Origin of the sequence: Streptomyces sp. NPDC005962 (assembly GCF_040629205.1) — a bacterium.
In the GTDB taxonomy this organism is placed as follows: domain Bacteria; phylum Actinomycetota; class Actinomycetes; order Streptomycetales; family Streptomycetaceae; genus Streptomyces.
This window is the reverse complement of the sequence record NZ_JBEXVE010000012.1, coordinates 1-57,671: the sequence shown is the minus strand read 5'-3', so window position 1 is coordinate 57,671 and position 57,671 is coordinate 1. Positions and strand designations below refer to the sequence as shown.

Genomic DNA, 57,671 nt, shown 5'->3' with positions numbered 1-57,671 from the left:
AGCGGACGGTGGTCGCGGTGCGCGGTGCGCCCAAGCCGCCGCCCACCCGGGTCTCGCTGACCCTGCCCGCGATCCGCGCGGCGCGGGAGGTGTGGCTGCTGGCCGCCGGTGAGGACAAGGCGAAGGCGGTGACCATCGCCCTGTCGGGCGCCGGGGAGATCCAGGCCCCGGCGGCCGGTGCGTACGGCCGCGGCCGCACTCTGTGGCTGCTGGACCGGGCGGCGGCGAGCGGTCTGCCGCGCGAGCTGTACCCCCCGGCCTCGCCGTAAGCGTTCCGAACAGCCGATCCCCCGTGCGCCTGCGAGCGCACGGGGGATCGCTGCTGTTCGGGGCCTGTTCCGGGCCTGCCTCAGCGGCCGCGCAGCGAGCGGTACGTGGCGACGAGACGGGCCGTGGAGGCGTCGAGCCCCGGCACCTCGGCGCCCTCGGTCAGCGCGGGCTCGACCCGCTTGGCGAGCACCTTGCCCAGCTCGACGCCCCACTGGTCGAAGGAGTCGATGTTCCAGATGGCGCCCTGGACGAACACCTTGTGCTCATAGAGCGCGACCAGCTGGCCGAGCACGGACGGGCTCAGCTCGGCGGCCAGGATGGTGGTGGTGGGGCGGTTGCCCTGGAAGGTCTTGTGCGGCACCAGCTCCGGCGGCACGCCCTCGGCGGCGACCTCTTCCGGCGTCTTGCCGAAGGCCAGCGCCTGCCCCTGCGCGAAGAGGTTGGCCATCAGCAGATCGTGCTGCGCGACCAGCGCGGGCCGCAGGTCCTCCACCGGCTTGGCGAAGCCGATCAGATCGGCCGGGATCAGCTTGGTGCCCTGGTGGAGCAGCTGGTAGTAGGCGTGCTGGCCGTTGGTGCCGGGGGTGCCCCAGACCACCGGGCCGGTCTGCCAGTCGACCGGCCTGCCCTCCCGGTCCACCGACTTGCCGTTGGACTCCATGTCCAGCTGCTGGAGGTAGGCGGTGAACTTGGACAGGTAGTGGCTGTAGGGCAGGACGGCGTGCGCCTGGGCGTCGTGGAAGTCGCCGTACCAGACGCCCAGCAGGCCGAGCAGCAGCGGCACGTTCTGCTCGGGCGGGGCGGTGGCGAAGTGCTCGTCCACCAGATGGAACCCGGCCAGCATCTCGCGGAAGCAGTCCGGGCCGATGGCGACCATCAGGGCGAGGCCGATCGCCGAGTCGTACGAATACCGCCCGCCGACCCAGTCCCAGAACTCGAACATGTTGTCCGTGTTGATGCCGAACTCGGCGACCTTCTCCGCGTTGGTCGACACCGCCACGAAATGCTTCGCGACGGCCTCCTCACCGGCCCCGAGCCCGCTCAGCAGCCACTCGCGGGCCGAGACGGCGTTGGTGATGGTCTCGATGGTGGTGAAGGTCTTGGAGGCGACGATGAACAGCGTCTCCGCCGGGTCCAGGTCCCGCACCGCCTCATGGAGATCGGCGCCGTCCACATTGGAGACGAAGCGGAACACCAGCTCGCGGTCGGTGTAGGCGCGCAGCGCCTCGTACGCCATCGCCGGGCCCAGGTCGGAGCCGCCGATGCCGATGTTGACGATGTTCTTGATGGGCCTGCCGGTGTGGCCGTGCCAGTCCCGGGCCCGAATCCGGTCGGCGAACACGCTCATCTTGGTGAGGACCGCGTGCACCTCGGGGACGACGTCCTCGCCGTCCACGGTGATGACCGCCGACCGGGGCGCGCGCAGCGCGGTGTGGAGCACCGCGCGGTTCTCGGTGGTGTTGATCTTCTCCCCGCGGAACATCGCGTCCCGCAGCCCGGCCACTCCGGTCGCCCGCGCCAGCTCCCGCAGCAACCGCAGCGTCTCGTCCGTCACCAGGTGCTTGGAGTAGTCGACATGAAGATCGCCGACCTGGAGCGCAAGCCTGCTCGCCCGCTCCGGGTCGTTCGCGAACAACTCGCGCAGATGCGCGTCGCCCAGCGCCTTACGGTGCTCGGCCAGCGCGTTCCACTCCGGCAGCTGATCGAGCCTGGTGCGGCCTTCTGCGTTCATCTCGGACATCAGCCCACTTCTCATCGGTGCCTGGCCCCCGTTGTCCACCAACCTAATTGATGACGGACCGCATTCCGGGAACAAGTGCCAGCACCCCGCCCGCGATGAGCACGGCGCACATCAGGGCGGGGGTGTTCAGCCCCCAGGCGGCGGCCGTCACCCCGCCGAGCAGCGCACCGGCCGGGGCGCCCGCGATCGACAGCGTGCGGAAGGCGGAGCTGACCCGGCCGAGCATGTCGGCGGGGCTGCGCCGTTGGGTCATCGTCACCTCGGTGACGTTCCATATGATTCCCGCGAAGGCGAACACCCCCATGGCGGCGACGGCGGCCGCCAGGCTCCGTATCGTGCCGAGCGCGACCAGGGCAGCGGTCTGCACGGCTCCGCACAGCAGCAGCGCACGGTACTCCCCCAGCCACTCGCCGACCCGTGCGGCCACCAGTCCCCCGGACACACTGCCGATCCCGTACACCGTGATGACCGCCGCGAACCCGGTGTCCCCGGCGTTCAGCCAGCCGGTCACATGGAGCACCAGGGTGGCGATGAGCGCGCCGATACCGATGTTGCACAGCGTGGTGGAGACGCACAGCCCCCGCAGCAGCCGGTCCCGCCACAGCACACCGATGCCCTCGGCGATGTCGCGGCGCATCGAACCGCCGGACGGGCGCGGGGCGGGGTCCGGGGCGGCCGCCCCGAGCGAGGCGACGAGCAGCGCGGCGACGAGATACGTGGCGGCGTCCGCCACGTACGGCACGGCGACGCCGAGCCCCAGCAGCACGGGCACCAGCGGGGCTCCCACGAAACGGCCCATGACCTCCTGCCCGGTCATCAGCCGGGCGTTGGCCCGGCTCAGTGCCTCCCGCTCCACCACGGACGGCAGCAGGGCAGTGGCCGCGTTGTCGAACAGGGTCTGCAGGGTCGTGAGGGCGAAGGCGAGCGCGAGCAGCAGCCCGATCGTGGCATGCCCCAGCCAGACGGCGACGGCGAATCCGCCCATCAGCACGGCCCGCAGCCCGTCCACCACCCACATCGCCCGCCGTTGATCCACCCGGTCGGCGATGGCCCCGCCGAGCAGGCCGAACAGCAGCCAGGGCAGGTAGCCGCATGCCGTCACGAGCGTCACCAGCACCGGTGAATCGGTCAGCGACACCGCCAGCAAGGGCAGCGCCGCGCCGCGTAACGCGTCCCCGAAGCGGGAGATCACCGCGGCGGCCCACAGCCGCCCGAATCCCCCGCGCCAGGCGGGCACCGCCGCCTGTTCCCCACCCTTGCGCATCAGCATGTGACGACCGTAGACCGCGGCACTGACAACGGGCCCACGACAACGGCCCGGCCGGGCACCCCCGTCAGGGGTGCGCGGCCGGGCCGTCGTTACGCGCTGTCGCTGGGGGGCCGGGCCTCTGCTCAGATCTCGCCGCGGAGCTTGGCGAGCGCCTCGGCGAGGATCGCCTCGCCGTCGGCATCGCTTCGCCGCTCCCGCACATAGGCGAGGTGGGTCTTGTACGGCTCGGTACGGGGCGGGTCCGGCGGGTTGTCCCGGTCCTTGCCGGCCGGGAAGCCACAGCGGGGGCAGTCCCACGTTTCCGGAACCTGCGCGTCACTGGCGAAGCTCGGCACGGTCTCGTGCCCGTTCGAGCACCAGAAGGAGATGCGCAGGCGCGGCGCCGATTCGCCTCGCTCGGCTTCTCCCATCGGCCCCGCTCCGACCCGACTTCCACGGATCGCGTTGCCACTTGCCACGGTCGTAACTCCCTGCGTGATGGTGCCGCGAAGCATCGAATGGCGGCCCCGCTGCCCGGCGCCCCAGACTACGAAAGGCCCAACGCGCGTCCATCGGGAGGAGTTACACCCGCCCTTGAGGACGCCACCCCCATGATAGGCCGCGAATCGGCCGCACTGACGACGGTACGTCAGTTATCGGGCCGGAATCGGGCCTCGATGGCGCTTCGGTCGAACGTCAGTCGAGCTTCATCAGCAATCCGAGCACGACGATGATGACGAACCACAGCAGCGCGACCACGATGGTGATGCGGTCCAGGTTGCGCTCAGCGACCGACGAGCCACCGACGGAGGACTGCATTCCGCCACCGAACATGTCGGACAGACCCCCGCCCTTCCCCTTGTGCATGAGCACCAGCATCATCAACAAAAGGCTCAAGATGATGAGGGCGATCGAAAACCCCATGATCACGGCTGGACCAACTCTCTCGGGCTCGTTACGGACGGTTTGTTACGGGAGACGGGGGCCGGGAGGCGCGAAATGCGCCACCACGACCCCCGACAGAGTACGACGAGGCCCGACTCAGGGCCTACTCACTGGTCGCGGAAACGAACGATCTTGACGAATTCGTCGGCGTCCAGCGCGGCGCCGCCGATCAGGGCGCCGTCCACGTCCGGCTGCGCCATGATCGCCGCGACGTTCCCGGACTTCACCGAGCCGCCGTACTGGATGCGGACCTTGTCGGCCAGCTCCTGGCCGTACAGCTCGGCCAGCCGGCCGCGGATGGCCCCGCAGACCTCCTGGGCGTCCTCGGGGGTGGCGACCTCGCCGGTGCCGATCGCCCAGACCGGCTCGTACGCGATCACGATCGTCTCGGCCTGCTCGGCCGGGACGTCCTTGAGGGCGCCGTCCAGCTGCGCGAGGGTGTGCGCGACCTGGTTGCCCGCCTTGCGGACGTCCAGGCCCTCGCCCACGCACAGGATGGGGGTGAGGTCGTTCCGGAAGGCGGCCTTCACCTTGCCGTTGCAGATCTCGTCGGTCTCGGCGTGGTACTGGCGGCGCTCCGAGTGGCCGATGGTCACGTAGGTGCACTTCAGCTTGGAGAGCATCGGACCGGAGATCTCGCCGGTGTACGCGCCGGAGTCGTGCGCGGAGATGTCCTGGGCGCCGTACTTGATCTTCAGCTTGTCGCCGTCGACCAGGGTCTGCACAGACCGCAGATCGGTGAAGGGCGGCAGAACCGCGACCTCGACGGCCTCGTAGTCCTTGTCGGCGAGCGCGAAGGCGAGCTTCTGGGTGTGGGCGATGGCCTCGAGGTGGTTGAGGTTCATCTTCCAGTTGCCCGCCATCAGCGGGGTGCGGTCACTCACGGTGTTCAGTCCTCCAGTGCGGCGAGGCCGGGGAGCGTCTTGCCCTCGAGGTATTCGAGGCTTGCACCGCCGCCGGTCGAGATATGGCCGAAAGCGGTTTCGTCGAAGCCCAGGATGCGGACGGCCGCGGCGGAGTCGCCGCCGCCGACCACCGTGAAGGCGGGGCTGTCGAGAAGTGCCTGGGCCACGGCCTTGGTGCCGTCGGCGTAGTCGGGGTGCTCGAAGACGCCCATCGGGCCGTTCCAGAAGACGGTGGCCGTGTCGGCGAGCTTCGAGGCGTACAGCTTGCGGGTGTCCGGACCGATGTCCAGCCCCTCCAGGTCGGCCGGAATGGCATCCGCGGGGACGACCTGCGGATGCGCCGGGGCCTTGGTCCTGAGGTCCGGGAACCCGTCCGCCGCGAGGACGTCGACGGGCAGCACGAACTCCACGCCGCGCTCCGCCGCCCGCCGCAGATAGCCCTGGACGACCGGGACCTGGTCCTCCTGGAGCAGCGACTTGCCGACCTCGTGGCCCTGGGCCTTGAGGAAGGTGTACGCCATGCCGCCGCCGATCAGGATGCGGTCGGCCTTCTCCAGCAGATGGTCGATGACGCCGAGCTTGTCGGAGACCTTGGCGCCGCCGAGGACCACCGCGTACGGCCGCTGGACGTCCTCGGTGAGCTTCTTGAGGACGTCGACCTCGGTGGCGATCAGACCGCCCGCGGCGTGCGGCAGCCGCGCCGGGAGGTCGAACACGGAGGCGTGCTTGCGGTGCACCGCGCCAAAGCCGTCGCTGACGTAGAGGTCGGCGAGGGCTGCGAGCCGGTCGGCGAACGCGCCGCGCTGGGCGTCGTCCTTGGCCGTCTCACCGGCGTTGAAGCGCAGGTTCTCCAGCAGCGCGACCTCGCCCGCCGCGAGCCCCGCGACGGTGTCCCGGGCGCTGTCGTCCACGGTGTCGGTCGCGAACGCGACCTGCTTGCCGAGGAGTTCACCGAGCCGCCGGGCGACCGGGGCCAGCGAGAACTGCGGGTCGGGCGCGCCCTTGGGGCGGCCGAGGTGCGAGGCGACGACCACCTTGGCGCCCCGCTCCAGGAGCGCGGAGATGGTCGGCACGGCGGCGCGGATACGGCCGTCGTCGGTGATCGTCCCGCCGTCGAGCGGAACGTTCAGGTCGGCGCGGACGAAGACCCGCTGCCCGTCGACCCGCAGATCGTCAATCGTCTTCACAGAGTGACTCCTTGTTCATGGCACGAACCCATGGCACGGGGCTCATGGCACGGGGCCCGTTACGACATGTGCCGTAGCGGGCCCCGTTCCTGGCTCATCCCGGCAGGGTCAGAGCCGGCCGCCGACGTAGACGGTCAGGTCGACGAGACGGTTGGAGTAACCCCACTCGTTGTCGTACCAGCCGACGACCTTGACCTGCGCGCCCTGGACCATGGTCAGGGAGGAGTCGAAGGTGCAGGAGGCCGGCCAGTTGACGATGTCCGAGGAGACGATCGCGTCCTCGGTGTACTCCAGGACGCCCTTGAGCTGGCCCTCGGCGGCCTTCTGGAAGGCGGTGTTGATCTCGTCCTTGGTGACCTCGCGGTCCAGCTCCAGGACCAGGTCGGTGACCGAGCCGGTCGGCACCGGGACGCGCATCGCGATGCCGTCCAGCTTGCCCTTGAGCTGCGGCAGGACCAGCGCGGTGGCCTTGGCGGCACCGGTGGAGGTCGGGATGATGTTCTCCGCGGCGGCGCGGGCGCGGCGCAGGTCCTTGTGCGGGAAGTCCAGGATCTGCTGGTCGTTGGTGTACGCGTGGACCGTCGTCATCATGCCCTTGACGATGCCGAAGTTCTCGTCGAGGACCTTGGCCATCGGTGCCACACAGTTGGTGGTGCAGGAGGCGTTGGAGATGACGTGGTGCTTGGCCGCGTCGTACTTGTCGTTGTTGACGCCCATCACGATCGTGATGTCCTCGTCCTTGGCGGGCGCGGAGATCAGGACCTTCTTGGCGCCGGCGGCCAGGTGCTTGGCCGCGTCGTCACGCTTGGTGAAGATGCCGGTGGACTCGACGACAATGTCGGCCCCCAGCTCTCCCCACGGAAGGGCGGCCGGGTCGCGCTCGGCCATCGTCTTGAAAGTCTGGTTGCCGACCGTGATGGTGTCCTCGGTGTGGCTGACGTCCTGCTTCAGCCGTCCGAGGATGGTGTCGTACTTGAGCAGGTGCACCAGGGTGGCATTGTCGGTCAGGTCGTTGACACCGACGATCTCGATGTCCGCGCCCTGCTCCAGGAGCGCGCGGAAGTAATTGCGACCGATGCGGCCAAAGCCGTTGATGCCTACGCGGATCGTCACGAACCGATCTCCTCGTTGGTGTGCCGGTCTGGACGCCGGCGAGCTGTATGGGATGTCCCCGACCGCCTCCGACCCTACCGCTATCACGTAACGTGCGTGACATTGGCGTCGGTGGCCCAACACCCCCGGAAAGGGGCATGGGCCACCGATTCAGTCACGATTCGTCACACTCTGTCAACGGCGCAGCGCACGGAGCGCGCTCCCCATGAGCTTCGCCCGCTGGGCGTCGTCCCGGACGTGTTCGAGGCCGAAGCCGATCAGCACGGTGTCCCGCGTGGTGACCGCGGCGGCGGTGCGGAACAGCTCCTTCGAGCGCGTCCAGTCCGCCGTGTTCACGGGGCTGCCCTCCGGCGCGCCCGGCACCGACCAGGGCCCGAGCGCCGTCTCGAAGCCCTCGGCGTCCCGCGTGTCGCCGCCGGTGACGAGCGCGGTGCTGTCGACGAACGCGCCGCGCCCGCCGGAACCCGAATCGGTGACGTACGAGAGGGCCAGTTCGACCTTCTCGCCCGCGTAGCGGCTCAGGTCCAGGGAGACCGGCTGCCAGCCGTCGGAGGAGCCCGTGAAGCTGTTCCAGGCACCCGTGCCGCCCTGGGCGCGGCAGCCGTCGTCACCGGCGGTCAGGTAGTGCTTGAGGAACGGGTGGGTGGTCAGCAGGAAGCCCGCCTCGCATTCGGCCGGGACCTGGCCGGAGCTGCCGCCGTTCGCGTCCGGCAGCGTGGTCCAGTCGTCCGCGCCCGCGGTGTGCGCCTCGGCGATCACATGGTCGTATCCGGGTTCGGTGTCGTAGCTGAGCCGGAAGTTCAGGCTCGGCTTGTCCCCGGCGCTCACCCCGGTCAGGTCGACGGTGCGGGACAGCCGCATCCAGGAGCTGTTGCGGTGGGCGGCGGCGGCCATCCAGTCGCCCTCATAGGGCTGGTACGGGGTGCGTGCGCCGGAGTACGCGCCCGCGCCCGCGCTCTGGAACCACGGGAAGTCCTTGGGCGGCAGTACGTCGGAGGTGACGGTGTACGCGCCCGCGGCGTCCAGGGGGTTGCCGGGTGCGTCGCCGAGCGCCGCGGAGGCGCCGTCGAGCGCCCCGGCGCCCTCGTACACGGGCGGTGACTTCACGGTGAGACGGCCGTCGGCTCCCAGGTAGTACTGGCTGAAGTCGTCGGTGTCGGCCGGGCCCACCACGGAGCTGCCGCCCGCCTGCTCACCGGTGGTGATCAGCTTGCCGCCCTCGTTGAGGAAGTCGCGCACCGCCAGCAGGGTGGCCCCGCCGGGCTTCTCCGCGCCGGTGTACCAGAGCACCGTCCTGAAGTGGCCGAGCACCCCGAGCGCGGACGGCGCTCCCCTGGTCGCGACATCCCAGACGGCCGCCCTGACGCCGTTCGCGGCGAGCGCGCCGGTGTACGCGGCGGTGTGCCGGGCCGGGGAGCCGCCGCCCTCCTCGGCGATCACCAGGGTGTCGGCGCGGGGCCGCTCGGCGACGGTGTAGGTGAACGGCTCGCTCGCGGTCCGCTCGCCGCCCTTCGTCCGGCCGGTGAACCAGACCTTCACCGTGTCGCCGGGGTCCGCTCCCCTGACGGCGGCCCGGTACTGGTCGAAGCGGATGTTGTCCTCGCCCCCGTACGTCTCGCCGCCCTTCCAGGGCCGCAGGGACGCGGTGTGGGCGCGTCCGCCGTTCACCCGGTAGGCGAGCGTCTTGTCGCGGACGCTCTTGCGGACGGTGACGGCGACGTCCTGGGAACCGCCGCGGGCGTAGGAGGTGGTGAAGGCGTCCGGGGTGAAGTCGGGCGCGGTCATACCGACCGACGACGACGGCTGGTCGGGGTGCTCGGCGGTCTCGGCGACGGAGAGCGCGAAGGGGATGTTCTTGGCGAACTCCTGCTGGATCAGCTTCTCGTCGTCCGGGAAGGTGAAGACGGAGGCGCAGTCGCGCGGCTGCCAGGCGTCGTCGGGGTCGATGTTCGAGGCGGTCTGACAGGTCGACATCTCCGGGGTGAACATCATCATCCCGTTGACGTTGGCCGCGTGGCCGTCGGCCTCGCCGTTGGTGGTGTACAGCTCCGAGGACACCTGCGGGTGGTAGCCGGGGATCGCGGAGTGCTCGGGCGTACCGGCGAGCGACTTGTTGAGCACGTCGTCGGGGGTCGGGGTGGCGACCTGCCAGCCGACGCCGTAGAGCAGCAGTTCGGCGGCCGAGTGGTAGTTGATGCCGTAGGTGAACCCGATGCGCTTCTGGAAGCGGTCCAGCGCCTTGGTCTCGGGTTCGGAGCCGGGGGCGGGGCCGCGGTAGGTCTCGTCGGCCGGGTCGGCGGACGACCCCTCGTTGTCGTAGCCCCACTTGTAGGGGAAGTTGCGGTTGGGGTCGACGCCGTCGCCGGAGGTGATCTTGCCGTCGCCGTTGTTGTCCCGCAGGTTCTTGCGCCACTGCCGGTTCTCGGGCTTCTGGTGGGTGTAGTCGTACCCGTCCGGGTTGGCGGAGAGCACGAACCACAGTTCGGTGCGGTCGACGATGTCGGTGACGCGGTCGTCCTTGCCGTAGCCGTCCAGGTAGTAGTGCATCAGCCGCCGGGTCATCTCCGGGGTGATCCACTCACGGGCGTGCTGGTTGGACATGTACAGCACCGACGGCTTGCTGCCGTCGCGGCTCTTCGCGGCGCCCTTGGTGAGCTTGAGCGCGAGGATGTCCTTGCCCTGGGTGGTCTTGCCGATGCTGACCACCTTGGTGAGACCGGGATGGGCCCGGCCGGTCTCGACGATCTCCTGCTGAAGCCCTCCGTCGCCGCTGTACGGGCGGAAGACGCCGTCGCCCGCGGCCTCGACGCGGTTCAGGGTCCGCTGGGAGAGCTTCTTCTCGGTGAGCGCCACGCCCCGGCCGCGCAGTGCGGCGGCCTGGGTACCGGTCAGATACAGCTCAACCGGTCCGGCGCCCTTCTCGGGCACCTGCGTGCCGAGTTCCGTCCCGTCCGCGCCCGCCCTCCGCAGCAGCGGGAGCTGGGCCCTGGTGACCTGGGCGGTCCATACGGACAGCGACTCGTCCGCGGTGTCGGCGGGTTGCGCGTCGGCCGCGGGCTGTGCGTGGGCCGCGGGTGTGGCGGCCAGTCCTGTAAGGAGTAAGGAAGCCAGTGCCGCGGCCGAGCCGATCGATCTCGCCGTACGTCTGTGGCGCGCCGAGCGTCTCCGTCCGGCCTCGCGTGTCTTCATGAGCCCCCCTGACTGTCGTTCCGACGTGTGGGTGCACAGACGCATAAGCCTCTTATCGGCCCATGCCCATGTCAACAGCGGCTCGCGGACGATGATCTGATGGTGTGACCATCCGATCCGCCGGGGCACCCCATCGGACGCACCGCGCCCCCGGGTCCGCACGGGAGCCGGGGGCGCGGGAGATGGCGGCCGGTCAGCCGACCATGCCCTCGGCCATCTCGTCGCTCAGGGTCGACTCCGTACCCGGAATGCCCAGGTCCTGGGCCCGCTTGTCGGCCATGGCCAGCAGCCTGCGGATACGGCCCGCGACGGCGTCCTTGGTCAGCGGCGGGTCGGCGAGCGCGCCCAGCTCCTCCAGGGAGGCCTGCTTGTGCTCCATGCGCAGCCGCCCGGCCGCGGCCAGGTGCTCGGGCACCTCGTCGGCCAGGATCTCCAGCGCGCGCTGCACCCGCGCGCCCGCCGCGACGGCGGCCCGGGCGGAGCGGCGCAGATTGGCGTCGTCGAAGTTTGCCAGCCGGTTCGCGGTGGCCCGCACCTCGCGGCGCATCCGCCGCTCCTCCCAGGCGAGCACCGACTCGTGCGCCCCCAGCCGCGTCAACAGCGCGCCGATGGCATCACCGTCCCGGACGACCACCCGGTCCACTCCGCGCACCTCGCGCGCCTTCGCGGCGATCTGCAGCCGGCGGGCGGCGCCGACCAGCGCCAGCGCGGCCTCCGGGCCGGGGCAGGTCACCTCCAGGGAGGACGAGCGGCCGGGCTCGGTGAGCGAGCCGTGGGCGAGGAACGCCCCGCGCCAGGCCGCCTCGGCGTCACAGGTGGCACCCGAGACGACCTGCGGCGGGAGTCCGCGGATCGGCCGGCCGCGGCCGTCGACCAGGCCGGTCTGCCGGGCCAGCTGATCACCGCCCGCCACCACCCGCACCACGTACCGACTGCCGCGGCGCAGCCCTCCGGGGGCCATCACCACCAGATCGGAGGAGTGCCCGAAGATCTCCAGGATGTCCTTGCGCACTCTGCGGGCCGCGATGCCCGTGTCCAGCTCCGCCTCGATCACGATGCGCCCGCTCACCAGGTGCAGGCCGCCCGCGAACCGCAGGATCGCCGAGACCTCCGCTTTCCGGCAGCAGGTGCGGGTGACGGGAAGCCGGGAGATTTCGTCCTTCACCGCTGCCGTCATCGCCATGGGCCGATCCTTCCATGCATCCGAAAAATACGGTCATACGCGGCCGCCAGTAGCTCCGGGTCGTGCTTCGGGGAACCGTCGGTCGCGGCCACCGGCGCCAGCTCGACCGTGCCGCCCAGTCGCTTCGCGGCATCGCAGAGACTGCTCTGGTCGGGGACGGCGGCCTCGTCGGCCAGCACCACGTCGAAGGCGAGTTTAGGGGCGTGTCGGGCCAAAACCTCCAAATGACGCTGCGGGGAGAAGCCATCGGTTTCGCCGGGCTGCGGCGCGAGGTTCAGCGAGAGCACCCGACGGGCCTTGGTGTCGGTGAGCGCACGCAGCAGATCCGGCACCAGGAGATGCGGGATGACGGAGGAAAACCAGGAGCCCGGGCCCAGCACCACCCAGTCGGCGTCCATCACCGCCGCGACCGCCTCGGGGACGGCCGGCGGGTCGTTCGGCACCAGGTGGACCGACTGCACCTCGCCGGGGGTGAGAGCGACCGTGGCCTGCCCGGCGACCGTCGACACCTCCTCCGGACGCTCCGGGTCATGGCCCTTGACGTACGCCTGCAGCTCCAGCGGCACCGCCGACATCGGCAGCACCCGGCCGTGCGCGCCCAGCAGCTTGCCGACCAGGTCGAGCGCGGCCACATGGTCACCCATCTGCTCCCACAGGGCGACGATCAGCACATTGCCGACCGCGTGGCCGTGCAGCTCCCCCTCGCTGATGAAGCGGTGCTGGATGACCCGGGCCCACGTCTGGCCCCAGTCGTCGTCCCCGCACAGGGCCGCCAGCGCCTTGCGCAGATCGCCGGGCGGCAGCACCCCCAGCTCGTCGCGGAGCCGTCCGCTGGAGCCGCCGTCGTCGGCCACCGTGACCACGGCGGTCAGATCACCGGTGATCCGGCGCAGCGCGGCGAGCGACGCCGACAGGCCCATACCGCCGCCGAGCGCGACCACCTTGGGCTGGGCGCTGCGGCCCGTACGGGCCCCGACGAGCCGCCGCAGCCGCCCGTTACGCATCGTCACTCGCGCCCCATGTCCCGGTGGACGATGACGGTCTCGACCGCTTCGGCGACGAGCCGGGCGGCCAGCCGCTCGGACATCGCGACGCTGCGGTGCTTGCCGCCGGTGCAGCCGACCGCGATCGTCACATAGCGCTTGCCCTCGCGGCGGTAGCCCGCGGCGATCAGCTGGAGCAGCTCGGCGTACCGGTCCAGGAACTCCTTGGCGCCGGGCTGGTTGAAGACATAGCCGGACACCTCCTCGTTGAGCCCGGTGAAGGGGCGCAGCTCGGGGACCCAGTGCGGATTGGGCAGGAAGCGGCAGTCCACCACCAGATCGGCGTCGACCGGCAGGCCGTACTTGTAGCCGAAGGACATGACGGTGGCGCGCAGCTCCGGCTCCTCCTCACCGGCGAACTGGGCGTCCATCTTGGCGCGCAGCTCGTGCACGTTGAGGCTGGAGGTGTCGATCACCAGATCGGCGTCGCCGCGCAGCTCGCGCAGCAGATCGCGCTCGGCCTCGATGCCGTCCACGATCCGCCCGTCGCCCTGCAGCGGGTGGGGGCGGCGCACCGACTCGAAGCGGCGCACCAGCGCCTCGTCGGACGCCTCCAGGAACAGCACGCGCCGCTTGACGTTCTTGGCGGCCAGGTCCGCGAGGGATTCGCGGAGGTTGTCGAAGAACCGGCGGCCGCGGACGTCCACCACCACGGCGATCCGGGCCACATTGCCCTGGGAGCGGGCGCCCAGGTCCACCATGGTGGGGATCAGGGCGGGCGGCAGATTGTCCACCACGAACCAGCCCAGGTCCTCCAGACACTTGGCCGCGGTGCTGCGGCCCGCGCCGGACATACCAGAGATGATCACCAGCTCGGGAATGGCTGCCGCCGCCTCGGCGGACTCTCCCGTCGTGCCCGTATTCACCTGCGCTCCGTCTCCGTGGGTCTCGTGCTCGGTCATGATCTCGTCCCCCGGTTCGCGGACGGCGCCGACGATGCGGCCTCGTCCTCAATGATCTCTCCTGTGGCGGTATTCACGGCGGGCGCGGCCGGAGCCGCCCCGGTGAGCGCCGCCGCGACCGTCTCGGCCGTCTTCCGGCCGACGCCCGGCACCTCGCAGATCTGCTCGACCGTGGCGGCGCGCAGCCGCTTGACGGAGCCGAAATGCTTGAGCAGCGCCTGCTTACGGCTGTCGCCGAGGCCGGGTACGGAATCCAGCGGTCCGGCCTTCAGCGACTTGGCACGCTTGCTGCGCTGGTAGGTGATGGCGAACCGGTGGGCCTCGTCGCGGACCCGCTGGAGCAGATACAGCCCCTCGCTGCTGCGGGGCAGCACCACCGGGTCGTCCTCATCGGGCAGCCAGACCTCTTCGAGCCGCTTGGCGAGGCCGCAGACGGCCACGTCGTCGACGCCCAGCTCGTCCAGCGCGCGTTTGGCGGCGGCGACCTGCGGCTGCCCGCCGTCGACCACGACGAGCTGGGGCGGGTACGCGAACCGCCGGGGCCTGCCGTCGTCGTCGAGAGGACCGGAGGCCTCGTCGGCGGGCGTCTCCTCGGCGAGGGGCTCCTCGGTAAGAGGCGCATCGGTAAGAGGCGCATCGGCGGGGGCCTCCTGGGCAGGGGGCACCTGGGCGGCCTCGTCAGGTTCGGCGCTCTCCTCCCACTCCCCCAGCTTCTGCTTCTCCTGCAGATAGCGGCGGAAGCGGCGGCCGACGACCTCGTGCATGGAGCGCACGTCGTCCTGCCCGGCGAAGCTCTTGATCTGGAAGCGGCGATACTCGCTCTTCCGCGCCAGCCCGTCTTCAAAGACCACCATGGACGCCACCACGTCATCGCCCTGGAGATGGGAGATGTCGAAGCACTCGACGCGCAGCGGCGCCGAATCCAGGCCCAGCGCCTCGGCGATCTCCTCCAGGGCCCGGGAGCGGGTGGTGAGGTCGGAGGCGCGCTTGGTCTTGTGGAGCGCCAGCGCCTGCTGGGCGTTGCGCTGGACGGTGGTCATCAGGTCCTTCTTGTCGCCGCGCTGCGGGATGCGCAGATCGACCAGGGAGCCCCGGCGCTCGCTCAGCCACTGGGCGACCGGCTCGGCCGGGTCCGGTACGGCGGGCACCAGGACCTCCTTGGGCACGGCGTCGCCCCGCTCCTCCCCGTACAGCTGCTGGAGGGCGTGCTCGACCAGGCCGGCGGTGTCGACGGCCTCGACCTTGTCGGTGACCCAGCCGCGCTGACCGCGCACCCGGCCGCCCCGGACGTGGAAGATCTGGACGGCGGCCTCCAGCTCGTCCTCGGCGACCGCTATCAGGTCGGCGTCGGTCGCGTCGGCGAGGACGACCGCGTTCTTCTCCATGGCGCGCTTGAGCGCCCCTATGTCGTCGCGCAGCCGGGCGGCCTTCTCGTACTCCATCTCCTCGGCGGCCTCTTGCATCCGCTGTTCGAGGCGGCGGATGTAGGTGCCGGTACGGCCTGCCATGAAGTCGCAGAACTCGTCCGCGAGTTCGCGGTGCTCCTCGGCGGTGACCCGGCCGACGCAGGGGGCCGAGCACTTGCCGATGTAGCCGAGCAGACAGGGGCGGCCGATCTGGGCGGAGCGCTTGAACACCCCGGCCGAGCAGGTGCGCACGGGGAACACCCGCAGCATCAGGTCGACGGTCTCGCGGATCGCCCAGGCGTGGGCGTACGGGCCGAAGTAGCGCACGCCCTTCTTCTTGGCGCCGCGCATGACCTGGACCCTCGGGAACTCCTCGTTGAGGGTCACCGCGAGCGACGGATAGCTCTTGTCGTCGCGGTACTTGACGTTGAACCGGGGATCGAACTCCTTGATCCACGAATACTCGAGCTGCAGCGCCTCGACCTCGGTCGAGACCACGGTCCACTCGACCGCGGCGGCCGTGGTGACCATGGTCCGGGTGCGCGGGTGAAGGTTCGCCAGGTCCTGGAAGTACGAGGAGAGCCGCTGGCGCAGGCTCTTCGCCTTCCCAACGTAGATCACCCGGCCGTGCTCATCACGGAACTTGTAGACCCCCGGCGACTCGGGGATCTGTCCCGGCTTGGGACGGTAGCTGCTCGGGTCGGCCATGGTCACCACCCTACTGGCGGGCGGTGACAGTTCAGGCGCCTCAGGCCTCCGGCCCCGCGACGAGCTTTCCGCCCTTCACCCTGACGGGCACGGACGGCAGCGGGGCGACGGCGGGCCCCTGGAGAACCTTGCCGGTGCGGGCGTCGAAGACGCTGCCGTGGCAGGGACAGCTGATCTTTCCGTCCTCGACGGCGTCCACGACGCAGCCCCGGTGGGTGCAGACCGCGCTGAACGCCTTGTACTGGCCCCCGGCGGTCCGGGAGACGACGACCCGGTCCTCGCGGTAGATCTTCGCGCCACCGGCCGGGACGGCGTCGGCGGAGCCGAGGTCGACGGGGGCGGTGGGGGTCGCGGACGCCTTCTTGCCCGACCCTTCCGGGGAGCAGGCCGCGGCCCCGAGCCCGGCGGCTCCGGCCAGCGCCGCTCCGCACAGCACGGTTCGTCGGGAGGCGGGCTGGCTGGTCATGGGGGCTCCACGGGGCAGGGCGATACGGGATGAGCTGCTGCCATACGACCATACCGGCACGGATCGGTCAGCCCTCCGTCGGCTCCGACCTGCGCGTAAACGCTTGCGTAAGCGTTTACGTCACGTCGACGGTGCGATACGTTCCCTCCGGCACATCCGGGCGGGACAGTCGGCCCGGGCAGGACAGTCGGAGAGGGCGAGCGGATGGCAACCATGGTCGACGTGGCCCGGCGCGCGGGCGTCTCCGTGGCCACCGTCTCGCATGTGGTCAACGAGACCCGCCGGGTGCGCCCGGACACCCGTCAGGCCGTCCTGGACGCCATCGACGACCTCGGCTACACCCCGAACACCCTCGCCCGCTCCCTCGTCACCGCCCGCACCCGCTCGATCGGGCTGGCCGTCTCGGCGATCAGCAACCCGTACTTCACGGAGATCCTCCAGGGCGTCGAGGCCGGTGCCCTCGAACAGGGCTACAGCCTGCTGATCGCCGATCCGCACGACGACCCGGCCCATGAGCGGAAGGTCGTCCAGCTGCTCCACGAGCGCCGGGTGGACGGAGTGATCGTCGCGCCGTCCGCCGAGCCCACCGCGCTGATCGGCTATCTGATCCGGCACGGCGTCCCCTGCGTCTTCCTCGACCGGATGGTCGGCGACGGACACGACCATCCGTACGACCAGGTGGGCGCCGAGAACGCGTTCCCGCTCGAACAACTGGTGCGCCACCTCGCCGAACTGGGCCACACCCGCATCGGCCTGGTCGCGGGTCTGCCGGGGCTGAGCACCACCGTCGAGCGGATCGCCGGGTACCGCACCGGACTGCACCACAGCGGGCTGCCGTTCGATCCCGGGCTGCTGGCGGACGGCCACTCCGAGGCGCGCGGCGCGGAGGACGCCACCCACCACCTGCTGGCCTCGGCCGAGCCGCCCACCGCGATCATCACCGCCAACAACGTGATGACCATCGGCGCGCTGCGCGCCCTGCGGGCGGCGGGCCGCACCGTACCGGGCGATCTGGCGCTCGTCTGCTTCGACGACTTCTCCTGGGCCGATGTCTTCTCCCCCGGGCTCACCGCGATCTCCCAGCCCAGCCGGGAGATCGGCAGCACCGCGGTCCGGCTGCTGCTGGACCGGCTGGAGCGTCCGGAGCGGCCGCCGCGTACCGTGCGGCTGCCCTGCACCTTCGTCCACCGCACGTCCTGCGGCTGCGCGCCCGAACCCGCGCCCTCTTCCGCTCCCGCATGCCCCGACCATCCGCCGCTCCCAGGAAAGGACCCCGTCCCGTGATCGTCGTCGCCGGAGAAGCCCTGATCGATCTCGTGCCCGACCGCGCGGCTCCCGCCGTGACGGGCGACGAGCTGCCCGCGCTGCGTCCGGCCCGCGGCGGCGGCCCCTACAACACCGCGATGGCGCTGGGGCGGCTCGGCGTGCCGACCGCGTTCTGCTCACGGGTCTCCACGGACGGCTTCGGCGAGGCGCTGCTGTCCCGGCTGCGGAAGGACGGCGTGGACACCGCGCTGGTGCGGCGCGGCCCGGAGCCCACCACCCTCGCCGTCGCGTCGATCGGCGCCGACGGCTCGGCGGGCTACGGCTTCTATGTGCAGGGCACCGCGGACCGGCTCTTCGAGCTGCCCCCGGCCCTGCCCGAGGAGACCACCGCGCTGTCGCTGGGCACCTGTTCGCTGGTGCTGGAGCCGGGCGCGAGCGCGTACGAGGCGCTGCTGCGGCGCGAGGCGGGGCGGGGCGTCTTCACGGCGCTCGACCCCAACATCCGCACCGGGCTCATCCCCGACGCGGACGCCTACCGGGCCCGCTTCCGCGGCTGGCTGCCGTACGTCGGGCTGCTCAAGCTGTCGGTCGAGGACGCGCGCTGGCTGGCCGGTTCCGGGAACGCCCCGGCGGAGTCCGACGCGGCGGTCGAGGCGGCGATACGGGAGTGGGCGGCGGCCGGACCGGCGGCCGTGGTCTGCACCCACGGCGGGGATGGGCTGAGCGTGCTCTGCCAGGACGGATCGCGCTGGGCCGTGCCCGGGGAACGGGTGGAGATCGTGGACACCATCGGGGCGGGCGACACCGTGAACGCCGCGCTGCTGCACCGGTTGGCGGCGCATGACGCGCTGTCGGCGCCCGCGGTGGCCAAGCTGGGCGAGGCGGCCTGGCGGGACGTGCTGGGCTTCGCCGCCCGGGCCGCCGCGATCACCTGCTCCCGCGCGGGTGCCGAGCCGCCGTACGCCGCCGAGCTGGCGTAGGCGCGTAAGCCTGAACGTGCGGTGCGCCGCGCCCGGGCCGGGCGCGGCGCACCGCACGGAGAACTCTTCCGCCCGCTACGGGGCGGCTGTCCGCTTCGAGGCGGCCGTGGACTTGGCCACCGCCTTCTTGGTGACGGCCTTCTTGGCCACCGACTTGTTGGCCACGGTCTTGTTCGCGGCTGTCTTCTTGGCCGCCGCCTTGACCGGGGCCTTCTTGGCGGAGGCCTTCTTCTTCGTGCCGCCCGCGCGGGCCGCGGGCACCGACGCGTCGCTCACCCGGTCGCCCAGCATGTCCCGCAGGAACTTTCCGGTGTGGCTGGTCGCGACCGAGGCCACCTCCTCCGGAGTGCCCTCGGCGATGACCAGACCGCCGCCGCTGCCGCCCTCCGGGCCCATGTCGACAACCCAGTCCGCCGTCTTGATCACATCGAGGTTGTGCTCGATGACGATCACCGTGTTGCCCTTGTCGACCAGCCCGGACAGCACATTGATCAGCTTGTTGATGTCTTCGAAGTGCAGACCGGTGGTCGGCTCGTCGAGCACATAGACCGTCCGCCCGGTGGACCGCTTCTGGAGCTCGCTCGCCAGCTTGACCCGCTGCGCCTCACCGCCGGAGAGGGTCGGCGCGGGCTGGCCGAGCCGGACGTACCCCAGGCCGACCTCGTTGAGGGTGCGCAGATGGCGGGCGATCGTCGGCACCGCCTCGAAGAAGCCCAGCGCCTCCTCGATGGGCATGTCCAGCACCTCGGCGATGGACTTGCCCTTGTAATGCACCTCCAGCGTCTCCCGGTTGTAGCGCGCGCCGTGGCAGACCTCGCACGGCACATACACATCCGGCAGGAAGTTCATCTCGATCTTGATGGTGCCGTCGCCGGAGCAGTTCTCGCAGCGGCCGCCCTTGACGTTGAAGGAGAAGCGCCCGGGCATATAGCCGCGCACCTTCGCCTCCATCGTCTCGGCGAACAGCTTGCGCACATGGTCGAAGACCCCAGTGTACGTGGCCGGGTTGGACCGCGGCGTACGGCCGATGGGCGACTGGTCGACATGGACCACCTTGTCGACCAGGTCGTCACCGGCGACCCGGGTGTGCCGCCCGGGGACGGTCTTCGCCCCGTTCAGCTCGCGGGCCAGATGGGTGTAGAGGATGTCGTTGACCAGGGTGGACTTCCCGGAGCCGGAGACGCCGGTGACGGCGGTGAGCACGCCGAGCGGGAAGGACACATCGATGTCCTGGAGGTTGTTCTCCCGGGCGCCGTGCACCGTCAGCTGCCGCGCCTCGTCCATGGGACGCCGTGCTCCCGGCAGCGGGATGGCCTTCTTGCCCGACAGATAGTGGCCGGTCGCCGACTCCTCGTTGACCAGCAGCTCGCTCAGCGGTCCGCTGTGCACCACCTTGCCGCCGTGCTCACCGGCACCCGGGCCGATGTCCACCACCCAGTCCGAGGACTTGATGGTGTCCTCGTCGTGCTCCACGACGATCAGGGTGTTGCCCAGGTCACGCAGCCGCACCAGGGTCTCGATCAGCCGGTGGTTGTCGCGCTGGTGCAGGCCGATCGACGGCTCGTCCAGCACATACAGCACGCCCACCAGGCCGGAGCCGATCTGGGTGGCCAGCCGGATGCGCTGGGCCTCACCACCGGAGAGCGTGCCCGCCGCCCGGTTGAGCGAGAGATAGTCCAGGCCGACGTCGACCAGGAACCGCAGCCGCTCGTTGACCTCCTTGAGGACCCGCTCGGCGATGGTCTTCTCGCGGGCGGTCAGCTCCATGTTCCGCAGGAACTCGGCGCATTCGCTGATCGACATCGCGGAGACGTCCGCGATGGACCGCTCCTGCACGGTGACCGCGAGGACGATCGGCTTGAGGCGGGTGCCCTCACAGGTGGGGCAGGGCACCTCGCGCATATAGCCCTCGAACCGCTCCCGGCTGGTGTCGCTCTCCGCCTCCGTGTGGCGCCGCTTGATGAACGGCACCGCGCCCTCGAACGCGGTGGTGTACGCGCGCTGACGGCCGTAGCGATTGCGGTAGCGGACCTCGATCTGGGTGCGGTGGCCGTTCAGCAGCGCCTTCTTGGCCCGCTGCGGAAGCCCGGCCCAGGGGATGTCCGTACGGAAGCCGAGCGCGTCGGCGAGCGCGCCGACCAGCCGCCCGAAGTAGTCCTTGGTGTGGCCGTGGGACCACGGGTGGATGGCGCCCTCGTCCAGCGACTTCTCCTCGTCCGGAACGATCAGCTCCGGGTCGACCTCCATCCGGGTGCCGATCCCGGTGCAGTCCGGGCAGGCGCCGAACGGCGAGTTGAAGGAGAAGGAGCGCGGCTCCAGCTCCTCGAAGGACAGGTCGTCATACGGGCAGTAGAGGTGCTCGGAGAACATCCGCTCGCGCTGCGGATCGTCCTCGTCGAGATCCACGAAGTCCAGGATGATCATGCCGCCGGAGAGGCCGAGCGCGGTCTCCACCGAGTCGGTCAGACGCCGCTTGGCGCTGTCCTTGACGGTGAGGCGGTCCACGACCACCTCGATGGTGTGCTTCTCCTGCTTCTTCAGCTTCGGCGGGTCGGACAGCTGGATCGTCGCGCCGTCCACCCGGGCCCGGCTGTAGCCCTTGGTCTGCAGATCGGAGAAGAGGTCGACGAACTCCCCCTTGCGCTCGCGCACCAGCGGGGAGAGCACCTGGAAGCGGCTGCCCTCGGGCAGCTCCAGCACCCGGTCCACGATCGCCTGCGGCGACTGGCGGGCGATCGGGCGGTCGCATTCGGGGCAGTGCGGCTTGCCGATGCGGGCGAACAGCAGCCGGAGGTAGTCGTAGACCTCGGTGATCGTGCCGACGGTCGAGCGCGGGTTGCGCGACGTCGACTTCTGGTCGATCGACACCGCCGGGGACAGGCCCTCGATGAAGTCCACATCGGGCTTGTCCATCTGGCCCAGGAACTGCCGGGCGTAGGAGGAGAGCGACTCGACGTAGCGGCGCTGCCCCTCGGCGAAGATCGTGTCGAACGCGAGGGACGACTTGCCCGACCCGGACAGTCCGGTGAAGACGATGAGGGAGTCACGAGGGAGGTCGAGCGAGACATTCTTGAGATTGTGCTCGCGAGCGCCACGGACGATGAGACGGTCGGCCACGCCGGTCGGCACCTTTCTTGAGGAGAGGTGGGTGCGCCGGGCCCGCCCCCGGGCCCCTTCCCGACGGGCAGGACGGAGCGGAGCGAAGCCCCCGACCCAGGGTATGGGGGCGCCACGGCGATGTCTTAAGGATGCAGCACGCCGAGCCTATAGCACGCACATTCGATTTGCCGGGCTCGGGCGCCCGGTTCACCCGATCGTGTGGCGCGCACCCCTCGGCCACTACCGGATAAAAGACGCATCACGCCCCCAGTATTCCCCCGCCGTCACCTCGCCCCCGGCCCCGCGCCGCCCGCCCTCGCGGGACTAGGCTGAGGCCATGACCTACAGCGGAGCGGTGACGGTCGGCGGACCGGCGGACGTGCACGAACTGCCCGATCTGATGATCTCGAAGGTCGCGGTCGGTCCCATGAACAACAACGCGTACCTGCTGCGTTGCCGGGCCACCGACGAGCAGCTGCTGATCGACGCGGCCGCCGAGCCGCGGACCCTTCTTTCCCTGATCGGCGAGAGCGGCATCGCGTCCGTCGTCACCACCCACCGCCACCAGGACCACTGGAACGCGCTGCGCGAGGTGGTGGACGCCACCGGCGCCCGCACCCTGGCGGGCCGGTACGACGCCGAGGGCATCCCGGTGCCCACCGATGTGCCCGTCGAGGACGGCGACACGGTGCGGGTCGGCCGGGTCGAGCTGACCGCCCGCCATCTGGTGGGCCACACCCCGGGCAGCATCGCCCTGGTCTACGACGACCCGCACGGCCATCCGCACGTGTTCACCGGCGACTGCCTGTTCCCGGGCGGCGTCGGCAACACCTGGAAGGACCCCGAGGCGTTCGAGAGCCTGATCAACGACGTCGAGACCAAGCTCTTCGACCGGCTCCCCGACGAGACCTGGGTCTACCCCGGCCACGGCGACGACACCACCCTCGGCTCCGAGCGCCCGCACCTCGCCGCATGGCGCGAGCGCGGCTGGTAGCGCCCCCTCCACCCCCTCATCGCGCCGCATGCCGCCGCGCGCCCCGTAACCGGTGCGCCGCGGCGGCTGTTGGCGCGGCATGCACGACGTCCAGCGCGACGACGACCGCGCCCCGTCCGCCCCTTCCGCTCCCTCCGCCCCTACCGCCCCCTCCATGGCTCGCCTCGCCGCCGCGTCAATGGTCGGCACCGCCATCGAGTTTTTCGACTTCTTCGTCTACGGCACGGCCGCGGCCCTCGTCCTCGGCCCGCTCTTCTTCCCCACCTTCTCGCCGCTCGTGGGCACCCTGGCCGCCTTCGGCACCTTCGCCGCCGGGTTCATCTCCCGGCCGCTGGGCGCGATGCTGCTCGGGCCGCTCGGTGACCGCCACGGCCGGCGGCCGGTGCTCATCGCCTCACTGCTGCTGACCGGCCTCGCGACGGTCGCGGTCGGCTTCGTGCCGACGTACGACACGATCGGCGTCGCCGCCCCCGCCCTGCTGCTCACGCTCCGCTTCCTCCAGGGACTGGGGCTCGGCGGCGAATGGGGCGGCGCGGTGCTGCTGACCGTCGAACACGCGCCCGCCGGACGGCGCGGCCTGTGGTCGGGCTTTCCGCAGGTCGGCCCGGCCATCGGCTTCCTGCTGGCCAACGGCACGATGCTGATCCTGTCCGCCACGCTCTCCGACGCCGCCTTCCGCTCCTGGGGCTGGCGGGTGCCCTTCTGGGGCGCGGGACTCATGGTCGCCGCGGGGCTGCTGCTGCGCACCCAGTTGCCCGAGAGCCCCCGTTTCCGTGAGCTGGCCGAGCGCGACGAGCGGGCCGCCGCGCCGCTGGCCGAGGTGGCGCGCGGCCACTGGCGGCTGGTGCTGCTGACCGCGGGCGGGCTCGCGGTGGGCTACGCGGTCTTCTACGCGGTGACGACCTGGTCCCTCGCGTACGGCACCGAACGGCTCGGAGTGGACCGCACCGTCATGCTCGGCTGCATCATGGCGGCCGTGGCGGTCATGGGCGCCCTGACGCCCCTGGCGGCCCACCTCGGCGACCGCTTCGGACGGCGGCCCCTGTGCCTGCTGGGCTGCGCGGCCACGGTGGTGTGGATGTTCCCGCTGATCGCGCTGTTGCGCACCGGGGAGCCGCCGCTGATGTTCCTGGGCTACCTGGGGGCGCTGCTCGCCTTCATCACCATGTTCGCCGTGACCTCGGCCTATCTGCCCGAGCTGTACGAGCCGCGGGTGCGCTGCACGGGCGCGGGGGTCGGCTACAACCTCGCGGGGGTGCTCGGCGGCGCGCTCACCCCCATCGTGGCCACCGCGGTCTCCCGGGGCGACGGCCCGCCCTGGGGCGTCGCCCTGTATCTGACCGCGGTCGCGCTGCTGAGCCTGGGCTGCTTCGCCCTGCTGCCGGATACACGCCCGACGGCCGACCGTCCGGCGGGCGGACGGTCGGCCGTGCGGCCCCTGGAGGCCGGGGAGGCCCTGAGCTGAGGCCCTGGACGGGCGTCAGACGTCGGCGCCGTCCTTGTCCCGGGCGCGGCCCTCCCCGGTCGCCGCCTCCGCCAGGGCCTGCTTCTTCGAGGCGTAGAGGCTGGTGATCGTCGTGACCGCGAGCACCGCGCAGATCACACCCAGCGAGACCGGTATGGAGATCTGCGGGACATGCACCCCGGACTCGTGGAGCGCGTGCAGCACCAGCTTGACGCCGATGAAGCCGAGGATGACCGACAGCCCGTACGACAGGTGGACCAGCTTCTTGAGCAGCCCGCCGATCAGGAAGTACAGCTGGCGCAGACCCATCAGCGCGAAGGCGTTGGCGGTGAACACGATGTACGGGTCCTGGGTCAGACCGAAGATCGCGGGTATGGAGTCCAGCGCGAAGAGGACGTCCGTGGTGCCGATCGCCAGCATGACGACCAGCATCGGCGTCATCAGCCGCTTGCCGTTCTCCATGATGAACAGCTTGGTGCCGTGGTACTGGTCGGTCGACGGGACGCGCTTCTCGACGGCCTTGAGCAGGCGGTTCTCCTCGAACTCCTCTTCCTCCTCATCGGAGCGCGCCTCCTGGATGAGCTTCCAGGCGGTCCAGATAAGGAAGGCGCCGAAGATGTAGAAGACCCAGGCGAAGGTCGAGATGATCGCGGCACCCGCGGCGATGAAGACCGCCCGCAGCACGAGTGCGATCAGCACGCCCACCATCAGCACTCGCTGCTGGTAGATCGTCGGCACCGCGAATTTCGCCATGATCAGGACGAAGACGAAGAGGTTGTCGACGCTCAGCGACTTCTCGGTGATGAAGCCCGCGAAGAACTCGCCCGAGGGCTGACCGCCCGCGAAGACCAGCAGCCCGAGCCCGAAGAGCCCGGCGAGGGCGACCCAGACGGCCGTCCAGATACCGGCCTCCTTGAGGGAGACCTCATGCGGTTTGCGGCCGCCTATGAAGAAGTCGACGGCGATAAGGGCGCAGAGACCGACAATCGTCAGCCCCCACATGGCCACGGAAACGTCCACGGGTCCTCCGGCATTCGTACGGCAATTTCAGCGTCGTCGCTGCCGGAGGTCTCCTCCGCCCGGACTCGCGCCCGGACCGGTGCCCCGGGATCGCGCCCGACCCGACTCAAGGTGCACGGGCGCGATCCGTGGTGACGGGGTCACCACTTGGGAGTACTCCCCTCCGCGTAAAGAAGAGTACAGGAAGACCCATGAAAGAGTAAAGAGAAAGGCAAATACCCTGCTCAGAGAAGGGGTTGATGAGGTGACGATCAGCGGCCGTAGGTCTGCCGGGCCCGCACCACCTGCCCCAGCACCTGCTGGAGCACCTGGCTGCCCGCCGGGACCAACGACGGCTCGTACGTCCAGGCGTGGCCGACCCAGGGGTCGGCGAGGTGATCGTCGGCGACCGGTGTGATCCGCAGCAGCGAACGCCACAGCGGGTCCAGCACCGGCCCGTACGCCTGCGCGTCCTCGCGGTCGGCGACCATCATCAGATGCACCCCGACCGAGGGCCCCTCGTCCGCGAGATAGCGCAGCTGGGTGACGGCCCGGTCGTCGAAGCCGTGCGGGAAGTCGTGGACGATCAGCAGCTGCTGGGCGAGGTCCAGATCGGGCGGCAGCGCGTCGGTGGCCCCGCTGCGGACCGCCATCTGCACCAGGTCGACGCGCCGGGTCAGCGTGGCGAGCACCGAGGACACCCCCGCCGCCCCGGCCGCCGGCGGCACACGCAGCGCGCCGGACGACAGCAGCGGGGCCAGCGACGCCGCGGCCGAGCCCGCCGGGTCGATCACCTGGACCGAGAACTCGTCCACCGGATAGACCGCCAGCAGCCGCGCCGCGTGCGCCACCGCCGTCTCGGCGGCCAGCCTGCGCAGCTCACCGGAGTCCAGCAGGCCGCCGCGGGCCGAGCCGGTGCGCCCCGCGTCGATCCACAGACCGCGCTCCAGCGGCAGCCGCACCAGCAGCGGGATGCGCAGGTCCGTGCGCTCAGGAAGGTGCAGATCGCCCAGGCGCAGCGCCATCGGGATCTCCATCGGCACCTGATAGCCCTGCCAGACCGGGCTGTCCCAGCGGGCGTACGCGGGCGGCAGCGCGGGCTCGACGACCTCGGCCTCGGCGGTCAGCTGCGCCAGGTCACGGTCGAGGGCGGCCCGGGCCTGCTCGACCAGACCGGCCTGCTTGGCGCGGGCCCGCGCGCGGGCGGCGTCGGCCTCGGGGCCGATCCGGGTGCGCGGATCGGAGAGGACCTTGTCCAGCTCCTGCTCCATCCGGGATTCGGCGAAGTCGACGGCGCTGCGATAGGCGGCGGCGGTCCGCGCCAGGTCCTCGAACATGCCCCAGACCTGGTTGTAGAGCCGCTCGTCCAGGGACCAGCCGGAGGCGTCCCCCGCGACGGGCTGCGGGGGCTGTCCGGGCGGGGCGGGCGGCGCGGCCGGAGGGGGCGTGGGCGGCGCCGCGGTACGGCGCCCGGGGTGCTGGTAGTCGACCCGCCCGCCGCCCGGGGCCGTGCCCCCTGACGAGGACGACGGCTGAGCTCCAGCCTGCGGCTGATCCCCCGCCTGCGGCTGCGGCTGAGCCGGGGCCGGGGCGTCCGGCGCGGCTCCGGTGCCCGCCGTGGCCGTACGCACCCGGCCGTCGCCCCCGGCGGTACGCGGCGGGGGCGGGGCCACCGAGCGGGCCATACCGCGCGCCACCGCGTCGTTGATCTCGGCGGCCAGCTCGACGGCCTGGGGCAGCCCCTGGTCCCCCAGCATCGCGGCCAGCCCGCCCGCGTACCCCTGGCCCACCGCGCGCATCTTCCAGGCGCCCTGCCTGCGGTACAGCTCCACGGCGACCACCGCGGACTCCGAGTCCAGGTCGGTGAGGGTGTATCCGGCCACCCCGGTGCCGTCGAGGCCGGTGACGGTGACGGACGGCGCGGCCATGGCGCCGAAGCGGGCCGGGCCGCCCGCCCCGCCCACCAGGGCGAGCAGCACATGCACCCGGTGGACGCCCTCGGGCAGCGCGTCGAGGTCGACGGCGAGCCGGTGGTCGGCCGCCGCCTGTTTGGACACTTCGATGCCGGGCAGCTGCGGCGAGGCGGGGTGCGCGACCCACTCGACGCCCTGCACCGTGCCCTGCTCATCGCCGAGTGTCACCCCGGCCACGATCGGATTGCCCGCCGAGATCCGGATCTCCAAACGGGTCTGGGGCAGCGGGTGGTTCTGCCCCCGGACCAGCTCGGCCGTCATCGTGCGTCCCCTCGTTGTGTTCCGTTGTGTGCGTGGTGGTGCCGTGCCGCATGAGCGCGTCGGCCCGGCGGGCAGACGCACCACCGGGCCGACGGGAGAAACCGCTGCGCTTACAGGTGCGGCACGATGTGCGGCATCAGGTCCTGGAAGGTGCGGCCGTTGGCCGGCTCGCCCACGGCCTTCATCTGCCAGGCGCTGCCCTCGCGCTGCACGATGGCCATGATCTGCGCGGTGTACTGGCCGCCACCGGTGAGGGTGTAGCGGGCCAGCTCCTGGCCGTTGGTCTCGTCGACCAGTCGGCAGAACGCGTTCTGCACCTCGGCGAAGGTCTGGCCGGTGAAGGAGTTCACGGTGAAGACGATCTGGTCGATGTGCACCGGCACCCGCTGCAGGTCGACGAGGACCGACTCGTCGTCACCGCCCTGTCCGGCGCCGCCGACCAGGTTGTCGCCGGTGTGGCGCACCGAGCCGTCGTCGCTCACCAGGTGGCGGAAGAACACGACGTCGGTCGGCTGCTTGTCGGCGAAGAGCACCGCCGACGCGTCGAGGTCGATCTCACGGGTGCGGGAGCCGAACAGTCCGCGGCGGGGCGCCGCCTGCCAGCCCAGTCCCATCCGCACCGCGGTCAGGGTGCCCCCGTCGGCCTTCTGCAGGCTGATGGCCTGTCCCTTGGACATGTTGACCGTCACGCGCTGTCCCTACTCTCGTCTCTCGGTTTCCCCGTGGCCACCGCGTACGGCGCGGCCACGGCCGCGCCGTTGTGCACGGCCCTCACGAAAACCCTATGCACGGTGACCAGGGCTCCGGCCAGACGAGCGGGCTTTTGTGTCGGTCTTGCAACACAGCGGGACCACAGCGCGACCCCATCCGCCCCAGAGGTCAGGAGAGCCCGGCCTCCCTCATCTGCCGCAGCTCCTTCTTCAGTTCCCCGACCTCGTCCCGCAGCCGGGCCGCGACCTCGAACTGCAGCTCCGCCGCCGAGGCGCGCATCCGGGCGGTCATCTCCTCGATCAGCTCGGCCAGTTCGGCGGCCGGGCGGTCGGTCAGCTCGCCGTCCTTCGCCCCCTTCGACGCCTTGCCGCCCGCCTTGTGGGAGGCCAGGGCGGGCACCGGCGCCTTCGCCTGCCCCTTGCCCGCTCCCTTGCCCTGGTCCGCCGACTTGCGGTAGCCGGTTTCCAGCAGCTCCTTGGTATCGATCTCCTCGCGCGCGAGGGTCGCCACGATGTCGCCGATCTTCTTACGGAGGGGCTGCGGGTCGATCCCGTTCTTCTCGTTGAACGCGATCTGCTTCTCCCGGCGGCGGTTGGTCTCCTCGATGGCCTTCTCCATCGCCGCGGTGACCTTGTCGGCGTACATGTGCACCTGGCCCGAGACGTTACGGGCGGCGCGGCCGATGGTCTGGATCAGCGAGGTGCCGGAGCGCAGGAAGCCCTCCTTGTCCGCGTCGAGGATGGCGACCAGCGAGACCTCCGGCAGGTCGAGGCCCTCCCGCAGCAGGTTGATGCCGACCAGTACGTCGTACTCGCCCGCGCGCAGCTCGCGCAGCAGCTCCACCCGGCGCAGCGTGTCCACGTCGCTGTGCAGATAGCGCACCTGGATGCCCAGTTCGAGCATGTAGTCCGTCAGGTCCTCGGCCATCTTCTTGGTGAGGGTGGTGACGAGGACCCGCTCGTCCTTCTCGGTGCGGGTGCGGATCTCATGGATCAGATCGTCGATCTGCCCGTCGGTGGGCTTGACCACGACCTCGGGGTCGACCAGGCCGGTCGGCCGGATGATCTGCTCCACGAAGCCGTCACCGCGGGACATCTCGTACGTCCCGGGGGTCGCGGAGAGGTAGACGGTCTGGTCGATCCGCTTCTGGAACTCCTCCCACTTCAGCGGGCGGTTGTCGAGCGCGGAGGGCAGCCGGAAGCCGTGCTCGATCAGCGTGCGCTTACGGGACGCGTCGCCCTCGTACATCGCGCCGATCTGCGGGACGGTGACATGCGACTCGTCGATGACCAGGAGGAAGTCCTCCGGGAAGTAGTCGAGCAGGGTGTGCGGCGGGGAACCGGCCTCCCGGCCGTCGATGTGCAGCGAGTAGTTCTCGATGCCGGAGCAGGTGCCGATCTGCCGCATCATCTCGATGTCGTACGTGGTGCGCATCCGCAGCCGCTGGGCCTCCAGCAGCTTGCCCTGCTTCTCCATCCGGGCGAGGGTCTGCTCCAGCTCGGACTCGATCCCGGCGATTGCCCGCTCCATGCGCTCGGGCCCGGCCACATAGTGGGTGGCCGGGAACACATACAGCTCCTGGTCGTCGGTGATCACTTCGCCGGTGAGCGGATGGAGCGTCGACAGCGCCTCGATCTCGTCGCCGAACATCTCGATCCGGACCGCCAGCTCCTCGTAGACCGGGAAGATCTCGATGGTGTCGCCGCGGACCCGGAAGGTGCCGCGGGTGAACGCCATGTCGTTCCGGGCGTACTGGATGTCCACGAAGCGGCGCAGCAGCTGGTCGCGGTCGAACTCCTCGCCGACCTTGAGCGGCACCATGCGGTCCACGTACTCCTGCGGGGTGCCCAGACCGTAGATGCAGGAGACGGATGCCACCACGATCACGTCGCGCCGGGTGAGCAGCGAGTTCGTCGCGGAGTGGCGCAGCCGCTCGACCTCCTCGTTGATCGAGGAGTCCTTCTCGATGTAGGTGTCCGACTGCGGTACGTACGCCTCGGGCTGGTAGTAGTCGTAGTACGAGACGAAGTACTCGACCGCGTTGTTCGGCAGGAGCTCGCGGAACTCGTTGGCGAGCTGGGCCGCGAGCGTCTTGTTCGGCGCCATGACGAGGGTCGGCCGCTGAAGCTTCTCGATCATCCACGCGGTGGTCGCGGACTTGCCGGTGCCGGTCGCGCCGAGGAGCACGATGTCCTTCTCACCGCCGCGGACGCGCCGGTCCAGGTCGGCGATGGCCGTGGGCTGGTCACCACTGGGCGTGTACGGGCTGACGACCTCGAAGGGCGCCACCTTGCGTTCGATCTGAGTCACGGGCCGCATGAGACCCACCGTACGACTCGCCACTGACAACGACCGGACCTCCCGCTCCCCCGCCCCTCCGGGAGGGGTACGGGATGGATCAATGTACGGCCTTTCTGTGACTGTCCTCCGGTACGGCCGGTCTGGCACGCTTCGGCCGTCCGCGAGTCAGACGACGCGAGGAGTCCGTATGCAGATCCGCCCCGCCGCCGCGTTATCCGGCGCTTTCCTGGGTGTCTCCGCGCTCTTCCTCCCCACGGCGGCGCAGGCCGCCCCCGGCATGTCGCACCACCACACGGTCACGGTGGCGCACCGGGGCGCCTCCGCCTACGCCCCCGAGAACACCCTGGCCGCCGTCGACGCCGCCGACGACCTGGGCATCGACTGGGTGGAGAACGATGTGCAGCGCACCCGGGACGGCGAGCTGATCGTCATGCACGACACCACACTGAACCGGACCACCGACGTCGAGGAGGTCTTTCCGGACCGCGCCCCCTGGAACATCTCCGACTTCACCCTGGACGAGATCGAGAAACTTGACGCCGGGGGCTGGTTCGGGCCGAAGTTCGCGGGCGAGCCGGTACCGACCCTGGAGGAGTATCTGGACCGGGTTTCGGACAACCATCAGAAGCTGCTCATGGAGATCAAGGCGCCGGAGCTGTACCCCGGCATCGAGCGGCAGGCGCTGCGCGAGCTGCGCCGGGAGGGCTGGCTGGACCGCAAGCACCTCAAGCGGCTGATCGTGCAGAGCTTCAGCGCGGACTCCGTCAAGGCGGTCCACCGGCTGCGGAAGGACGTCAAGACCGGTTTCCTGGGCACTCCGGCCGTCGCCGATCTGCCGCGGTACGCGGAGTTCGCCGACCAGATCAACCCGAGCCACACGACGATCGACGCCGCGTACGTGAAGGAGATCCAGTCGGTGGACGGTGCGCACGGCCGTCCGCTGGAGGTCTACACCTGGACGGTGAACGACGGCCCGACGGCGGTCAAGGTCGCGGGGATGGGGGTGAACGGGATCATCACCAACAAGCCCGATGTGGTGCGGGAGGCGCTGGACGACGTCCGCTGACGACCGCCGCGCCCCGGGCGACGGCTGACGGCGGGGCGCTGTCGGACCCCCCGCCTACGCTGAGGGTGTGACGAACGAAGAGCGGCGGCCGGAACGGCAGTCCGAGCGGCAGGAGACCCACGGCTGGTCCTGGGCGGTGTCCGACACGCCCATCGGTCCCCTGCTGCTCGCGGCCACCGGCCAGGGGCTGGTCCACGTGGTCTTCCACGGCGACCGGAAGACAGCGGCCGGAGCCGTCGACCGGCTCACCCGCCGCCTCGGCACCGGGCCCGCGTCCGAGCCCGGTGCGCATCTCACCGAGGCGATACGGCAGGTGGAGAGCTACTTCGCCGAGAAGCTCCGCGCGTTCACCCTGCCGCTGGACTGGTCCCTGTCCGCCGGATTCAACCGCCGGGTGCTGCGCGAGCTGGCCGCCCACGTTCCGTACGGCACGGTCGTCGGCTACCAGGACCTCGCCCGCCGCGTCGGCGAGCCGGACGCCGCCCGCGCGGTCGGGGTGGCCATGGGCAGCAACCCGCTGCCGGTGGTGGTGCCCTGCCATCGCGTCGTGGAGAGCGACGGCGGCATAGGCGGCTTCGGCGGCGGGCTGGAGACCAAGCGGACCCTGCTGGCCCTGGAAGGGGTACTTCCGCAACCGCTTTTCTGACCGGGCCGGGTTCTCCGGTTACCGGGTTGGAACATATTTTGCCCCGGGAATGCGCCGCCATCTTGTCATGGCCACCATCCGCCCTTACCTTAGGAGCGCTCGCGGGCCCCCAACCGGCGAGAATGGTACGCAAGCACATTCCGGTACGCGGTAAAGCTCTTTCGTTCTTCCGCTCTTCCCGCTCACGCTCGAAAGATGAACGCGTTCCTTCACGGCTCAACCACGTCCCCCGATGATCGAATTGGAGAGCCATGTCCGGTGTTCTGCTCGCCGGCGGCGCGGCCGCGGCGTTATTCGCCTCCGCCTTTACCGCCCAAGGTGTTTCCTCGGCGCCCGACGCCCCGCCGGAAAAGATCCAGATAAGCGTCAATACCGTGAACGGCTCGGGCTGCCCGAAAGGCACCGCCGCGGTGGCCGTGGCCAGTGACAACACGGCGTTCACCGTGACCTACAGCGACTATCTCGCCCAGGTCGGCCCCACCTCGAACCCCACCGACATCCGTAAGAACTGCCAGCTCAACCTGGGCGTTCACGTGCCGCAGGGGTTCACCTACGCCGTCGCCCAGGTCGACTACCGCGGCTACGGCTCCCTGCAAAAGGGAGCGAAGGGCACCGAGAAGGCGAGTTACTACTTCCAGGGGTCGTCGGACACCGCATCGCGCACCCATGACTTCAGCGGTCCGTACAACGACAACTGGCAGACCACCGACAGCACGGAATACAGCGAACTGGTATGGGCGCCGTGCGGCCAGGACCGCAACTTCAACATCAACACCGAACTGCGGGTAAGCGCGGGCACCTCCGCGAGCGGCACCACCAGCTTCATGGCCATGGACTCGACGGACGGCGGAGCCAACACCATTTACCACCTGGCGTGGAAGGAATGCCCCTAACCCGTTCAACAGGGCGGTCCCCTACGGCAGGGCGGGTAAATCCACCATCGAATGGAGAATCATGCCCGGTGTTCTGTACGCAGGCGGCGTGGTCGCGGCGTTATTCGCCTCGACGCTCACCTCCCAGGCATACGCGCAACCACCGTTCGACACCGTGCCACCCGACAAGATCGTGATCACCGTCGCGACCGTCAACGGATCGGGCTGTCCGGCGGGAACGGCGGCGGTGGCCGTCTCTCCCGACAACACCGCCTTCACGGTGACGTACAGCGAGTACCTCGCCCAGGTGGGCAAGGGGGCCAAGCCGACCGACTTCAGGAAGAACTGCCAGCTGAACCTGGTCACGCATGTGCCGCAGGGCTTCTCCTACGCGATCGCCAGCGTCGACTACCGGGGCTACGCGCACCTGGAGAAGGGCGCGTCCGCCACCGAGAAGGCCTCGTACTACTTCCAGGGGCAGTCCCAGACGACGTCGGCCTCGCATGACTTCGCCGGTGCCTACGACGACAACTGGCAGACCACCGACACGGCCGACATCGCCACCGTGGTCTGGTCCCCCTGCGGTGAGCTGCGGAACTTCAACATCAACACCGAGCTGCGGGTCAACGCCGGATCGTCGAACACCCAGACCACGACAAGCTTCATGACCATGGACTCGACGGACGGCGACGTGAGCACCACCTACCACTTCGCGTGGAAGGAGTGCCCGCAGAAGTAGGAGCGCACGGGCGCGGGCGGCGGCTCTAGCGGCGGTTCTCCGGCAGCAGCCCTCCGCAGGGGCCCGCGAGGGTCCCTACGGTTCCGGGCGGTGCCACGCCGGATGCCGGGGGTTGTCCGCCCGCACCACCACATCCGCGCTCTCGACCGGCCGCACCTCGTCCTCGTACCGGGCGAAGGCGGGCAGCGTCCAGCGCTCGTCCTCCTCGGTGCGGCGGCCGAGGGCGGCCCGCGTCAGCCACACATGCACCGACAGGTCGAACGGGAACCAGTGGCCCAGCAGCAGCCCGCCGTACAGCAGGAGCACCCCGCCCGGCGGCAGTTCGGCGTAGGGGCTGCGGGTGGCCCGGTCGGTCGCCGGGTCCCACAGGTCGGGCAGCACCCGCCCGGTGCCGCCAGGGCCCGGCTCCAGCGGACCGAAGACCTCGCGCCACAGGGCTCCGGTGTCCAGCCAGCGGTCGTAGTACGCGTCGGCGTCCCGCTTCCCGTACTCGTAGCGCAGCGACGCGGGCCGCAGAAAGCCCGCCACCGCGACCATGAGCACCGGGCGCCCGCGTATCCGCAGCGCCTCCGCGAGGTCCCGGGCCAGCTCCCCCGGACGCGCCGCGGGCGCGCCGTCGACCGCCACCCTGAGCCAGGGCCCGCCGTCCGCCGCCGTCATCCCGGCGATGCGGTCGGCGGTCGCGTCGGTCAGCCGTTCCCAGGTGATCGCTTCCAGCCGCACGCCCCCATGATGCCGTGCCCCTCCTGGCGCGGTGGGCCGCGGGTTACGCTCGCCGCGGACCTACCGTGTCACGTCAGGAGTACCCGCCCATGACTTCCCAGATCGCCCTGCTGCGCGGCATCAACGTGGGCGGCAACAAGAAGTTCCCGATGGCACGGCAGCGCGCGCTGATGGCCGAGCTGGGGTTCGAGGACGTCACCGTCCACCTCCAGAGCGGCAACATCGTCTTCGCCGACCCCGGCACCCCGCCCGACCGCACGGCCCGCACGCTCGAAAACGCCTTCGCCGCCGACCTGGGCTTCTCCGTCCCCGTGATGGTGCGGACCCGCGACGAGCTGGCCGCTACCGTCGCCGCCACCCCGTACCCGGGCGCCGCCGCCGAGCCCAAGACCCTGCATGTGATCTTCCTGTCGGACGTGCCCACCGACACCTCGGCGCTGGACGCCCTGGACCCGGCCGCGTACGCGCCGGACGAGTTCCGGCTCATCGGGCGCGAGATCCATCTGTTCTGCCCGGGCGGACTCGGCCGCTCCAAGCTGGCCGCGAAGCTCGGCAACCCCCGGCTCGGGGTGACGGCCACCGCCCGCAACTGGAACACGGTCACCAAGCTGCTGGCGCTGGCCGACGCCTGATCCTCCGTTCGCGGCCGGGCCTCAGCGCCAGCCGTACCGCTGCCGCAGCCGCATCACGACCAGGTCGAAGCGCGGCCGGTCCAGCGCACACGCCTCGCGCCGCATGCCGTCCGGGTGAACCCGCAGGACGCGGTCCAGGTCGACCCAGGAGTCGCGCCCGGCCCGATCCCACGGCCCGGCGCCGATCCCCACCCACTCGCGGTCGTCGTCATGCCGCTTGCTCGACAGCTGTACGGCCAGCAGCGTGCCGCCGCGCTCCCGCGCGACGACCACCACCGGCCGGTCCTTGCCGCGGCCGTCGTTCTCCTCGTACGGAACCCACGTCCAGACGATCTCGCCCGGATCGGGGTCCCCGTCCGGATCGGGTGCGTACTCCGTGCGTACCCGCCCGACCTGGCTCGGCTCGGCTTCCACTGTGGCGGTGGGGCCGGTGCTCCCGGGCAGCGCCTCGTCGTCTTCGGGTCCCTTGAATGGCCTGATCACGCCCCACACGTTAGCCCGTCCGAGGTGGCCGGGCGGCGTCGCGGTGCCCGTACGCGCGCAGCGGGAAGGGACAAGCATGTGCCTGATGTCCTCGACCCGGTGGCAGACCTCGTCAAGCGCGGCAATGCCCCCGTCGTCGTCCAGACCCTGCGATCCGCGGCGGCCGCGACCATCGCGTACGTCGTCGCCCTCCAGCTGAGCACCGAAGCCGCCCCGCTGACCGCCCCGCTCACCGCGCTGCTCGTGGTGCAGGTGACCCTCTTCGCGACCCTGACCACCGGTATCCGCCGGGTGAACGCCGTGGTGGTGGGCGTCCTGCTCGCCATCGCCTTCTCCATCCTGGTCGGGCTGACCTGGTGGAGCCTGGGTCTGATCATTCTCGCTTCACTGACGGCCGGTCATTTCGCGCGCGTGAGCGAATTCGTCCCCGAAGTGGCGATCAGCGCCATGCTCGTCCTCGGCGTGAGCCAGGTGACCACCACCGCCTGGTCCCGGGTGCTGGAAACCCTGATCGGGGCCGTCGTCGGACTGGCCTTCAACTTCCTGTTCGCACCGCCCGTCTGGGTGCGCACCGCGAGCGAGTCCATCGTGGACCTCGCCCGCCGGATGCGTCAGCTCCTGCTGCACATGGCCGAGGAACTGGGCAGCCACACCCCGGTCGAACGCGCCGCCGCCCGCCTCCACGAGGCCCGCCGCCTCGACCACGACATCTCCCAGGTCGACGCCGCCCTCCGGCAGGCCGAGGACAGCGTCCGCCTCAACCCCCGGGTCAAGGAGGGCCTGCTGCACCGGGTGGTGCTGCGCACCGGCCTGGACACCCTGGAGATCTGCACGGTCGTCCTGCGCGTCCTCACCCGCACCCTCACCGACCTCGCCAAGACGCGCACCGACGAACCCCTCTTCCCCCCGGACGTGGCCGCGGCACTGGAGGACCTCTTCCACCACACCGCCGCCGCCGTCGAAAGCTTCGCCATCCTGGTCACCAGCTCGATCAGCGCCAGCGCCGAGGAGGCCGAATCCCGCCTGGCCACCGAGCTGTCCCGGGCCCACACCAGCCGCGAGACAGCCGCCCACCTCCTCCTCCGCCGCGTCCAACGCCACCCGGGCCAATGGCAGCTCCAGGGCGCCCTGCTCGCCGAGGTCGACCGCATCCTCGCCGAACTGGACATGGAGCAGCGCTCCCGGCGCCTCATGGAAGAACTCGACCGCAGCACCCGAGAAAAACGCGACCGCTTCCCCCGCCTCCACAACCTCCGACGCCGCCTCCGCAGCCGCCGAACGGACGGCAGTCACCCTGTGTGACAGCCAAAGAAGCGGACCCGGGGGCGTAGCCTGCCCCGGGTCCTTGGGTGCCGCCCAGCTGCGCACGTCGCATCGTTTAAGGGCTTGGGTCAGTCATCATGTCGTCGTGTTCTGCCTTTGAACTACCGCGCATCGGAAGAAAAGCTGCGCGGGCCGGACTTGAACCGGCATCCGACGACCAAGCCCAGCCCGGTCGATGCGGCGATCGGCGGCGGATGCTGAGTCTGGAGCGAGAGTCTGAGATTGATCGCGGCCTGCCTCTGGGGGCGGATCGCGCCGTCACGACAAGCTTCAGGTTCAGCTTGCGCTCCTCGCGCACCCCGTCCGCGCTGCGGCCGACGGGGGGTTCATGACGCTACCCGAAGAGGTAGCCGAAGACCACGTCGCCCACCTTCTGATCGGTGATCTCGATGGCGTTGGCCTCCTCGCGGGCGAATTTGACCGCCTGCTGGAGCTTTTCGACGCGGTCGAGCAGTTCGTTGACCCTGCGGGCCGGGAGGGCGCCGGAGAACTTGACCGTGGTCCAGTAGCCGACCGGGATGTCCTCGTAGTAGACCTCGACCTGGGCCGGGTGCTTCTCGGTGGCCTCCGCCTTGACGTGGTTGCGGGGGACCTTCTTCGTACGGACGGTGCGCACCGGCTCGGTCTTCCAGGAGTCCGTGGACGGGTCCACGGACCAGGACTCGGCCGCGTCCAGGACCGGCAGCTTGCGGACGAAGGCGCCCAGGTCGGCCAGTTGCTTCTCCAGGAAGAGGAGGTAGGCGACCGGGGCGTCGCGCAGCAGCGTGCGGCCCTCGACCGACACATCCGCCGTCGCCGTGCAGTTCGACCAGTCCTTGGTGGCGGTGACGTCGAAGAGGCGGGTCAGGGTGGCCGCCGTGTCCCGCAGCACGTCCTCGGCCTTGACCTGGACGCGGGTGGACTCCGGCGGGAGCTGTTCGCCCTCCTCGTCCTTCGGCTGGTACGTACGGGATATCCCTGCGAGCAAGGCAGGCTTCTGCAGACCGTGGTGGGCAGCCGTCAGGTCCTGGTGGGACTTGGCCTTGACGCCCTTCTCCACGGCGATGATCTGATTGAGTTTCGCCACGTCACGCACGTTAACAAAGGCCGTCCGCACACTCGACCGATTAACGGTGAGGGCCGGTTCAGCAGTGAGGGTCAGTGGATCGGGTAGCGGTCCTGGGGGAAGATCGCGGCGCCGTACGGCTCGGCCGAGCGGTGGAACGCGTAGGCGAAGTCGTCGGCCAGCTCGGCTATCGTGCCGCGGCCCTCCACCTGCGCCAGCCAGGATGGCGGCAGGCGCAGATCGCCGTGGTGGACGCCCAGCAGGTTGCCGCAGACCGAGCCGGTCGAGTCGCTGTCGCCCGAGTGGTTGACGGACAGCAGCAGCCCCGCCGGGAGGCTGGGGGCCGCCAGGGCGGCGTAGACCCCGATGGCCAGCGCTTCCTCGGCGATCCACCCGCCGCCGAGCGACTCGACCTTCTCCGCGGTGGGGTTGCCCCCGGCCGCCAGGTCGATCGCGCGGCGCAGGGCGATGATGGTCTCCTCGTGCCGCGGATAGCCGCGCAGGATTTCCAGGGTCCGCAGGGCGGCGCCCTCCACGGAGTCGCCGTCGAGGAGGTAGGCGACCATCGCGGCCATGGCGCCCGCCGCGAGGTAGCCGGTCGGATGGCCGTGGGTGATCTGGGCGCAGCGGGCGGACAGTTCGAAACAGTCGCGCGCGGGCAGGCCGGTGAGGCCGAACGGGGCCGACCGCATCACGGTGCCGCAGCCCTTGGAGCCGGAGTTCACCGGGCCCGGGCCGCCATGGAGGGGAACGTCCATGGAAGGGATGTGGCCTTCGAAGAGGCCGGAGAGGCAGGCGTTGCCGGGCGCGCGGCGTGCGTACAGCCACGGATGGGTGCGCAGCCAGCCGGTGCGGCGGGGGTCGTCCGGGGTCCTCGGGGGCGGCGGCTCGGGAAAGTTCTGGGTGTCGAGCCAGCGTATGTACGCCTGGCGGACCATGCCGATCTCGTCGCCCCCGGTGCCCTGGGCGGAGGCGCGGGCGTGGGCCCGGATCAGCCCCTCGGTCGTGAACAGCGTCATCTGGGTGTCGTCGGTGATCCGGCCTATGACGCCGCTCTCGTCCGGGACGAGGCCGGTGACGCCCGCCCCGCCATGGGTCTCGCGTATCCGCGACAGGGAGGCGAACTCGATCGGGTTGCCGAGCGCGTCACCGATCGCGCCGCCCAGCAGACACCCGCGGATGCGGGCTCGCCGGGCAGCCGATTCGTCCCATGACTGCTGGATCACGTGCGACTCCTCTGCGTGCGCGGGTGAAAGCACAGCTGCTGTGTGCTCAGCACATGATCGCAGATCACACCGACAGGACTGGCGCGGTAGCGTCGAAGAAGGAGACGGTGCGATGTCGATGCGATTCATCCGAACGGGCGATGAGCCCGCACATGCGCGCACCCCCTTGCGCATGCGGCTGTGGCTCGCCGCCTGGGGGCTGCTGTGGACCGCGGGCGGCACGGTGGCCTTCGTACTGGCGGGCAGGCCTGGCTGGGCGGCCGCCTGCGCGGCCCTCGCCGCGATCACCGTGGTCGACCTGGTCCTGGTCATCCGGCACATCCGGCAGGGGCCGCACTACCAGCCGGGGCGGGACGTGCCGCCGTACGCGCCGGTCAGGGGGCGGCGGCGCTAGGGACCCGCGCCGCGCGACCGCCCCGGCTCGGCTCAGCCCTGCTGCTCGCCGAACCGCGCCGCCTCCACGAAGTCCGGGCGCGGATCGAGCGCCGCGGCGAGGCGGAAGTGGCGGGTGGCCTCGGCCCGGCGGTCGGCGCGCTCCAGCGTACGGGCGAGAGCGAAGTGGGCGAACGCGTTGGCCGGCTCGCGCTCCAGGACGATGTGGAATTCGAGCTCCGCGGCGCGGAGCTGGGCCGCGCCGAAGAACGCGCGGGCCCGCAGCAGCCGGGCCGCGGTGTTCTCGGGGTGGGCGGTGATGACCGAGTCGAGCAGCTTGACGGCGCCTCGCGGATCTCGGGCGGCGAGCAGCTGCTCCGCGGCGCGGTAGTCGATGACGTGGGTCTCGGGCGTGGGCTCGGACACAGCCGCTTCCTTCCCCGGGCTTGCGTGATCGTTGGCCCCGTATGCGGTGATCCCTCGGTGTTCCCTCGGAGTGTTCCCTCGGCGATGATCGTCGGTACGGGCAGCACAACAATCACCCCGCTCCGCCGCATTCCCGTCCGCGCCGCCGGGCAACCCCCGCCGTCGGCCGCCCGGCCTCAGCCGGTGGTAGCCGCCCGGCCTCAGCCCGTGGTGGCCGCCCGCTCCACCAGCTCCGTCCAGACCTTGCGGACCTGCGGCTCCAGCCCCTCCAGCGGGCCATCGTTGTCGATCACGACGTCGGCGACGGCCAGCCGCTCCTCGCGGGTCGCCTGGGCGGCCATCCGGGCCCGCGCCTCGTCCTCGGTCATGCCGCGCAGCCGCACCAGCCGGTCGAGCTGGGTTCCGGGCGTGGCGTCGACGACCAGGACCAGGTCGTACAGGGACCCCAGGCCGTTCTCGGCGAGCAGCGGGACGTCGTGGACGACGACCGCCTCCGGCCCGGCGCCCGCCTGCAGCTCGGCGGAGCGGTCGCGGACCAGGGGGTGGACGATGGCGTTCAGGGCACGCAGCCGCTCGGGGTCGTTGAAGACGATCCCGCCGAGCTTCGGCCGGTCGAGCCGGCCGTCGGCGGTCAGCACTGAGGGGCCGAACTCGGCGACGACGGCGGCGAGGCCGGGGGTTTCCGGTTCGACCACCTCACGGGCGATCCGATCGGAGTCGATCAGAATCGCGCCGTAAGAGACCAAGATCCGCGAGACTTCGCTCTTGCCCGCGCCGATTCCGCCCGTGAGCCCCAGCTTCAGCATGGGGCCCACGCTATACGGACCGCCGCTCAGGCGCCGCCCTCGCCCTCCCGCTCGGCCAGGAAGCGCTCGAACTCCGCGCCCAGCTCATCCGCCGACGGCAGTTCGGCAGGCTCCGCGACCAGGTTGCCGCGGCTCTCGGCCCCGGCGACCGCGTCGTACTGGTGCTCAAGGCCCCGTACGAGCGCGACCAGCTCGTCGTCCCCCTCCGAGACCTGCCGCTCGATCTCCTCCTGCGTCTTCAGCGCCTCGTTGCGCAGCGCGTGGGCGGCGCCCGGCAGCACCAGACCGGTAGCCGCGGTGACCGCCTCCAGCGCGATGAGCGCCGCGTCGGGGTAGGCGGAACGGGCCAGATAGTGGGGGACGTGGGCGGCGACCCCGAGCACGTCGTGGCCCGCCTCGCCGAGCCGGTACTCGATCAGCGACTCGGCGCTGCCGGGCACCTGGGCCTCGTCGAAGAGACCGCGGTGGCCGGGCATCAGATCGGTGCGGTTGCCGTGCGGGGTCAGGCCCACCGGCCGGGTGTGCGGAACGCCCATCGGGATGCCGTGGAAGTTCACGGCGAGCCGCACGCCGAGCCGCTCGATCATCTGCCGCACCGCGGCCGCGAACCGCTCCCACTCCACGTCCGGTTCGGGTCCGCAGAGCAGCAGGAAGGGTGCCGCGGTCGCGTCCCGCACCAGGTGGAGTTCGATGGCCGGGGTCTCGTAGCCGGTCCATCGGTCGCGCTGGAAGGTGAGCAGGGGGCGCCGGGCCCGGTAATCGACGAGCCGGTCGTGGTCGAAGCGGGCGACGACCTGCCGCGGCAGCCCGTCGAGCAGCCGCTCCACGATCTGGTCGCCGGTCTCCCCCGCGTCGATATAGCCGTCGAAGTGGTAGAGCAGCACCAGCCCGGCCGAATCCCGGGAGGCTATCGCGTCGACCTCCGCGAGTCCGCTCGGTTCCCATGCGTACAAATCCTGCGGATCAAGCACTGTGACCGCTCCTCCTTGTGTTCCGTACGCGAAAACACCACACGGGGGCGGGCGCATTCCCGGACCCCGGCCACAACTCCTGTGCGCATCATGGCCGTCCGCGCCCCCAGACATGCGTCGGGACATGCGTGAGGCCCGCTCCCCCGAAGGGGAGCGGGCCTCACGGTCGATCAGCCGGTGCCGCTAGCGGTCAGCGGCACAGCGGTTCAGCTCTGGCCACCGGCCAGCTTCTCGCGGAGCGCGGCCAGCGCCTCGTCCGACGCCAGGGCGCCGGAGTTGTCGGCCGACTCCGAGGAGTACGAACCGCCGCCGGAAGCCTGCCCGCCGCCGGGCGCCGGGGCAGCGCTGGTCGCTCCCTCGGCAGCGGCCTGCTCGTCGGCCTCGCGGGACTTGATGACCTGCGCCTGGTGCTGCTCGAAGCGGGTCTGCGCGTCGGCGTACTGACGCTCCCACTCCTCGCGCTGCTTCTCGTACCCCTCGAGCCAGTCGTTGGCCTCGGGGTCGAAGCCCTCGGGGTAGATGTAGTTGCCCTGGTCGTCGTAGGACGCGGCCATGCCGTACAGGGTCGGGTCGAACTCGACCACGGACGGGTCGGAGCCGAAGGCCTCGTTGGCCTGCTTCAGCGAGAGGCTGATGCGGCGGCGCTCAAGGTCGATGTCGATGACCTTGACGAAGATCTCGTCGTTGACCTGGACGACCTGCTCCGGGATCTCCACGTGGCGCTCGGCCAGCTCGGAGATGTGGACCAGACCCTCGATGCCCTCATCCACGCGGACGAACGCACCGAACGGAACGAGCTTGGTGACCTTACCCGGGACGACCTGACCGATCTGGTGGGTCCGGGCGAACTGCTGCCACGGGTCTTCCTGCGTCGCCTTGAGCGACAGGGAGACGCGCTCGCGGTCCATGTCGACGTCGAGGACCTCGACCGTGACCTCCTGGCCGACCTCGACGACCTCGGACGGGTGGTCGATGTGCTTCCAGGACAGCTCGGAAACGTGGACCAGACCGTCGACGCCACCCAGGTCCACGAAGGCACCGAAGTTGACGATGGAGGAGACGACGCCGGAGCGCACCTGACCCTTCTGGAGGGTGGTGAGGAAGGTCTGACGGACCTCGCTCTGGGTCTGCTCCAGCCAGGCACGGCGGGACAGGACCACGTTGTTGCGGTTCTTGTCCAGCTCGATGATCTTCGCCTCGAGCTCCTTGCCCACGTAGGGCTGGAGGTCGCGAACGCGGCGCATCTCCACCAGGGAGGCGGGGAGGAAGCCGCGGAGGCCGATGTCGAGGATGAGACCACCCTTGACGACCTCGATGACGGTACCGGTGACGATGCCGTCCTCTTCCTTGATCTTCTCGATGGTGCCCCAGGCGCGCTCGTACTGGGCGCGCTTCTTCGAGAGGATCAGGCGGCCTTCCTTGTCCTCCTTCTGGAGAACAAGGGCTTCGATCTCGTCACCGACGGCGACGACCTCATTGGGGTCGACGTCGTGCTTGATCGAGAGCTCGCGGCTCGGGATGACACCTTCGGTCTTGTAACCAATGTCGAGCAGGACCTCGTCCCGGTCGACCTTCACGATGACGCCGTCGACGATGTCGCCGTCGTTGAAGTACTTGATCGTCTCGTCGATCGCGGCGAGGAAGGCTTCCTCGTTACCGATGTCGTTGACCGCAACCTGCGGGGTGGTGGCGGTGGTCTCGGTGCTGCTCGTCATGTGGGAAAGGGCTCCGGTACGGACATTGAGTCGTAGGTACTGCTACGCCGAGGACCCTCTATCGCACTGCCGAAGCCGGCCAGCCTGTGAGGCGTGATCTTTCCGAGAGCCCGAAAAGCGCCTCGACAACCGAGGGGACTTACAACAGATGCGAGCGCGGCCTGCTCCGTCTGAGTCGCACAGGCCCGCAGCGCAACTTGTAGCATACGGGGGCGGCCGGGCATGGTCAATGCACGAAGAGCGCACGTGGGGTCTAACGCCCCGAACCCGGCAATTTGCAAGTCACTGCTGCGACGCGGTCCCTTGCCGTGCCCCGCAGTCACAGGTCGATACAGAGAGTACGACGACGCGCCTGATGGTCCAAGAACACAAGCCCAGCGCTGCCTTCGAGGCCGCCGGGGTCCCCGAGCCGCCCGAGGCCTCCGAGCCCACCGCCACCCGCCGGATCGCCGACGACACGGAGAGCAGCCGGGCCAGCCGCGGCTGGTGGGACCGCAACGCGGACGAATACCAGGAGGAACACGGCGCCTTCCTCGGCGACGACCGGTTCATCTGGGGCCCGGAAGGGCTCGACGAGGAGGAGGCCGGGCTGCTCGGGCCCGCGGACCGGCTGAAGGGACGCGACGTACTGGAGGTCGGCGCGGGCGCGGCGCAGTGCTCGCGCTGGCTCGCGGCGCGCGGGGCCCGCCCCGTGGCGCTCGACATCTCCCACCGGCAGCTGCGGCACGCCCGCCGGATCGACGCGGAGGCGGCCGCCCCCGGCCCGTCCGGCGTCGCGCTGGTCCAGGCCGACGCGACCGCGCTCCCCTTCCGGGACGGTTCGTTCGACCTCGCCTGCTCGGCGTACGGGGCGGTGCCGTTCGTCGCGGAGCCGGTACGGGTGATGCGCGAGGTGCGCCGGGTGCTGCGGCCGGGCGGCCGGTGGGTCTTCTCGGTGACGCATCCGGTGCGGTGGGCGTTCCCCGACGAGCCCGGGCCCGAAGGGCTGAGCATCTCCGGCTCGTACTTCGACCGCACCCCTTATGTGGAACAGGACGACGAGGGCCGTGCCGTCTATGTGGAGCACCACCGCACCCTCGGTGACCGGGTACGGGACGTCGCGGGCGGGGGCTTCCGGCTGATCGACCTCGTGGAACCGGAATGGCCCGCGTGGAACCGTCAGGAGTGGGGCGGCTGGTCCCCGCTGCGCGGCGGCCTCATTCCGGGTACGGCCGTCTTCGTCTGCGAGCGGGACTGAGCGGGGGGATCGGCCATGCGCAGGGACATCCGCACGGACATCGGGACGGACATCGGGACGGGCATCCGCACGGACATCCTTGGGCAGTTGCCCGTCCGCGACGCCGTACCGGAGCTGCTGCACGCCCTCGACCAGCGGGGGTCGGCGGTGCTGTGCGCACCGCCCGGGACCGGCAAGACCACCCTGGTGCCGCTCGTCCTGGCCGGACTGCTGGACGGCGACGGGGGGCCGTCGGCACGGCGGGTCCTGGTGGCCGAGCCGCGCCGGATCGCGGCGCGGGCCGCCGCGCGGCGCATGGCGTGGCTGCTGGGCGAGCGGACCGGCGAACGAGTCGGCTTCACCGTACGAGGGGAGCGGCAGGCCGGGCCCCGCACCGTGGTCGAGGTGGTCACCACGGGTGTGCTGGTGCAGCGGCTGCAGCGGGACCAGGAGCTGGCCGGAGTCGACGCCGTCGTCCTGGACGAATGCCATGAGCGGCACCTGGACGCCGATACGGCGGCCGCCTTCCTGCTGGACGTCCAGGCCACCCTGCGCCCGGAGCTGCGGCTGATCGCCGCGTCGGCGACGACGGACGCGGAGGGGTGGGCGCGGCTGCTGGGCGGCGGTGACGGCTCACAGCCCGCTCCGGTCGTCTCGGCCCCGGGCGTGTCGCACCCCGTGGAGGTGGTGTGGACTCCGCCCGTACGTCCCGTAAGGCCACCGCACGGGATGCGGGTGGACCCGGCCCTGCTCGAACACGTCGCGGACGTGGTGCGGCGCGCGCTGCGCGAGCGGTCCGGTGACGTGCTGTGCTTCCTGCCCGGCGTCGGCGAGATCGGCCGGGTGGCCGGGCTGCTGGGCGGCGCCGACGCGGACGTCCTCCAGGTCCACGGACGGGCCCCCGCCGCCGTACAGGAATCCGTGCTCGCGGGCGCGGACGGCGGCCGGCGGCGAGTGGTGCTGGCGACCTCGGTCGCCGAGTCGAGCCTGACCGTGCCGGGCGTACGGATCGTCGTCGACAGCGGCCTCGCCCGCGAGCCGCGCATGGATCACGCGCGGGGGCTGAGCGCGCTGACGACCGTACGGGCGTCCCGGGCCGCGGCCCGGCAGCGCGCGGGACGCGCCGGGCGCGAGGCGCCGGGCACGGTCTACCGCTGCTGGCCGGAGGCCGAGGACGCCCGGCTGCCGCGCTTCCCGTCCCCGGAGATCGCCGAAGCCGACCTGACGGCCTTCGCCCTCCAGGCCGCGTGCTGGGGCGAGCCGGACGCGTCCGGCCTCGCCCTGCTCGACCCACCGCCCGCCGGGGCCATGACGGCCGCGCGCGAGGTGCTGAGCGCGATCGGCGCCGTCGACGCGACCGGACGCGCCACCGAGCGCGGCCGCCGCATGTCCCGCCTCGGCCTCCACCCCCGCCTCGCCCGCGCCCTCATCGACGCCGCCCCCGAGGTCGGCGCCCGCCGGGCGGCCGAGGTGGTGGCCCTGCTGAGCGAGGAGCCGCCGCGCGAGTACGGCGACGACCTGGCCGCCGCCTGGCGCACCGCCCGCCACGGCGGCGACCCGTACGCCACCCGCTGGCGCCAGGAGGCCCGCCGCCTGGAACACGCGATCACCGGAACCACGGGCCGCACGCGTAGGGATGACGCCCCCGGCCCGTCGTCAGCGGCGCCCACCGATGGGCAGGCCACCCGGGACCCCGGGGCCGAGGCCGAACGCCCGGCCGCCGGAACCGGCCAGCCGGGGACCGCACCCGGCGAGCGCGGGCGGCCGCACACCAGCCAGCCACCCGGCAGCCACCAGGCCACACACGGCAGGCCCACCGTGGCGACGCCCCCGGACGGGCAAGCCGCGCCGCACGCCGGGGCCGAAGCCGAGCGCGCGGGCGCCGGAACCGGCCAGCCGGGGACCGCAGGCGGGGGCGAGCGGCCGCACACCAGCCAGCCGCCCGGCAGCCGCCAGGACGCACGCGGCAGGCCCACCTCGGCAACGCCCCCGGACGGGCAGGCCGCCCCGGGCGCCGGGGCCGAAGCCGAGCGCGCGGGCGCTGGAACCGACCAACCGGTGACCGCACCCGGCGCTCCGGACGGGGGCGGACAGCGGGGCAGGGTGGCTCCGGCCGCCGGGCCGGGTGGCAGCCGGGGTACCCGGCGCGCCGACGACACCGTGGGGCGCGGCGGTGGGGGCCCGGGCCGGGCGCAGGGGCAGGGGGGTGCGGCGCGGTCCGAGGATGCCGTCGCGGGGCTGATCGTCGCGTTGGCGTTTCCCGAGCGGGTGGCTCGGCTTCGGGGTGGGCGGGCCTATCTGATGGCGGCCGGGACCGGGGCCGAGCTGGGCGACGGGTCGCGGCTGGGCGGGGCGCCGTGGCTGGCCGTGGCGGTCGCGGACCGGCCGGTGGCCGCCGCGTCGGCGCGGGTGCGGCTGGCCGCCGTCACCGACGAGGAGACGGCCCGTACGGCGGCCGCGGCGCTGGGGTCGGACGGCGAGGAGGTGCACTGGGCCGACGGGGACGTCGTCGCCCGGCGGGTGTCCCGGCTCGGGGCGATCGAGCTGGTGGCCCGGCCGCTGGCCGCGCCCGACCCGGCGCTCGTGCACGCGGCGCTGCTGGAGGGGCTGCGCCGCGAAGGGACGGGGCTGCTGCGGTGGTCCGCGCAGGCCACGGCGGTGCGGCAGCGGATGGCGTTCCTGCACCGGGAGCTGGGGGCGCCCTGGCCGGAGGTGTCGGAGGCGGCGCTGCTGGCGGACCCCGACACGTGGCTGGGCGTGGAGCTGGGCCGGGCCCGGCGGCGGGCGGATCTGGGGCGGGTGGACGCCGGTCAGGCGCTGGCCCGGCTGCTGCCGTGGGCGACGGGCGACGCGGCGCGCTTCGAGGAGCTGGCGCCGGAGCGAGTCGAGGTGCCGACCGGGTCGCGGATACGGATCGAGTACGGGGACGGGCAGCCGGTGCTGGCGGTGAAGCTGCAGGAGCTGTTCGGCTGGCAGGAGTCGCCGCGGATCGCGGGCGGGCGGGTGCCGCTGCTGGTGCATCTGCTGTCACCGGCGGGGCGTCCGGCCGCGGTCACGGCCGATCTGGCGTCGTTCTGGCGGGACGGCTACCGGTCCGTACGGGCCGAGCTGCGCGGCCGTTACCCCAAGCATCCGTGGCCGGAGGACCCGACGGTGGCCGAGCCGACGCGGCGCACCAACAACCGCCGCTGACAACCGCCGCTGAACGGCACCGGGTTCATGCGGCCCAGGCGCGCAGCCGCCGGGCGGTCTCGCTCAGGCGGAGCCGGTTGTCCCGTATGTCGCGGATGAGGCCCACCATGGCGCCGGACGGCGGGGCGATCGCCTCGCCGGACTCCTCCAGGTACATCTGGGCGCAGGCGGCGCCGATCACCGCGTTGTAGTCGGAGAACGGTTCCAGGATCAGCGAGGTGTGGAGGAAGGTCGCGGCGCGGGCCGCGGCCTCCTCGTAGTACGGCTCGCCCGCGAACCGTTCGTAGCGGTGCCGCTCGCTCATGCAGTGGAGTGCGCCCCAGTCACGCACGGGGGTGTTCACCGGGGAGACATCGACCTGCACGTTGAGCACCCAGCCGGCGTCGACGTACAGGATCAACGCAGCCCTTCCGGGAACTCCCGCTCGAACTCGGCCTTGTATCCCATGGCGAACCGCACGGCGCCCTCGACGAAGCGCTGCTTCTGGCGCCGCCGCACGACGTCCTCGGTCAGTATGTCGTGGGCGAGGCGCTTGATGGCCACGCCCTTCTCCTTCGCCTCCGCGCGCAGCTCGGCCAGTTCCTGCTCGGTGAACTCGATCGTGATACCCGGCATGGAGCGCATGCTAGCCAGCCGACTACCGAGATCACTACCGGCATCACTATCAGGAGGGAACGCGGGGACGGAGGTTGACGAGCCGTCGCCGCACGCCCTGCCCGAGCGCCCCCTCCCGACGGCCGCGCGCCTCCAGCAGCAGCGCGAGGGCGAGCAGTCCGGCGCCCAGCACCCCGAAGCCCCAGGGCAGATACGTCGTGAAGGCCAGGACCAGCTGCCGCTGGGAGCTGACCATCTTGACCGTGTGGGCGATGTAGTCCTCGCGCATCTTCACATGGCCGGAGAAGACGGTCACCCGGTCCCGGCCGCCCAGCAGCGTGCCGCCGCGCAGCTCCTCGCGGTGGATCTCCTGCCCGTTGACGGGCGCGCCGGTGGTGGGCTCGACCCAGAACATGCGCTTGGTGGTGTACCAGCGGGAGGTTCCGGCCTTGCGGACGGTCTCCGGGGTGACGCCGTCGACCGGCATGGTCTTGGGCAGCGGGACCTTGGTCCAGGGGATGGTCTGTTCGAAGTAGTACACCGTCAGACCACGGAATTGACGGGTCCCCTTGTAGTGGATGGGCGCGGAGGTGCGGGTCTGGGCATCGAAGTAGCGGTAGTCGCGCTTCTCGGTGAGGAAGGGCCACTTGTACTCGATGCCCTCGCGGCGCACGGCGTCACCGTCGACGTGTTCGCCGCCCGCGTGCACCGGGTCCTGGGAGTGGGCGTCGAAGACGTAGCGCTCGGGGATACGGGAGACCATCTTGCCGTCGGGGCCCTGGATGTAGGACAGGGCGTCCCAGACGACGACGTCGCGCCCGGTCTCCTTCCCGGCCTTCTCGGCCGCGCCCACATTCCCGCGCAGGGTCTGCACGATGCTGACCTTGGAGACCGTGCGGGGCTTCATGGTGGCGTAGTCGAGCAGGGTGGCGGGGCGGGCCTCCAGGACCGCCGTCTGGTACTCGCTGGGCGGGATCTTGGCGAGCCGGGGGAAGGCGTACCAGCGCACCAGCGGCCCGAGGGCGGCGAAGAAGACGGCGAAGGCGAGCAGTACCAGGCTGGCTTTGCGGCGCATGGCGGGGCGTCCCTCCCTCAGGGGTGCTCGGGGACGGTGGTGAGCAGCGGCTTGGGGGAGGTGGTGCCGCCGGGGGCGCCGATGGCCGTCACCGTGAAGACTAGGGCGAGGGCGGCGGCGAGTCCGATCGCGGCGGCGGCGAGGGCGCGCATGCGGGCCTCCCGTGGTTCCGGTACGAGGCGGATACGGCCAGAACTGACGTGACGTCAGATCGGCCGGGGCTGGGGCACCGTAGCAACGGGGGGCGCAGATGAGAACCAGAACGGCTGAACGCGAACGCGCCGCCCCCGGGCCCGGTGAGGGCTCGGGGGCAGCGCGCGGTGTGCCCGGTCGGCGGCCGCTGGGCGGTGTGCCCGGTCGGCGGCCGCGTCGGCGGCCGCTACGAGGCGGCGGCCGGGGTGACGGTCAGCTCGACGTCCAGGACGCCGCCGTCGGCCGTGGTGAGACGGAGCAGGTAGCTGCCCTCGTGCTGGTCGGTGAGGATCTTCGGCAGCGTCAGCTGTCCCAGGGCGTTGGTCTTCAGACCGGTCAGGGTGCGGACCGGCTTGCCCTTGGCGTCCAGGAAGTACGGGCCCTTGTCGTTGAGCTCGGGCTTCTTGGCGTCCGTGATCATGGTCGCGGTGACCGGGACGCCCGCCGCGACCTTGCCCTTGTAGGTCGCCTTGACCGTGAGGAGATCCGCGAACGAGCCGCCGGTCCCGGTCTTGAGGACGCTGTCGCCGAGGCGGGCCAGCGCAGCGGCCTGCGGTACGGGGCGGGGCTTGACGGTCCCGGCGAAGTCGACCGGGGCCACCTTCTCGTGCCCGACGGCCGTGGCACGCAGGGTGAACGACCCGGCCCGCTCGCCCGCGAGCAGCTTGGGCGCGGTGGCGGTGCCGTCGGGGCCGGTGAGCACCGTGGCGGAACGGAGGAGGCCGATGAAGCGGGCGCTCGTCTCGCCGCGGATCTCGTACTTCACGCGCGCCGCCGCCACCGGCTTGCCCTTGGCGTCCACCGCGAGGATCTTGGGGGACCCGCTGAACGTCTCACCGGCGGTGGCGGTGAGCTGCTTGGCGCCGACCGCGGTCAGCTTGGCGGTGCCGGTGGGCTTGGGGGCCGGGGTGGTGGGCGGCGTGGTCGGCGTGGTCGGGAGGGTCGGGAGGCCCGGGCCGTCGTCGCCCGGGTCGGGCGAGGGGGACGTGGACCCGCCGCGCCCGTCGTCGGGCTTGGGCAGGGTGTGCGCAGGGTCGCCGCCCTTGCCGGAACCGTCGCCCTTGTCCTTCCCGGAACCGTTGCCCTTGCCGGACTCCTTGGAGCCGGTCTTCGAGCCGGCCGTGGAGCCGTCACCGGGCGGGTCGCTCCGCTCCGAGGGCAGCACACCGGCGCCGTCGGGAACCTCATGGGTGCCGCTCTTGTAGTACTCGAACCACGACAGGACGGTGTTCAGATACTCCTGCGAGCGGTTGTAGCCGAGGATCGCGGCGTTGAGGTCCGCCTGGACGGACAGGTCACGGTTCTTGGCGCACAGGTAGTTCCCGGCGGCGAGCGCCGCGTCGTAGATGTTGTTGGGGTCGCTGCGGCCGTCGCCGTTGCCGTCCCTGCCCCAGCCCGCCCAGGTGGACGGGATGAACTGCATGGGGCCGACGGCCCGGTCGTGGGTGGTGTCCCCGTCGAACTCGCCGCCGTCGCTGTCCTTGATCAGGGCGAAGCCGTTGCCGTTGAGGGCCGGGCCGAGGATGGGGCTGACGGTCGTCCCCTCCTGGTCCACGTTGCCGCCGCGGGCCTGGCCGGACTCGACCTTGCCGATCGCGGCCAGCAGCTGCCACGGCAGGTTGCAGCCCGGCTTGGACTCCCTGAGCGACGCCTCCGCCTTCTTGTACGCGGCGAGGACGCTCGCCGGGATACCCGCCTCGGCCTTGGCGCTACTGCCCGGGAACCCCGGCAGGTCGATCGAGGAGCCCGGTTTGTCCGGCTTGGTCAGGGGCGGCAGATCGGTGTGGTACGACGAGTCGCCGTCGATGGGCGTATCGGGCGACGGCTGCGCCCCACTGGCCCGGTCCCGGTCCCGGTGGTCCCCGTCGCCATGCTCCTGGGCGGCGAACCCGGGCGCCTGAGATGCGGTGAGAGCGGCCATCGCGGCCGCCGCCACCGCCGTCGTGGCCGCCCCTTTTCGCAGACGTCGGCCGATAAACGGTGCCATCCGTGCGTCCCTCCCGTCGAACACGATGCGCTCCCCCGCGCGTCAACCCTGGTGACACTACGACAACTTACGGCCCCGCGACCACCGCTGCCCACCACCCGTCAGCAGCCATTCAGGGCCGGGGCCTTGACGGTTCCGCCAGGCGGCCGGGCGCGCCCCTCAGTGGGCGGCCGACTCCCAGTCGGTGCCGACGCCCACCGACACATCCAGCGGAGCGCGCAGTTGGAAGGCACCGGCCATCTCGCGCCGCACCAGCTCCTCGACCCGCTCCCGCTCCCCCGGCGCGATCTCCAGCACGATTTCGTCATGCACCTGGAGCAGCATCCGCGACGAGAGTTCGCCCGCCGTCAACGCGGCGTCCACCTTCAGCATCGCGATCTTGACGATGTCGGCGGCGGTGCCCTGGATCGGAGCGTTCAGCGCCATCCGCTCGGCCATCTCGCGGCGCTGCCGGTTGTCGCTGGTGAGATCGGGCAGGTAGCGGCGGCGGCCGAGCATCGTCTCCGTGTAGCCGACGGCGCGCGCCTCCTCCACCACCCGCTGCAGATAGTCGCGGACCCCGCCGAACCGCTCGAAGAAGGTCTCCATGAGGCGGCGCGCCTCGTCCGGGCCGATGCCCAGCTGCCCTGAGAGGCCGAACGCCGAGAGCCCGTACGCCAGGCCGTACGACATGGCCTTGATCTTGCGCCGCATCTCCGGGTCGACCTCGGACTTGGCGACGCCGAACACTTGGGAGGCGACTGTGGTGTGCAGATCCTCACCGGAGGTGAACGCCTCGATCAGGCCCTCGTCCTCGGAGAGATGGGCCATCACCCGCAGCTCGATCTGGCTGTAGTCGGCCGTCATCAGGGATTCGAAGCCCTCGCCGACGACGAAGCCGCGCCGGATCGCCCGGCCCTCGTCCGTACGCACCGGGATGTTCTGCAGATTCGGGTCGGTCGACGACAGCCGGCCGGTCGCCGCCACGGTCTGGTTGAACGTGGTGTGGATGCGGCCGCCGGGCGAGACCGTCTTGATCAGCCCCTCCACGGTGGAGCGCAGCCGGGCCTGCTCCCGGTGGCGCAGCATGATCACCGGGAGTTCGTGGTCGGTCTGCCCGGCCAGCCAGGCCAGCGCGTCGGCGTCCGTCGTGTACCCGGTCTTGGTCTTCTTCGTCTTGGGCAGGCCCAGCTCACCGAAGAACACTTCCTGAAGCTGCTTGGGCGAGCCGAGGTTGAACTCGTGGCCCACCGCGGCGTGCGCCTCCTTCACCGCCTGCTGGACGGCGCCCGCGAACTGCTGCTCCATGCGGTCCAGCCAGCCGCGGTCGGCGGCGATACCGGAGCGCTCCAGCCGGGCCAGCAGCTCGGAGGTGGGCAGCTCCACATCGCTCAGCAGCCCGGCCGCGCCGACCTCCTCCAGCCGGCCCCGGAACGCCTCGCCGAGGTCGAGGACCGTACGGGCCTTGATCATCAGGACGTCCTGCTCGGCCTCCTCGTCGGCGCCGAAGGCGAGCTGTCCGCTGTCCGCGGCCGCCGCCGGGGACAGCTCACGGCCCAGGTACTCCATCGACAGGGCGTCCAGCTCGAAGGAACGGCGGCCCGGCTTGACCAGATACGCGGCGAGCGCGGTGTCCATCGAGACGCCCGCGACGGACCAGCCGTGCTCGGCGAAGACCCGCATGGTGCCCTTGGCGTTGTGCAGCACCTTCGGCCGGTCCGGGTCCGCGCTCCAGGCCGCGAAGGCCCGCTCGTCGGCCTCGTCCAGCTCCGTGGGGTCGAAGCAGACCGCGGGCCCGCCCGCGGTGGCCAGTGCGACCTCGCTGACGCTGCCGCTGCCCAGCGCCCAGGTGTCCACGACGGCCAGACCCAGCGGCTCGGCGCCGCGGTCCGCCAGCCAGGGCGCCAGCTCGCCCGCGCCGAGCGTCACCCCGTCGACCTCGACGCCGGGGGCCGCCGCGGCGGGCTCCTCCTCGGCCGCGCCCGGGTCGACGGCCAGAATCCGGTCGCGGAAGTTCTGGTGGCGGAACTCCAGCGCGTCCAGCACGACGGACATCGCGTCCCGGTCGTACGGAATGCGCTTGAGGCCGTCGGGGCCGGTGCCCAGCTCCACGTCCCTGACCAGCTCGGTCAGCTGCCGGTTGAGCTTGACGGCCTCCAGGTGGTCGCGCAGCTTCTCGCCGACCTTGCCCTTGACCTCGTCGGCCCGCTCCACCAGCTCCTGGAACGACCCGAACTGGTTGATCCACTTCGCGGCGGTCTTCTCACCGACCCCAGGAATGCCCGGCAGGTTGTCCGACGGGTCGCCGCGCAGCGCCGCGAAGTCCGGGTACTGGCGCGGGGTGAGGCCGTACTTCTCCTGGACCTTCTCGGGGGTGAACCGGGTCAGCTCGGAGACGCCCTTGGTCGGGTAGAGCACCGTGACATGGTCGGTGATCAGCTGGAAGGAATCGCGGTCACCGGTGACGATCAGCACCTCGAAGCCCTCGGCCTCGGCCTCGGTGGCAAGGGTGGCGATCACATCGTCCGCCTCGAAGCCGTCCACCGCGAAGCGCGTGACGTTCATCGTGTCCAGCAGTTCGCCGATCAGCTCGACCTGCCCCTTGAACTCGTCCGGGCTCTTGGAACGGTTCGCCTTGTACTCCGCGAACTGCTCGGAGCGCCAGGTCTTGCGCGAGACGTCGAACGCCACCGCCAGGTGCGTGGGCTGCTCATCACGGAGGGTGTTCGCCAGCATCGAGGTGAAGCCGTAGATCGCGTTGGTCGTCTGGCCGGAGGTCGTGCTGAAGTTCTCCGCCGGCAGCGCGAAGAACGCCCGGTATGCCAGGGAATGCCCGTCCAGCAGGAGCAGGCGGGGACGGTCGTCCCCCGTACGGTCGGGGGCGGGCGCTGCGGTCTTCTTCGATGCTTTCTCTGCCACGCCCCCGATCCTGCCACGCCCCACCGACAACGCTCTCCGCCTCCCACCCCCGGCGCCTCCCGGGTGGCTCCGGAGTCGGTGACTCATGAAAGGATCGAGGGGGAACAGGCCTTGCACACGCCGAGCCAACACAAGGGGAGCGACATGGCAGCCAAGCCGCCCGCAGGCGATCCGGTCCAGGACGCGCCCGAGGTCGCACCCCCCAAACACGCCGCCGCCGGGCTCACCGCGGTCGGGCACTCGCTGCGCATCGCCCATCAGCAGATGGGAATCCGCCGCACCGCCCTCACCCTCATGCGGGTCAACCAGAAGAAGGGCTTCGACTGCCCGGGTTGCGCCTGGCCCGAGGGCGAGAAGCGGCACGCCGCCGAGTTCTGCGAGAACGGCGCCAAGGCCGTCGCCGAGGAGGCGACCCTGCGCCGGGTCACCCCCGAGTTCTTCGCCGCCCACCCGGTGGCCGACCTCACCACCCGCAGCGGCTACTGGCTCGGCCAGCAGGGCAGGCTCACCCAGCCCATGTACCTGGACGAGGGCGCCGAGGCCTACGAGCCGGTGAGCTGGGACCGCGCGTTCGACATCATCGCCGACGAACTGCGGGCCCTGGACTCCCCCGACGAGGCCGTCTTCTACACCTCCGGCCGCACCAGCAACGAGGCCGCCTTCCTCTACCAGCTCTTCGCCCGCGAGTTCGGCACCAACAACCTCCCCGACTGCTCCAACATGTGCCACGAGTCCTCGGGCTCGGCACTGACCGAGACCCTGGGCGTCGGCAAGGGCAGCGTGTCGCTGGAGGACCTCCACAAGGCCGACCTGATCATCGTCGCCGGGCAGAACCCGGGCACCAACCATCCGCGCATGCTCTCCGCCCTGGAGAAAGCGGTGACCAACGGCGCGAAGATCATCTCCATCAACCCGCTGCCCGAGGCGGGCCTGGAGCGGTTCAAGAACCCGCAGAACGCCCGCGGCCTCGCGGGCAACGGCACCTCGCTCACCGACCTCTTCCTGCAGATCCGGCTCGGCGGCGACCAGGCCCTCTTCCGCGTCCTCAACAAGCTCATCCTCGAAGCGAGCGAGGGCGAAGCGGGCGCGGGCGTCATCGACGAGGACTTCATCCGCGAGCACACCCATGGCTTCGAGGAGTTCGCCGCCACCGCCCGCGCCGCCGACTGGGACGAGACGCTGGCCGCCACCGGCCTCACCCGGGACGAGATCGAGCGCGCGCTGCGCATGGTCCTGGACTCGAAGCGCACCATCGTCTGCTGGGCCATGGGCCTGACCCAGCACAAGCACTCGGTGCCCACCATCCGCGAGGTCGTCAACTTCCTGCTGCTGCGCGGCAACGTCGGCCGCCCCGGCGCCGGGGTGTGCCCGGTGCGCGGCCACAGCAATGTGCAGGGCGACCGCACCATGGGCATCTTCGAGCGGCCCGCCCCGGCCTTCCTGGACGCCCTGGAGAAGGAGTTCGGCTTCGCCCCGCCGCGCGGGCACGGCTTCGACGTCGTCCGCGCCATCCGCGCGCTGCGCGACGGCGAGGCCAAGGTCTTCTTCGCCATGGGCGGCAACTTCGTGGCCGCCTCCCCCGACACCGACGTCACCGAGGCCGCCATGCGCGCCGCCCGGCTGACCGTCCACGTCTCCACCAAGCTCAACCGCTCGCACGTGGTCACCGGCACCCGCGCCCTGATCCTGCCCACCCTCGGCCGCTCGGACCGGGACATCCAGGACGGCGGGCCGCAGTTCGTCACCGTCGAGGACTCGATGGGCATGGTGCACGCCTCGCGCGGCAGGCTGGAGCCCGCGAGCCCGCACCTGCTCTCCGAACCGGCCATCGTCTGCCGACTGGCCCGGCGGGCGCTCGGCCCGGACAGCACCACCCCCTGGGAGGAGTTCGAGCGCGACTACGCCACGGTCCGTGACCGCATCGCGGCCGTCATCCCCGGGTTCGAGGACTTCAACACCCGGGTCGCCAACCCCTCCGGCTTCGCACTGCCGCACGCCCCGCGCGACAGCCGCAGCTTCCCGACCACCACCGGCAAGGCCAACTTCACCGCCGCCCCGGTCGAGTACCCCACCGCCCCCGAGGGCCGGCTGCTGCTGCAGACCCTGCGCTCCCACGACCAGTACAACACCACCATCTACGGCCTCGACGACCGCTACCGCGGCATCAAGAACGGCCGCCGGGTGGTGCTGATCCACCCCGAGGACGCCCGCGAGCGGGGGCTCGCCGACGGGGCGTACGCCGACCTGGTCAGCGAGTGGACCGACGGCACCGAGCGGCGCGCCGCCGGGTTCCGGGTGGTCCACTACCCGACCACCCGCGGCTGCGCCGCCTCGTACTACCCGGAGACCAACGTCCTGGTCCCGCTGGACTCCACCGCGGACACCAGCAACACCCCGGCCAGCAAGTCCGTGGTGATACGGCTGGAACCCACCCACCCCGTCTAAGCGTTCGCTCAGCACGCCTGATAAGAAGCCTGATAAGAAGGTGGACACCGCACACAACCGAACGGAGCCGGTTCCGATGGGCGAGCAGACCAGCGTGAAGTTCCCGCAAGAGGTCATCGACGAGTACGCGGCACTCGGCGTCGACCTCCCCGCGCTGTTCTCCGCCGGTCACCTCGGCGCCCGCATGGGCGTGCAGATCGTCGAGGCCTCCGCGGAGCGGGTCGTGGGCACCATGCCCGTGGAGGGCAACACCCAGCCGTACGGGCTGCTGCACGGCGGCGCCTCCGCCGTGCTGGCCGAGACCCTCGGCTCGGTGGGCTCCATGCTGCACGGCGGCAGCGGCCGCATCGCGGTGGGCGTCGACCTCAACTGCACCCACCACCGCGGGGTGCGCTCCGGCCTGGTCACCGGCGTCGCCACGCCCGTCCACCGGGGGCGCTCGACCGCCACGTACGAGATCGTCATCAGCGACGAGCAGGACCGCCGGGTGTGCACCGCCCGGCTGACCTGCCTGCTGCGCGAGGCGGAGGGCCTGCCGAAGCCGTAACGGCCCATCGCAGAAGCAAGAAGCGCCACCCCCCGGGGGCCGGGGGGGGCGGCGGGGTGCTCGTCCCGGGGGGGGCGGGGGTTGGGGGGCTGGGGCGCGGGGGTCGGGTGCGGCGCCCCCCAGC

General features: G+C 71.1%; 48 protein-coding genes (1 of these 48 running past the window's edge). 16 read left to right on the top strand and 32 right to left on the bottom strand.

The features are described 5' to 3' along the window. Positions 1 to 269 carry the end of a 6-phosphogluconolactonase gene (pgl, locus tag ABZ370_RS21180; RefSeq protein ID WP_358623003.1) on the top strand. The gene continues 514 nt to the left of window position 1, outside the view, so only the last 269 of its 783 coding nucleotides appear in the window; the start codon falls outside the window, past its left edge; its stop codon occupies positions 267 to 269. A gap of 80 nt (positions 270 to 349) precedes the next feature. On the opposite strand, the gene pgi is transcribed toward pgl, so the two are convergent. From pgi to ABZ370_RS21115, 13 genes are all read right to left on the bottom strand, one after another. Next, the gene (gene pgi, locus ABZ370_RS21175) at positions 350 to 2,002 is read right to left on the bottom strand and encodes a glucose-6-phosphate isomerase (protein WP_358623536.1); all 1,653 of its coding nucleotides are present in this window, start codon (positions 2,000 to 2,002) and stop codon (positions 350 to 352) included. 52 nt (positions 2,003 to 2,054) lie between these two features. Further along, entirely contained in the window at positions 2,055 to 3,281 is a 1,227-nt protein-coding gene (locus tag ABZ370_RS21170; protein WP_358623000.1) for an MFS transporter, read from the bottom strand. 122 nt (positions 3,282 to 3,403) lie between these two features. Beyond that, positions 3,404 to 3,739 carry an RNA polymerase-binding protein RbpA gene (locus tag ABZ370_RS21165; protein WP_358622997.1) on the bottom strand — a complete coding sequence of 112 codons (336 nt, stop codon included), beginning with the start codon at positions 3,737 to 3,739 and terminating at the stop codon, positions 3,404 to 3,406. Between the two features lie 217 nt (positions 3,740 to 3,956). After that, positions 3,957 to 4,184 carry a preprotein translocase subunit SecG gene (gene secG, locus ABZ370_RS21160; RefSeq protein WP_358622994.1) on the bottom strand — a complete coding sequence of 76 codons (228 nt, stop codon included), beginning with the start codon at positions 4,182 to 4,184 and terminating at the stop codon, positions 3,957 to 3,959. Between the two features lie 128 nt (positions 4,185 to 4,312). Then, positions 4,313 to 5,089: a triose-phosphate isomerase gene (gene tpiA, locus ABZ370_RS21155; protein WP_358622991.1), complete on the bottom strand. Its 777-nt coding sequence runs from the start codon at positions 5,087 to 5,089 to the stop codon at positions 4,313 to 4,315. 5 nt (positions 5,090 to 5,094) lie between these two features. Beyond that, a complete protein-coding gene (locus ABZ370_RS21150) occupies positions 5,095 to 6,297 on the bottom strand; it encodes a phosphoglycerate kinase (protein WP_358622988.1) in 1,203 nt (400 codons plus the stop codon). 108 nt (positions 6,298 to 6,405) lie between these two features. Continuing rightward, positions 6,406 to 7,410, bottom strand: a complete 1,005-nt coding sequence (gene gap / locus ABZ370_RS21145; RefSeq protein WP_358622985.1) for a type I glyceraldehyde-3-phosphate dehydrogenase — start codon at positions 7,408 to 7,410, stop codon at positions 6,406 to 6,408. 174 nt (positions 7,411 to 7,584) lie between these two features. After that, positions 7,585 to 10,599 carry a M14 family zinc carboxypeptidase gene (locus ABZ370_RS21140; RefSeq protein WP_358622983.1) on the bottom strand — a complete coding sequence of 1,005 codons (3,015 nt, stop codon included), beginning with the start codon at positions 10,597 to 10,599 and terminating at the stop codon, positions 7,585 to 7,587. Positions 10,600 to 10,792: 193 nt separating this feature from the next. Further along, positions 10,793 to 11,782 (bottom strand): DNA-binding protein WhiA, encoded by a 990-nt coding sequence (whiA, locus tag ABZ370_RS21135; RefSeq protein WP_358622981.1) that lies wholly within the window; start codon positions 11,780 to 11,782, stop codon positions 10,793 to 10,795. After that, the gene (gene yvcK, locus ABZ370_RS21130) at positions 11,773 to 12,786 is read right to left on the bottom strand and encodes a uridine diphosphate-N-acetylglucosamine-binding protein YvcK (protein WP_358623534.1); all 1,014 of its coding nucleotides are present in this window, start codon (positions 12,784 to 12,786) and stop codon (positions 11,773 to 11,775) included. Before yvcK ends, whiA begins: the two co-directional genes overlap by 10 nt. A 2-nt stretch (positions 12,787 to 12,788) precedes the next feature. Next, positions 12,789 to 13,727: an RNase adapter RapZ gene (gene rapZ, locus ABZ370_RS21125; RefSeq protein ID WP_358622979.1), complete on the bottom strand. Its 939-nt coding sequence runs from the start codon at positions 13,725 to 13,727 to the stop codon at positions 12,789 to 12,791. Next, positions 13,724 to 15,841 (bottom strand): excinuclease ABC subunit UvrC, encoded by a 2,118-nt coding sequence (gene uvrC, locus ABZ370_RS21120; RefSeq protein WP_358622976.1) that lies wholly within the window; start codon positions 15,839 to 15,841, stop codon positions 13,724 to 13,726. The genes rapZ and uvrC overlap by 4 nt, the downstream gene beginning before the upstream one ends. 40 nt (positions 15,842 to 15,881) lie before the next feature. Next, positions 15,882 to 16,307 carry a Rieske (2Fe-2S) protein gene (locus tag ABZ370_RS21115; protein ID WP_358622974.1) on the bottom strand — a complete coding sequence of 142 codons (426 nt, stop codon included), beginning with the start codon at positions 16,305 to 16,307 and terminating at the stop codon, positions 15,882 to 15,884. Between the two features lie 204 nt (positions 16,308 to 16,511). Between ABZ370_RS21115 and ABZ370_RS21110 the strand changes: the two genes are divergently transcribed. Both ABZ370_RS21110 and ABZ370_RS21105 read left to right on the top strand, forming a co-directional pair. Beyond that, positions 16,512 to 17,591, top strand: coding sequence for a LacI family DNA-binding transcriptional regulator (locus tag ABZ370_RS21110; protein WP_358622972.1), 1,080 nt, complete (start codon positions 16,512 to 16,514; stop codon positions 17,589 to 17,591). Then, a complete protein-coding gene (locus tag ABZ370_RS21105; protein WP_358622970.1) occupies positions 17,588 to 18,553 on the top strand; it encodes a carbohydrate kinase in 966 nt (321 codons plus the stop codon). The genes ABZ370_RS21110 and ABZ370_RS21105 overlap by 4 nt, the downstream gene beginning before the upstream one ends. 75 nt (positions 18,554 to 18,628) lie before the next feature. On the opposite strand, the gene uvrA is transcribed toward ABZ370_RS21105, so the two are convergent. Continuing rightward, positions 18,629 to 21,670, bottom strand: a complete 3,042-nt coding sequence (gene uvrA / locus ABZ370_RS21100; RefSeq protein ID WP_358622968.1) for an excinuclease ABC subunit UvrA — start codon at positions 21,668 to 21,670, stop codon at positions 18,629 to 18,631. A gap of 319 nt (positions 21,671 to 21,989) precedes the next feature. Here uvrA and ABZ370_RS21095 point away from each other — a divergent pair, with 319 nt between their 5' ends. Further along, positions 21,990 to 22,646: an MBL fold metallo-hydrolase gene (locus tag ABZ370_RS21095; RefSeq protein WP_358622966.1), complete on the top strand. Its 657-nt coding sequence runs from the start codon at positions 21,990 to 21,992 to the stop codon at positions 22,644 to 22,646. A gap of 154 nt (positions 22,647 to 22,800) precedes the next feature. After that, positions 22,801 to 24,111 carry an MFS transporter gene (locus ABZ370_RS21090; protein WP_358622964.1) on the top strand — a complete coding sequence of 437 codons (1,311 nt, stop codon included), beginning with the start codon at positions 22,801 to 22,803 and terminating at the stop codon, positions 24,109 to 24,111. 15 nt (positions 24,112 to 24,126) lie between these two features. On the opposite strand, the gene ABZ370_RS21085 is transcribed toward ABZ370_RS21090, so the two are convergent. From ABZ370_RS21085 to uvrB, 4 genes are all read right to left on the bottom strand, one after another. Continuing rightward, positions 24,127 to 25,131, bottom strand: coding sequence for a TerC family protein (locus ABZ370_RS21085; RefSeq protein ID WP_358622962.1), 1,005 nt, complete (start codon positions 25,129 to 25,131; stop codon positions 24,127 to 24,129). A 251-nt stretch (positions 25,132 to 25,382) separates the two neighbouring features. Further along, positions 25,383 to 27,344, bottom strand: a complete 1,962-nt coding sequence (locus tag ABZ370_RS21080; RefSeq protein ID WP_358622960.1) for a TerD family protein — start codon at positions 27,342 to 27,344, stop codon at positions 25,383 to 25,385. A gap of 110 nt (positions 27,345 to 27,454) precedes the next feature. Continuing rightward, positions 27,455 to 28,033 carry a TerD family protein gene (locus tag ABZ370_RS21075; RefSeq protein ID WP_358622957.1) on the bottom strand — a complete coding sequence of 193 codons (579 nt, stop codon included), beginning with the start codon at positions 28,031 to 28,033 and terminating at the stop codon, positions 27,455 to 27,457. Positions 28,034 to 28,223: 190 nt separating this feature from the next. Further along, the gene (gene uvrB / locus ABZ370_RS21070; RefSeq protein WP_358622954.1) at positions 28,224 to 30,374 is read right to left on the bottom strand and encodes an excinuclease ABC subunit UvrB; all 2,151 of its coding nucleotides are present in this window, start codon (positions 30,372 to 30,374) and stop codon (positions 28,224 to 28,226) included. A gap of 169 nt (positions 30,375 to 30,543) precedes the next feature. On the opposite strand from uvrB, the gene ABZ370_RS21065 reads away from it, so the two are divergent. From ABZ370_RS21065 to ABZ370_RS21050, 4 genes are all read left to right on the top strand, one after another. Further along, entirely contained in the window at positions 30,544 to 31,422 is an 879-nt protein-coding gene (locus ABZ370_RS21065) for a glycerophosphodiester phosphodiesterase family protein (protein WP_358622951.1), read from the top strand. A gap of 136 nt (positions 31,423 to 31,558) precedes the next feature. Beyond that, entirely contained in the window at positions 31,559 to 32,068 is a 510-nt protein-coding gene (locus tag ABZ370_RS21060; protein WP_358623532.1) for a methylated-DNA--[protein]-cysteine S-methyltransferase, read from the top strand. A 251-nt stretch (positions 32,069 to 32,319) separates the two neighbouring features. After that, positions 32,320 to 32,961: a DUF4360 domain-containing protein gene (locus tag ABZ370_RS21055; protein WP_358622948.1), complete on the top strand. Its 642-nt coding sequence runs from the start codon at positions 32,320 to 32,322 to the stop codon at positions 32,959 to 32,961. Between the two features lie 61 nt (positions 32,962 to 33,022). Then, positions 33,023 to 33,679: a DUF4360 domain-containing protein gene (locus ABZ370_RS21050; RefSeq protein WP_358622945.1), complete on the top strand. Its 657-nt coding sequence runs from the start codon at positions 33,023 to 33,025 to the stop codon at positions 33,677 to 33,679. 75 nt (positions 33,680 to 33,754) lie between these two features. Here ABZ370_RS21050 and ABZ370_RS21045 read toward each other — a convergent pair whose 3' ends face one another. Further along, a complete protein-coding gene (locus ABZ370_RS21045; protein ID WP_358622942.1) occupies positions 33,755 to 34,402 on the bottom strand; it encodes a uridine kinase in 648 nt (215 codons plus the stop codon). 89 nt (positions 34,403 to 34,491) lie between these two features. Between ABZ370_RS21045 and ABZ370_RS21040 the strand changes: the two genes are divergently transcribed. Then, complete coding sequence (locus tag ABZ370_RS21040) at positions 34,492 to 35,034, top strand: DUF1697 domain-containing protein (RefSeq protein WP_358622940.1); 543 nt, start codon at positions 34,492 to 34,494, stop codon at positions 35,032 to 35,034. 21 nt (positions 35,035 to 35,055) lie between these two features. Here the strand turns inward: ABZ370_RS21040 and ABZ370_RS21035 are convergent, their stop codons facing one another. Next, on the bottom strand, positions 35,056 to 35,517 hold the full coding sequence (locus ABZ370_RS21035) for a type II toxin-antitoxin system PemK/MazF family toxin (protein WP_358622937.1): 462 nt from the start codon (positions 35,515 to 35,517) through the stop codon (positions 35,056 to 35,058). Positions 35,518 to 35,595: 78 nt separating this feature from the next. On the opposite strand from ABZ370_RS21035, the gene ABZ370_RS21030 reads away from it, so the two are divergent. Next, entirely contained in the window at positions 35,596 to 36,819 is a 1,224-nt protein-coding gene (locus ABZ370_RS21030; protein WP_358622934.1) for an aromatic acid exporter family protein, read from the top strand. A 355-nt stretch (positions 36,820 to 37,174) separates the two neighbouring features. On the opposite strand, the gene ABZ370_RS21025 is transcribed toward ABZ370_RS21030, so the two are convergent. Then, positions 37,175 to 37,906, bottom strand: a complete 732-nt coding sequence (locus ABZ370_RS21025) for a hypothetical protein (protein WP_358622931.1) — start codon at positions 37,904 to 37,906, stop codon at positions 37,175 to 37,177. A 71-nt stretch (positions 37,907 to 37,977) separates the two neighbouring features. Next, positions 37,978 to 39,111, bottom strand: a complete 1,134-nt coding sequence (locus tag ABZ370_RS21020) for an ADP-ribosylglycohydrolase family protein (protein WP_358622928.1) — start codon at positions 39,109 to 39,111, stop codon at positions 37,978 to 37,980. A 118-nt stretch (positions 39,112 to 39,229) separates the two neighbouring features. Between ABZ370_RS21020 and ABZ370_RS21015 the strand changes: the two genes are divergently transcribed. After that, a complete protein-coding gene (locus ABZ370_RS21015; protein ID WP_358623529.1) occupies positions 39,230 to 39,505 on the top strand; it encodes a DUF6343 family protein in 276 nt (91 codons plus the stop codon). A 32-nt stretch (positions 39,506 to 39,537) separates the two neighbouring features. Here ABZ370_RS21015 and ABZ370_RS21010 read toward each other — a convergent pair whose 3' ends face one another. From ABZ370_RS21010 to rpsA, 4 genes are all read right to left on the bottom strand, one after another. Then, the gene (locus ABZ370_RS21010) at positions 39,538 to 39,909 is read right to left on the bottom strand and encodes a tetratricopeptide repeat protein (RefSeq protein WP_358622925.1); all 372 of its coding nucleotides are present in this window, start codon (positions 39,907 to 39,909) and stop codon (positions 39,538 to 39,540) included. 200 nt (positions 39,910 to 40,109) lie between these two features. Beyond that, entirely contained in the window at positions 40,110 to 40,715 is a 606-nt protein-coding gene (gene coaE, locus ABZ370_RS21005) for a dephospho-CoA kinase (RefSeq protein ID WP_358622922.1), read from the bottom strand. A gap of 26 nt (positions 40,716 to 40,741) precedes the next feature. After that, on the bottom strand, positions 40,742 to 41,686 hold the full coding sequence (locus tag ABZ370_RS21000) for a PAC2 family protein (protein ID WP_358622919.1): 945 nt from the start codon (positions 41,684 to 41,686) through the stop codon (positions 40,742 to 40,744). Positions 41,687 to 41,892: 206 nt separating this feature from the next. After that, the gene (gene rpsA / locus ABZ370_RS20995; protein ID WP_358622916.1) at positions 41,893 to 43,401 is read right to left on the bottom strand and encodes a 30S ribosomal protein S1; all 1,509 of its coding nucleotides are present in this window, start codon (positions 43,399 to 43,401) and stop codon (positions 41,893 to 41,895) included. A 355-nt stretch (positions 43,402 to 43,756) separates the two neighbouring features. On the opposite strand from rpsA, the gene ABZ370_RS20990 reads away from it, so the two are divergent. Continuing rightward, complete coding sequence (locus ABZ370_RS20990) at positions 43,757 to 44,638, top strand: methyltransferase domain-containing protein (RefSeq protein ID WP_358622914.1); 882 nt, start codon at positions 43,757 to 43,759, stop codon at positions 44,636 to 44,638. A 15-nt stretch (positions 44,639 to 44,653) separates the two neighbouring features. Further along, positions 44,654 to 47,809, top strand: coding sequence for an ATP-dependent helicase C-terminal domain-containing protein (locus ABZ370_RS20985; protein WP_358622912.1), 3,156 nt, complete (start codon positions 44,654 to 44,656; stop codon positions 47,807 to 47,809). A 25-nt stretch (positions 47,810 to 47,834) separates the two neighbouring features. Here the strand turns inward: ABZ370_RS20985 and ABZ370_RS20980 are convergent, their stop codons facing one another. From ABZ370_RS20980 to polA, 6 genes are all read right to left on the bottom strand, one after another. Continuing rightward, positions 47,835 to 48,209 carry a hypothetical protein gene (locus ABZ370_RS20980; RefSeq protein ID WP_358622909.1) on the bottom strand — a complete coding sequence of 125 codons (375 nt, stop codon included), beginning with the start codon at positions 48,207 to 48,209 and terminating at the stop codon, positions 47,835 to 47,837. Then, positions 48,206 to 48,424 (bottom strand): hypothetical protein, encoded by a 219-nt coding sequence (locus ABZ370_RS20975; protein WP_234357101.1) that lies wholly within the window; start codon positions 48,422 to 48,424, stop codon positions 48,206 to 48,208. The genes ABZ370_RS20980 and ABZ370_RS20975 overlap by 4 nt, the downstream gene beginning before the upstream one ends. Before the next feature lie 49 nt (positions 48,425 to 48,473). Continuing rightward, on the bottom strand, positions 48,474 to 49,478 hold the full coding sequence (locus ABZ370_RS20970; protein WP_358622906.1) for a DUF3068 domain-containing protein: 1,005 nt from the start codon (positions 49,476 to 49,478) through the stop codon (positions 48,474 to 48,476). A 17-nt stretch (positions 49,479 to 49,495) separates the two neighbouring features. Beyond that, positions 49,496 to 49,630: an SPW_0924 family protein gene (locus ABZ370_RS20965; protein WP_358622903.1), complete on the bottom strand. Its 135-nt coding sequence runs from the start codon at positions 49,628 to 49,630 to the stop codon at positions 49,496 to 49,498. A gap of 227 nt (positions 49,631 to 49,857) precedes the next feature. After that, positions 49,858 to 51,657 (bottom strand): lytic transglycosylase domain-containing protein, encoded by a 1,800-nt coding sequence (locus ABZ370_RS20960; RefSeq protein WP_358622901.1) that lies wholly within the window; start codon positions 51,655 to 51,657, stop codon positions 49,858 to 49,860. Positions 51,658 to 51,816: 159 nt separating this feature from the next. Further along, positions 51,817 to 54,555 carry a DNA polymerase I gene (gene polA / locus ABZ370_RS20955; RefSeq protein WP_358622899.1) on the bottom strand — a complete coding sequence of 913 codons (2,739 nt, stop codon included), beginning with the start codon at positions 54,553 to 54,555 and terminating at the stop codon, positions 51,817 to 51,819. A gap of 144 nt (positions 54,556 to 54,699) precedes the next feature. Between polA and ABZ370_RS20950 the strand changes: the two genes are divergently transcribed. Beyond that, positions 54,700 to 57,000 carry an FdhF/YdeP family oxidoreductase gene (locus ABZ370_RS20950; protein ID WP_358622896.1) on the top strand — a complete coding sequence of 767 codons (2,301 nt, stop codon included), beginning with the start codon at positions 54,700 to 54,702 and terminating at the stop codon, positions 56,998 to 57,000. Positions 57,001 to 57,076: 76 nt separating this feature from the next. After that, positions 57,077 to 57,547: a hotdog fold thioesterase gene (locus ABZ370_RS20945; RefSeq protein ID WP_358622894.1), complete on the top strand. Its 471-nt coding sequence runs from the start codon at positions 57,077 to 57,079 to the stop codon at positions 57,545 to 57,547. Positions 57,548 to 57,671: the final 124 nt, after the last annotated feature.

Coding starts and splice junctions, on each gene's coding strand:
- ABZ370_RS21040 (WP_358622940.1), top strand. CDS start 34,492: ATGACTTCCCAGATCGCCCTGCTGCGCGGCATCAACGTGGGCGGCAAC.
- ABZ370_RS21065 (WP_358622951.1), top strand. CDS start 30,544: ATGCAGATCCGCCCCGCCGCCGCGTTATCCGGCGCTTTCCTGGGTGTC.
- secG (WP_358622994.1), bottom strand. CDS start 4,184: ATGGGGTTTTCGATCGCCCTCATCATCTTGAGCCTTTTGTTGATGATG.
- ABZ370_RS20960 (WP_358622901.1), bottom strand. CDS start 51,657: ATGGCACCGTTTATCGGCCGACGTCTGCGAAAAGGGGCGGCCACGACG.
- ABZ370_RS21110 (WP_358622972.1), top strand. CDS start 16,512: ATGGCAACCATGGTCGACGTGGCCCGGCGCGCGGGCGTCTCCGTGGCC.
- rpsA (WP_358622916.1), bottom strand. CDS start 43,401: ATGACGAGCAGCACCGAGACCACCGCCACCACCCCGCAGGTTGCGGTC.
- ABZ370_RS20950 (WP_358622896.1), top strand. CDS start 54,700: ATGGCAGCCAAGCCGCCCGCAGGCGATCCGGTCCAGGACGCGCCCGAG.
- ABZ370_RS21115 (WP_358622974.1), bottom strand. CDS start 16,307: ATGACCAGCCAGCCCGCCTCCCGACGAACCGTGCTGTGCGGAGCGGCG.
- ABZ370_RS21140 (WP_358622983.1), bottom strand. CDS start 10,599: ATGAAGACACGCGAGGCCGGACGGAGACGCTCGGCGCGCCACAGACGT.
- ABZ370_RS21095 (WP_358622966.1), top strand. CDS start 21,990: ATGACCTACAGCGGAGCGGTGACGGTCGGCGGACCGGCGGACGTGCAC.
- ABZ370_RS21090 (WP_358622964.1), top strand. CDS start 22,801: ATGGCTCGCCTCGCCGCCGCGTCAATGGTCGGCACCGCCATCGAGTTT.
- ABZ370_RS20965 (WP_358622903.1), bottom strand. CDS start 49,630: ATGCGCGCCCTCGCCGCCGCCGCGATCGGACTCGCCGCCGCCCTCGCC.
- whiA (WP_358622981.1), bottom strand. CDS start 11,782: ATGGCGATGACGGCAGCGGTGAAGGACGAAATCTCCCGGCTTCCCGTC.
- ABZ370_RS21015 (WP_358623529.1), top strand. CDS start 39,230: ATGCGATTCATCCGAACGGGCGATGAGCCCGCACATGCGCGCACCCCC.
- rapZ (WP_358622979.1), bottom strand. CDS start 13,727: ATGACCGAGCACGAGACCCACGGAGACGGAGCGCAGGTGAATACGGGC.
- pgi (WP_358623536.1), bottom strand. CDS start 2,002: ATGAACGCAGAAGGCCGCACCAGGCTCGATCAGCTGCCGGAGTGGAAC.
- ABZ370_RS20975 (WP_234357101.1), bottom strand. CDS start 48,424: ATGCCGGGTATCACGATCGAGTTCACCGAGCAGGAACTGGCCGAGCTG.
- ABZ370_RS21055 (WP_358622948.1), top strand. CDS start 32,320: ATGTCCGGTGTTCTGCTCGCCGGCGGCGCGGCCGCGGCGTTATTCGCC.
- ABZ370_RS20970 (WP_358622906.1), bottom strand. CDS start 49,478: ATGCGCCGCAAAGCCAGCCTGGTACTGCTCGCCTTCGCCGTCTTCTTC.
- ABZ370_RS21170 (WP_358623000.1), bottom strand. CDS start 3,281: ATGCTGATGCGCAAGGGTGGGGAACAGGCGGCGGTGCCCGCCTGGCGC.
- ABZ370_RS20985 (WP_358622912.1), top strand. CDS start 44,654: ATGCGCAGGGACATCCGCACGGACATCGGGACGGACATCGGGACGGGC.
- uvrB (WP_358622954.1), bottom strand. CDS start 30,374: ATGCGGCCCGTGACTCAGATCGAACGCAAGGTGGCGCCCTTCGAGGTC.
- ABZ370_RS21050 (WP_358622945.1), top strand. CDS start 33,023: ATGCCCGGTGTTCTGTACGCAGGCGGCGTGGTCGCGGCGTTATTCGCC.
- coaE (WP_358622922.1), bottom strand. CDS start 40,715: ATGCTGAAGCTGGGGCTCACGGGCGGAATCGGCGCGGGCAAGAGCGAA.
- ABZ370_RS20945 (WP_358622894.1), top strand. CDS start 57,077: ATGGGCGAGCAGACCAGCGTGAAGTTCCCGCAAGAGGTCATCGACGAG.
- uvrC (WP_358622976.1), bottom strand. CDS start 15,841: ATGGCCGACCCGAGCAGCTACCGTCCCAAGCCGGGACAGATCCCCGAG.
- ABZ370_RS21080 (WP_358622960.1), bottom strand. CDS start 27,344: ATGACGGCCGAGCTGGTCCGGGGGCAGAACCACCCGCTGCCCCAGACC.
- yvcK (WP_358623534.1), bottom strand. CDS start 12,786: ATGCGTAACGGGCGGCTGCGGCGGCTCGTCGGGGCCCGTACGGGCCGC.
- ABZ370_RS20990 (WP_358622914.1), top strand. CDS start 43,757: ATGGTCCAAGAACACAAGCCCAGCGCTGCCTTCGAGGCCGCCGGGGTC.